This is a genomic window from Streptomyces sp. NPDC088817, from assembly GCF_044750345.1.
Lineage (GTDB): Bacteria > Actinomycetota > Actinomycetes > Streptomycetales > Streptomycetaceae > Streptomyces.
In genome coordinates, this window is the sequence record NZ_JBIVJN010000005.1 from 1 (window position 1) to 55,826 (window position 55,826).

General features: G+C 72.5%; 50 protein-coding genes and 1 pseudogene (1 of these 51 running past the window's edge). 20 read left to right on the forward strand and 31 right to left on the reverse strand.

Annotated elements, in window-relative coordinates:
- Positions 1–602: 602 nt before the first annotated feature.
- A complete protein-coding gene (trpS, locus tag ACIP4X_RS10615; RefSeq protein WP_358733310.1) occupies positions 603–1,604 on the forward strand; it encodes a tryptophan--tRNA ligase in 1,002 nt (333 codons plus the stop codon).
- A gap of 51 nt (positions 1,605–1,655) precedes the next feature.
- Here the strand turns inward: trpS and proC are convergent, their stop codons facing one another.
- From proC to ACIP4X_RS10645, 6 genes are all read right to left on the reverse strand, one after another.
- The gene (proC, locus tag ACIP4X_RS10620) at positions 1,656–2,465 is read right to left on the reverse strand and encodes a pyrroline-5-carboxylate reductase (RefSeq protein WP_358733312.1); all 810 of its coding nucleotides are present in this window, start codon (positions 2,463–2,465) and stop codon (positions 1,656–1,658) included.
- A gap of 77 nt (positions 2,466–2,542) precedes the next feature.
- Positions 2,543–3,313, reverse strand: coding sequence for an ABC transporter permease (locus ACIP4X_RS10625; protein ID WP_358733313.1), 771 nt, complete (start codon positions 3,311–3,313; stop codon positions 2,543–2,545).
- On the reverse strand, positions 3,310–4,110 hold the full coding sequence (locus ACIP4X_RS10630) for an ABC transporter ATP-binding protein (RefSeq protein ID WP_358733315.1): 801 nt from the start codon (positions 4,108–4,110) through the stop codon (positions 3,310–3,312). The genes ACIP4X_RS10625 and ACIP4X_RS10630 overlap by 4 nt, the downstream gene beginning before the upstream one ends.
- Positions 4,111–4,169: 59 nt before the next feature.
- Positions 4,170–4,946 carry a class I SAM-dependent methyltransferase gene (locus tag ACIP4X_RS10635; protein WP_358733317.1) on the reverse strand — a complete coding sequence of 259 codons (777 nt, stop codon included), beginning with the start codon at positions 4,944–4,946 and terminating at the stop codon, positions 4,170–4,172.
- A gap of 86 nt (positions 4,947–5,032) precedes the next feature.
- Entirely contained in the window at positions 5,033–5,536 is a 504-nt protein-coding gene (locus tag ACIP4X_RS10640) for an EamA/RhaT family transporter (RefSeq protein WP_358733319.1), read from the reverse strand.
- Between the two features lie 43 nt (positions 5,537–5,579).
- A complete protein-coding gene (locus ACIP4X_RS10645; protein WP_358733321.1) occupies positions 5,580–5,942 on the reverse strand; it encodes an SH3 domain-containing protein in 363 nt (120 codons plus the stop codon).
- 183 nt (positions 5,943–6,125) lie between these two features.
- On the opposite strand from ACIP4X_RS10645, the gene ACIP4X_RS10650 reads away from it, so the two are divergent.
- On the forward strand, positions 6,126–8,363 hold the full coding sequence (locus ACIP4X_RS10650; protein WP_391458846.1) for a protein kinase domain-containing protein: 2,238 nt from the start codon (positions 6,126–6,128) through the stop codon (positions 8,361–8,363).
- A gap of 58 nt (positions 8,364–8,421) precedes the next feature.
- Here ACIP4X_RS10650 and ilvD read toward each other — a convergent pair whose 3' ends face one another.
- The 4 genes from ilvD to ACIP4X_RS10670 all read right to left on the reverse strand — a co-directional run bounded on the left by ilvD (position 8,422) and on the right by ACIP4X_RS10670 (position 12,899).
- The gene (ilvD, locus tag ACIP4X_RS10655; RefSeq protein WP_358733325.1) at positions 8,422–10,275 is read right to left on the reverse strand and encodes a dihydroxy-acid dehydratase; all 1,854 of its coding nucleotides are present in this window, start codon (positions 10,273–10,275) and stop codon (positions 8,422–8,424) included.
- A gap of 186 nt (positions 10,276–10,461) precedes the next feature.
- Positions 10,462–11,067, reverse strand: coding sequence for a TetR family transcriptional regulator (locus tag ACIP4X_RS10660; RefSeq protein WP_358733327.1), 606 nt, complete (start codon positions 11,065–11,067; stop codon positions 10,462–10,464).
- A complete protein-coding gene (locus ACIP4X_RS10665) occupies positions 11,064–11,891 on the reverse strand; it encodes a sugar phosphate isomerase/epimerase (RefSeq protein ID WP_358733328.1) in 828 nt (275 codons plus the stop codon). Before ACIP4X_RS10665 ends, ACIP4X_RS10660 begins: the two co-directional genes overlap by 4 nt.
- Positions 11,892–11,972: 81 nt before the next feature.
- Positions 11,973–12,899 (reverse strand): Ppx/GppA family phosphatase, encoded by a 927-nt coding sequence (locus ACIP4X_RS10670; protein ID WP_401347783.1) that lies wholly within the window; start codon positions 12,897–12,899, stop codon positions 11,973–11,975.
- Positions 12,900–13,008: 109 nt separating this feature from the next.
- On the opposite strand from ACIP4X_RS10670, the gene ACIP4X_RS10675 reads away from it, so the two are divergent.
- Entirely contained in the window at positions 13,009–13,848 is an 840-nt protein-coding gene (locus ACIP4X_RS10675; RefSeq protein WP_401347786.1) for a hypothetical protein, read from the forward strand.
- Positions 13,849–14,049: 201 nt separating this feature from the next.
- Here ACIP4X_RS10675 and ACIP4X_RS10680 read toward each other — a convergent pair whose 3' ends face one another.
- Positions 14,050–15,876, reverse strand: coding sequence for a hypothetical protein (locus ACIP4X_RS10680; protein ID WP_401347788.1), 1,827 nt, complete (start codon positions 15,874–15,876; stop codon positions 14,050–14,052).
- Positions 15,877–16,038: 162 nt separating this feature from the next.
- On the opposite strand from ACIP4X_RS10680, the gene radA reads away from it, so the two are divergent.
- Positions 16,039–17,448, forward strand: coding sequence for a DNA repair protein RadA (gene radA / locus ACIP4X_RS10685; protein WP_391458840.1), 1,410 nt, complete (start codon positions 16,039–16,041; stop codon positions 17,446–17,448).
- Between the two features lie 82 nt (positions 17,449–17,530).
- Positions 17,531–18,655, forward strand: a complete 1,125-nt coding sequence (disA, locus tag ACIP4X_RS10690) for a DNA integrity scanning diadenylate cyclase DisA (RefSeq protein WP_358733335.1) — start codon at positions 17,531–17,533, stop codon at positions 18,653–18,655.
- A gap of 78 nt (positions 18,656–18,733) precedes the next feature.
- Here the strand turns inward: disA and ACIP4X_RS10695 are convergent, their stop codons facing one another.
- Positions 18,734–19,594: a hypothetical protein gene (locus ACIP4X_RS10695; protein ID WP_391458838.1), complete on the reverse strand. Its 861-nt coding sequence runs from the start codon at positions 19,592–19,594 to the stop codon at positions 18,734–18,736.
- Positions 19,595–19,797: 203 nt separating this feature from the next.
- Between ACIP4X_RS10695 and ACIP4X_RS10700 the strand changes: the two genes are divergently transcribed.
- The 5 genes from ACIP4X_RS10700 to cseC all read left to right on the forward strand — a co-directional run bounded on the left by ACIP4X_RS10700 (position 19,798) and on the right by cseC (position 24,717).
- Entirely contained in the window at positions 19,798–20,784 is a 987-nt protein-coding gene (locus tag ACIP4X_RS10700; RefSeq protein WP_358733339.1) for an A/G-specific adenine glycosylase, read from the forward strand.
- 464 nt (positions 20,785–21,248) lie between these two features.
- Positions 21,249–21,788 carry a SigE family RNA polymerase sigma factor gene (locus ACIP4X_RS10705; RefSeq protein ID WP_358733340.1) on the forward strand — a complete coding sequence of 180 codons (540 nt, stop codon included), beginning with the start codon at positions 21,249–21,251 and terminating at the stop codon, positions 21,786–21,788.
- Positions 21,776–22,441, forward strand: a complete 666-nt coding sequence (locus tag ACIP4X_RS10710; RefSeq protein ID WP_358733342.1) for a hypothetical protein — start codon at positions 21,776–21,778, stop codon at positions 22,439–22,441. Before ACIP4X_RS10705 ends, ACIP4X_RS10710 begins: the two co-directional genes overlap by 13 nt.
- 213 nt (positions 22,442–22,654) lie before the next feature.
- Positions 22,655–23,356, forward strand: a complete 702-nt coding sequence (gene cseB, locus ACIP4X_RS10715) for a two-component system response regulator CseB (protein ID WP_358733344.1) — start codon at positions 22,655–22,657, stop codon at positions 23,354–23,356.
- Between the two features lie 11 nt (positions 23,357–23,367).
- Entirely contained in the window at positions 23,368–24,717 is a 1,350-nt protein-coding gene (cseC, locus tag ACIP4X_RS10720) for a two-component system sensor histidine kinase CseC (protein WP_358733346.1), read from the forward strand.
- Between the two features lie 110 nt (positions 24,718–24,827).
- Here the strand turns inward: cseC and ACIP4X_RS10725 are convergent, their stop codons facing one another.
- On the reverse strand, positions 24,828–26,420 hold the full coding sequence (locus ACIP4X_RS10725) for a DHA2 family efflux MFS transporter permease subunit (RefSeq protein ID WP_391458833.1): 1,593 nt from the start codon (positions 26,418–26,420) through the stop codon (positions 24,828–24,830).
- Between the two features lie 153 nt (positions 26,421–26,573).
- Between ACIP4X_RS10725 and ACIP4X_RS10730 the strand changes: the two genes are divergently transcribed.
- Positions 26,574–27,173 carry a TetR family transcriptional regulator gene (locus tag ACIP4X_RS10730; protein ID WP_391458831.1) on the forward strand — a complete coding sequence of 200 codons (600 nt, stop codon included), beginning with the start codon at positions 26,574–26,576 and terminating at the stop codon, positions 27,171–27,173.
- A gap of 67 nt (positions 27,174–27,240) precedes the next feature.
- On the opposite strand, the gene ACIP4X_RS10735 is transcribed toward ACIP4X_RS10730, so the two are convergent.
- Both ACIP4X_RS10735 and ACIP4X_RS10740 read right to left on the reverse strand, forming a co-directional pair.
- Positions 27,241–27,813, reverse strand: coding sequence for a M23 family metallopeptidase (locus ACIP4X_RS10735; RefSeq protein WP_358733352.1), 573 nt, complete (start codon positions 27,811–27,813; stop codon positions 27,241–27,243).
- Between the two features lie 425 nt (positions 27,814–28,238).
- Positions 28,239–30,764, reverse strand: coding sequence for an ATP-dependent Clp protease ATP-binding subunit (locus tag ACIP4X_RS10740; RefSeq protein WP_358733354.1), 2,526 nt, complete (start codon positions 30,762–30,764; stop codon positions 28,239–28,241).
- A 451-nt stretch (positions 30,765–31,215) separates the two neighbouring features.
- Between ACIP4X_RS10740 and ACIP4X_RS10745 the strand changes: the two genes are divergently transcribed.
- Complete coding sequence (locus ACIP4X_RS10745) at positions 31,216–31,902, forward strand: SCO3374 family protein (RefSeq protein WP_401347798.1); 687 nt, start codon at positions 31,216–31,218, stop codon at positions 31,900–31,902.
- On the opposite strand, the gene ACIP4X_RS10750 is transcribed toward ACIP4X_RS10745, so the two are convergent.
- The 10 genes from ACIP4X_RS10750 to ACIP4X_RS10795 form a co-directional block, all read right to left on the reverse strand.
- Positions 31,881–32,216 carry an Lsr2 family protein gene (locus ACIP4X_RS10750; RefSeq protein ID WP_358733358.1) on the reverse strand — a complete coding sequence of 112 codons (336 nt, stop codon included), beginning with the start codon at positions 32,214–32,216 and terminating at the stop codon, positions 31,881–31,883. The genes ACIP4X_RS10745 and ACIP4X_RS10750 overlap by 22 nt on opposite strands.
- Before the next feature lie 217 nt (positions 32,217–32,433).
- Positions 32,434–32,967: an amino-acid N-acetyltransferase gene (locus ACIP4X_RS10755; RefSeq protein WP_358733360.1), complete on the reverse strand. Its 534-nt coding sequence runs from the start codon at positions 32,965–32,967 to the stop codon at positions 32,434–32,436.
- A gap of 9 nt (positions 32,968–32,976) precedes the next feature.
- Positions 32,977–33,423, reverse strand: a complete 447-nt coding sequence (locus ACIP4X_RS10760) for a BlaI/MecI/CopY family transcriptional regulator (RefSeq protein WP_391458827.1) — start codon at positions 33,421–33,423, stop codon at positions 32,977–32,979.
- Positions 33,424–33,583: 160 nt separating this feature from the next.
- Entirely contained in the window at positions 33,584–33,772 is a 189-nt protein-coding gene (locus ACIP4X_RS10765; protein ID WP_358733364.1) for a hypothetical protein, read from the reverse strand.
- 55 nt (positions 33,773–33,827) lie between these two features.
- On the reverse strand, positions 33,828–34,556 hold the full coding sequence (locus tag ACIP4X_RS10770) for a hypothetical protein (protein ID WP_401347802.1): 729 nt from the start codon (positions 34,554–34,556) through the stop codon (positions 33,828–33,830).
- A gap of 87 nt (positions 34,557–34,643) precedes the next feature.
- A complete protein-coding gene (locus ACIP4X_RS10775) occupies positions 34,644–35,441 on the reverse strand; it encodes a type III pantothenate kinase (RefSeq protein ID WP_358733367.1) in 798 nt (265 codons plus the stop codon).
- Between the two features lie 5 nt (positions 35,442–35,446).
- On the reverse strand, positions 35,447–36,424 hold the full coding sequence (gene nadC, locus ACIP4X_RS10780; RefSeq protein WP_401347805.1) for a carboxylating nicotinate-nucleotide diphosphorylase: 978 nt from the start codon (positions 36,422–36,424) through the stop codon (positions 35,447–35,449).
- A 5-nt stretch (positions 36,425–36,429) separates the two neighbouring features.
- Complete coding sequence (locus ACIP4X_RS10785; protein ID WP_358733371.1) at positions 36,430–38,214, reverse strand: L-aspartate oxidase; 1,785 nt, start codon at positions 38,212–38,214, stop codon at positions 36,430–36,432.
- The gene (gene panC / locus ACIP4X_RS10790; RefSeq protein WP_358733570.1) at positions 38,211–39,221 is read right to left on the reverse strand and encodes a pantoate--beta-alanine ligase; all 1,011 of its coding nucleotides are present in this window, start codon (positions 39,219–39,221) and stop codon (positions 38,211–38,213) included. The genes ACIP4X_RS10785 and panC overlap by 4 nt, the downstream gene beginning before the upstream one ends.
- Before the next feature lie 8 nt (positions 39,222–39,229).
- A complete protein-coding gene (locus tag ACIP4X_RS10795) occupies positions 39,230–40,162 on the reverse strand; it encodes a Rossmann-like and DUF2520 domain-containing protein (protein WP_401347808.1) in 933 nt (310 codons plus the stop codon).
- A gap of 161 nt (positions 40,163–40,323) precedes the next feature.
- Here ACIP4X_RS10795 and ACIP4X_RS10800 point away from each other — a divergent pair, with 161 nt between their 5' ends.
- Complete coding sequence (locus ACIP4X_RS10800; protein ID WP_401347811.1) at positions 40,324–41,547, forward strand: threonine aldolase family protein; 1,224 nt, start codon at positions 40,324–40,326, stop codon at positions 41,545–41,547.
- Between the two features lie 67 nt (positions 41,548–41,614).
- Positions 41,615–42,721 carry a DUF5937 family protein gene (locus tag ACIP4X_RS10805; RefSeq protein ID WP_358733376.1) on the forward strand — a complete coding sequence of 369 codons (1,107 nt, stop codon included), beginning with the start codon at positions 41,615–41,617 and terminating at the stop codon, positions 42,719–42,721.
- Between the two features lie 65 nt (positions 42,722–42,786).
- On the opposite strand, the pseudogene ACIP4X_RS10810 reads toward ACIP4X_RS10805, so the two are convergent.
- The 3 genes and pseudogenes from ACIP4X_RS10810 to ACIP4X_RS10820 form a co-directional block, all read right to left on the reverse strand.
- Positions 42,787–43,413 (reverse strand): annotated as a pseudogene (locus tag ACIP4X_RS10810) (AAA family ATPase); the annotation flags it as partial.
- A gap of 32 nt (positions 43,414–43,445) precedes the next feature.
- Complete coding sequence (locus ACIP4X_RS10815) at positions 43,446–44,117, reverse strand: response regulator transcription factor (protein ID WP_358733378.1); 672 nt, start codon at positions 44,115–44,117, stop codon at positions 43,446–43,448.
- 104 nt (positions 44,118–44,221) lie between these two features.
- On the reverse strand, positions 44,222–45,427 hold the full coding sequence (locus ACIP4X_RS10820) for a sensor histidine kinase (protein WP_358733379.1): 1,206 nt from the start codon (positions 45,425–45,427) through the stop codon (positions 44,222–44,224).
- A 254-nt stretch (positions 45,428–45,681) separates the two neighbouring features.
- Here ACIP4X_RS10820 and ACIP4X_RS10825 point away from each other — a divergent pair, with 254 nt between their 5' ends.
- A complete protein-coding gene (locus ACIP4X_RS10825) occupies positions 45,682–46,662 on the forward strand; it encodes an SAM-dependent methyltransferase (protein ID WP_401348109.1) in 981 nt (326 codons plus the stop codon).
- Here the strand turns inward: ACIP4X_RS10825 and ACIP4X_RS10830 are convergent.
- Positions 46,627–47,778 (reverse strand): NADH-quinone oxidoreductase subunit D, encoded by a 1,152-nt coding sequence (locus tag ACIP4X_RS10830; RefSeq protein ID WP_401347814.1) that lies wholly within the window; start codon positions 47,776–47,778, stop codon positions 46,627–46,629. The genes ACIP4X_RS10825 and ACIP4X_RS10830 overlap by 36 nt on opposite strands.
- Positions 47,779–47,809: 31 nt before the next feature.
- Between ACIP4X_RS10830 and ACIP4X_RS10835 the strand changes: the two genes are divergently transcribed.
- Entirely contained in the window at positions 47,810–48,316 is a 507-nt protein-coding gene (locus ACIP4X_RS10835; RefSeq protein ID WP_391458818.1) for a PH domain-containing protein, read from the forward strand.
- Positions 48,313–49,677 carry a PH domain-containing protein gene (locus tag ACIP4X_RS10840; protein WP_391458816.1) on the forward strand — a complete coding sequence of 455 codons (1,365 nt, stop codon included), beginning with the start codon at positions 48,313–48,315 and terminating at the stop codon, positions 49,675–49,677. The genes ACIP4X_RS10835 and ACIP4X_RS10840 overlap by 4 nt, the downstream gene beginning before the upstream one ends.
- Positions 49,678–49,744: 67 nt before the next feature.
- Here the strand turns inward: ACIP4X_RS10840 and ACIP4X_RS10845 are convergent, their stop codons facing one another.
- Both ACIP4X_RS10845 and ACIP4X_RS10850 read right to left on the reverse strand, forming a co-directional pair.
- Entirely contained in the window at positions 49,745–51,307 is a 1,563-nt protein-coding gene (locus ACIP4X_RS10845; RefSeq protein ID WP_401347818.1) for a hypothetical protein, read from the reverse strand.
- A gap of 124 nt (positions 51,308–51,431) precedes the next feature.
- The gene (locus tag ACIP4X_RS10850) at positions 51,432–52,559 is read right to left on the reverse strand and encodes an alpha/beta hydrolase-fold protein (RefSeq protein WP_358733387.1); all 1,128 of its coding nucleotides are present in this window, start codon (positions 52,557–52,559) and stop codon (positions 51,432–51,434) included.
- A 260-nt stretch (positions 52,560–52,819) separates the two neighbouring features.
- Between ACIP4X_RS10850 and ACIP4X_RS10855 the strand changes: the two genes are divergently transcribed.
- The 3 genes from ACIP4X_RS10855 to ACIP4X_RS10865 all read left to right on the forward strand — a co-directional run.
- A complete protein-coding gene (locus ACIP4X_RS10855) occupies positions 52,820–54,598 on the forward strand; it encodes a phosphatidylglycerol lysyltransferase domain-containing protein (RefSeq protein WP_391458812.1) in 1,779 nt (592 codons plus the stop codon).
- 101 nt (positions 54,599–54,699) lie between these two features.
- A complete protein-coding gene (gene folP / locus ACIP4X_RS10860) occupies positions 54,700–55,611 on the forward strand; it encodes a dihydropteroate synthase (protein ID WP_358733391.1) in 912 nt (303 codons plus the stop codon).
- Positions 55,608–55,826, forward strand: partial view of a nuclear transport factor 2 family protein gene (locus tag ACIP4X_RS10865; RefSeq protein ID WP_358733393.1) — the 5' end (the start) only. 285 nt of this gene lie beyond the right edge of the window; the window shows 219 of its 504 coding nt (coding positions 1–219); its start codon is at positions 55,608–55,610; its stop codon lies off the right edge, out of view. Before folP ends, ACIP4X_RS10865 begins: the two co-directional genes overlap by 4 nt.

The window sequence follows — 55,826 nt, forward strand, 5'->3', positions numbered from 1 at the left end:
GGTGTTTCCGACTCTATCAGATCTTTTTCCGATCCGATTTCCTCGGTGCTTTCCAGGTTTCCGCTCTCGCGTTTCCCTTTCCGGCGGTTCCGACTCTATCAGATCCTTTTCTCGGCCTGACCCCCAGTCAGCGGGGTTTGCCTTCCCGGCTGTTGGGCCGTTCCGACGAGTGAGACTTTAGCGGATTCCCTGCTCCCGTGCGAATCGGGGGCCGCGTCCTTTCGGGCGCGGAATCCTCATTCCATGAATACGCGCACCGATGACACGACAACAGACAGACAGCACGACTGTCGTCGGTCAAGGAGTGGTACTCGGGAAAGGCTGTCCGGGGACCGACCGGAGTCGGCTCTCACGTCGGACAACTCGGAGAACACTACGTAGCCCGGCGAGGTGTGTCAACTCACGGACGGACGGCACCCCGGAGTCGTATCCTGGGGCCATGACTACGCGTACGTGCACCCATCTGTGGTGGGCCGCCTGACAGGCGGCCGTACTCACGTATGCATCCAACGGCCGCCGCCTCGGCGGCCGTTCTCGTATCTCCCTCCAGGACTCCGGGGGCCGGCCGACCGGGGACGGCGGTCTCGACCAGGAGGTGGAGTGTGGAGAGGACTCGGGTCTTCAGCGGGATCAAGCCGACGGGACACCTGACGCTGGGGAACTACCTGGGCGCCATGCGGCGCTGGGCCGAGGTGGACCAGCACCGGTCGGCGGCGCTGTTCTGCGTCGTCGACCTGCACGCGCTGACCGTGGACCACGACCCGGCGCGGGTGCGCAGACTCAGCAGGCAGGCGGCGACGCTGCTGCTGGCGGCGGGCCTCGATCCGGAGCTGTGCACCCTGTTCGTACAGAGCCATGTGGACGAGCACGCCCGGCTGTCGTACCTGCTGGAGTGCGTGGCCACGGACGGCGAGATGCGGCGGATGATCCAGTACAAGGAGAAGGCCGCACGCGAGCAGCAGCGGGGCGGGAGCGTGCGGCTGTCGCTGCTGACGTATCCGGTGCTGATGGCGGCGGACATCCTGGCGTACGGAACGCACGAGGTGCCGGTCGGTGACGACCAGACGCAGCACGTGGAGCTGACCCGTGATCTGGCGGTGCGGTTCAACCAGCGGTACGGGCACACGTTCGTGGTGCCGAGGGCGACGCCTCCGAAGGTGGCGGCGAGGGTGATGAACCTGCAGGACCCGTCGTCGAAGATGGGCAAGTCGGACGACTCCGGGCCCGGCATCGTCTATCTGCTCGACGAGCCGGAGGTCGTGAAGAAGAAAGTGATGCGGGCGGTGACCGACAGCGGGCAGGACGTCGTCTACGACCCGCAGGAACGTCCCGGCATCGCGAACCTGCTGGAGATCCTGGCCGCTTGCCAGGGCGGGAACCCGGAGGCCCTGGGCGGCGCGTACGAGTCGTACGGCGCCCTGAAGAAGGACACCGCGGAGGCCGTGGTCGAGCTCCTCAGGCCGGTCCGGGCGAGGCACAGGGAGCTGTGCGCGGATCCCGCCTACGTGGAAGGGGTGTTGCGGACGGGCGCGGAGAAGGCCCGGGAGATGGCGCGGCCGACGGTGGACGCGGCGTACCGGGCGATCGGGTTGCTGCCCGCCTGAGTGAGGGGCGGCGGGACGGGCGGCCTGTGTCACGGCCGCCCGTTGCCGCGGTCAGTTGTTGCCGGAGGCCAGCTCGCGGCTGCGGTCGCGGGCGGCTTCCAGCGCGGCGATCAGCGCGGCGCGCACACCGTGGTTCTCCAGTTCGCGGATGGCGTTGATCGTCGTGCCGGCCGGCGAGGTGACGTTCTCACGGAGCTTGACGGGGGGCTCCCCGCTGTCGCGGAGCATCACCGCGGCGCCGATCGCCGACTGGACGATCAGCTCGTGGGCCTTGTCCCGGGGAAGGCCGAGGAGGATGCCGGCGTCGGTCATGGCCTCGACCAGGTAGAAGAAGTAGGCCGGGCCCGAGCCGGAGAGGGCGGTGCACGCGTCCTGCTGGGACTCGGGGACGCGGAGCGTCTTGCCCACGGCACCGAAGATCTCCTCGGCGTGGGCGAGGTGTTCGGCCGAGGCGTGTGTGCCGCCGGAGATGACGGACATGGCCTCGTCGACGAGGGCGGGGGTGTTCGTCATGACCCGGACGACCGGGGTGCCGGAGGCCAGGCGCTCCTCGAAGAACGCGGTCGGGATGCCCGCGGCGCCGCTGATGACCAGGCGGTCGGCGGGGACGTGCGGGGCGAGCTCGTCGAGGAGGGTGCCCATGTCCTGGGGCTTGACGGTGAGGATCAGGGTGTCGGCGCTCTTCGCCGCTTCCGCGTTGGTGACCGGGGTGACTCCGTGGCGGGCGCGGAGTTCTGCGGCCCGTTCCGGGCGGCGCGCGGTGACCAGCAGGTCGGCGGGTGTCCAGCCGCCCCGGATCATTCCGCTGAGCAGGGCTTCGCCGATCTTTCCGGTGCCGAGAACTGCGACTTTCTGGCTCATGGGGTTCATCCTCGCACCGGCGGTCCGGGGCGGGGGCGGACTGTCCGGTGGGCGGGACACCCTCGGGTCCCGCGGGGCTATGCGGTGCGCCGCCTGAGGGTGGCCGCTCCCAGGCCGAGGACGAGCAGGGCGCAGCCTGCGACGATCAGCGCGTCGCGTACGAAGGCCGTCGTCACGTCGGTGTGGCGCAGGACCTCGTTCATGGCGTCGACCGCGTAGGACATCGGGAGGATGTCGGAGACGGCCTCCAGGGCGGGGTGCATGTCGGACCGGGGCGTGAACAGGCCGCAGAGGAGGAGCTGGGGGAAGATCACCGCCGGCATGAACTGGACCGCCTGGAACTCGGAGGCGGCGAAGGCGGAGACGAAGAGGCCGAGGGCGGTGCCGAGCAGGGCGTCGAGGAGGGCGACCAGCAGGAGCAGCCAGGGTGAGCCGGTGACGTCCAGGCCGAGGAGCCAGACAGCCAGTCCCGTGGCCAGCGCGGACTGGATGATCGCGAGGGCGCCGAAGGCGAGCGCGTAACCGGCGATCAGGTCGCCCTTGCCGAGCGGCATGGCGAGGAGGCGTTCGAGGGTGCCGGAGGTGCGTTCGCGCAGGGTGGCGATCGAGGTCACCAGGAACATGGTGATCAGCGGGAAGATGCCGAGGAGCGAGGCGCCGATGTTGTCGAAGGTGCGCGGGCTGCCGTCGAAGACGTAGCGCAGCAGGAGCAGCATCACGCAGGGGACCAGCAGCATCAGTGCGATGGTGCGCGGGTCGTGGCGGAGCTGGCGCAGGACCCGGGCCGCGGTGGCGGTGGTGCGGGCGGGGCTCAGGGCGCGGGGGCGGGGTGCGGTGGTCGTGCTCATCGTGCTGTCTCCTTGGCGCGGCCGGCCGCGGCCGCCTCGTCGACCAGGTGCAGGAAGGCCGCCTCGACGGTCTCGGTGCCGGTGCGGGTCCGGAGTGCTTCGGGGGTGTCGTCGGCGAGGATGCGGCCCTCGCGCATGAGGAGGAGGTGGTGGCAGCGCTCGGCCTCGTCCATGACGTGGGAGGAGACGAGGAGGGTGGCGCCCCGGGTGGCGGCGATGTCGTGGAAGAGGTTCCACAGGTCGCGGCGCAGCACGGGGTCGAGGCCGACGGTCGGTTCGTCGAGGACCAGCAGTTCGGGGGTGCCGAGGAGGGCGACCGCGAGGGAGACGCGGCTGCGCTGGCCGCCGGAGAGGTTGCCGGCGAGGGCGTCGGCGTGGCTGGTGAGGTCGACGTCGGCGATGGCCCGGCCGACGTCGTCCCGGCGGCGTTCGGCTGCCGCGCGGCCGGGGTCGAGGATCGCGGCGAAGTAGTCGAGGTTCTGGCGGACGGTCAGGTCGTCGTAGACGGAGGGGGCTTGGGTGACGTAGCCGATGCGGTTGCGCAGGGTGGCGTGGCCGGCCGGGAGGCCGAGTATCTCCAGGGTGCCGTCGACCTTGGCCTGGGTGCCGGCGATGGCGCGCATGAGGGTGGACTTGCCGCAGCCGGAGGGGCCGAGGAGGCCGGTGATGCGGCCGCGCGGGACGGTGAAGCCGAGGCCCCGCAGGACGGTGCGGGGGCCTCGGACGACGGTGAGGGCCTCGGCTCGGACGGCATCCGTTCCGGGGCCGGGTGGTGGTCCCGAAGAAATATTCATCATGCGATGATTAATGCGCGCCGGAAGGGACGCCGTCAAGTGGGGTGAGGGGATGAGCCGCGTCAGGGTGTGGTGGCGACGAGGAGGAACACGTCGTAGGTCTCCTCCACGATGCCGTCCGGGAAGGTCCGCAGCAGGTGGTCACGCGCCTCGGCGAAGAAGGCGGTCCTGCGTTCCTCGGGGCAGACCAGGAAGATCGAGTGGCTGCCGAGGTTGGCGAGGTGGGTGTCGACCGGGACCCGGCGGCTCCAGCGGACGTCGCGGCGGGTGAAGCGGAGGCGTCCGCTCGGGTCCGCCTTCAGGCGGTCGGCGGCCGCCGACTTCTCGGCCCGGGCGTCGACGCCGAAGAAGCGGCGGACGCGTTCGGCCTCCTCCGCGATCCACTCGACGTCGTCGGGCTCCGTGTTCCACCACAGCGCAAGGGCTCCGCCGGGGCGCAGGACACGCAGGGCCTCGGGGACCGACCGGGCCGGGTCGGTCCAGTGCCAGGCCTGTGCGTAGGTGAGGAAGTCGGCGCAGGAGTCGGCGAGGGGAAGGGCGTTGCCGCTGCCCCGCACGACGGGGATGCCCGGGAGGCCGCGCCGGAATTGGGCCGCCATGCCCTCGCCCGGCTCCACCGCCAGCACGTCGGCGCCGCGCTCGTGCAGCCGGGCGGTCGAGATGCCGGTACCGGCTCCGACGTCCGCGACACGGGCGCCGGCGAGGGGACGGCCGGCGAGTTCCTCCAGCGCGTCGAAGAGGGCGGGCGGGTACGAGGGGCGGTTCGCCGCGTACTGGGCGGCGGCGGCGTTGAAGGAATGGGCACGGGCCGCGTGGACGGGCAGCTGGGATGCGGTCATACGGCCATCCTGGGACCGCACGGCCGCTCCGCGACAGGGGGATTCGGCGGCGCGGGCCGCCTCCGCGGACCGTGCACCCCCCGCGGTCAGGAGCGGCGGCGCTTCCTGGAGGGATTGCCCGAGCGGCGGGTGACCCGGCGTTCGTACTGCTCGCGGGCCTCCTCGTACTCCTGGCGGTGCAGCTTCTCGCCGGGGGCCTCGACGAGCGAGCGGAAGAAGTAGGCGAGGAGGGAGCCGATGAAGCCGATGGCGAGCAGGCCGCGCAGGGAGGCCTGGCGGTCGGGGTCGGGCCGCTTGCGGAAGCCGTCCCAGGTGTGGCGGAAGGCGAGCGCGCTGCACACCGCGAACATCACCACGACCAGGAGTTCCACGAAGGCGCCCGAGCCGGCGATCTGGAGCCCCTGGTAGGCGAAGCGGAGCACGAAGCAGGAGACGGCGGCCGCCACGAGGGAGCCGGTGGCGACACCGGCACGGCGGGCGGCGTAGCCGTTGTCGTGGTCCACCCAGGTGGTGCCGAAGAAGCGCAGGGTCTCGGGGCGGGGCCCCGCGGAGCCCGCGGCCGTGCCCGGGGTGCCGTTGTCGTCGCTCACGCGTCGATTATGGCTCCGGGGCGTCCGCGGGCTCCGCCGGGGATCAGCCGCAGCGGCCGGTCACGTAGCCGTCGCTGCCCGTCTTCACATAGGTGTCCGAGACGTACTGACCGGTTCCTATGTTGTTCCAGATGTTCGAGGTGCCGTAGTAGCCGGACACCGTCGTGCCCGGGGTCTGGCAGTAGATCGGCACGGAGGCGCCCACGGGCAGCGTGCGGACGATGCCGTAGCCGGTGCCGGGGCCGCTGCGGACGTTGAGCTCGACGCCCGGCGCGACCGGGTAGTAGTTCAGTGACGCCGCGGCCGCGACGAGCTTCGCCGCGTCGCCGCCGGACTGCCCGGCCGGGTTCCCGGACCTCTCCCCGACGCTCTCCCCGACACGTTCCTGGGCACGGTCGATAGACATGCGAAACCTCCCCCGTTGCACCCCATGACCGCCATGGGCCCCGTTTGATTCCCCGTTGACGCGTTGCGAAACACATGTACGTGAATCGCACGGGGAGACCCGCAAGCCGCCTCGGTCCGGTTCGGGTCATCGACTAGGCTCCGTGCGTCGCACGCGCGAACGAAACAGCACGGGGGGTGGTCCATGACGCCACAGCACCACACCGGCCCGGGCGCGGAAGCGGAACTTCCGGAGTACGCCGGTCACTACCGCCTCGAGTCGTGCCTGGGCTCCGGCGGCATGGGCGTCGTGCATCTGGCCCGCAGCACCTCCGGGCTGAGACTCGCGGTGAAGGTCGTCCACGCCCAGTACGCCTGGGACCCCGAGTTCAGAGGGCGGTTCCGGCAGGAGGTCGCGGCGGCCCGAAGAGTCAGCGGCGCCTTCACCGCGCCCGTCGTCGACGCCGACCCGGAGGCCGAACGGCCCTGGATGGCCACCCTGTTCATTCCCGGACCGACGCTCTCGGACGAGGTGAAGGAGAACGGGCCCCTGCCCGCCGCCCAGTTGCGGCGGCTGATGGCGGGGCTCGCCGAGGCACTGCGCGACATCCACCGGGTGGGTGTCGTCCACCGCGATCTCAAGCCGAGCAACGTGCTGCTCGCCGAGGACGGCCCGAAGGTCATCGACTTCGGCATCTCCCGTCCCAAGGACAGTGAACTGCGCACCGAGACCGGCAAGTTGATCGGCACTCCGCCGTTCATGGCGCCCGAGCAGTTCCGCCGGCCGCGGGAGGTCGGGCCGGCGGCGGACATCTTCGCGCTCGGCTCGGTGCTGGTGCACGCCTCGACCGGGCGGGGGCCGTTCGACTCCGACAGCCCGTACATCGTCGCCTACCAGGTCGTGCACGACGAGCCCGATCTGAGCGGCGTGCCGGAGGATCTGGCGCCGCTCGTGCTGCGCTGTCTGGCCAAGGAGCCCGAGGACCGGCCCACCCCGGACGAGCTGATGCGGGAACTGCGCTCGGAGGCCGCTTCGTACGACACACAGGCGTTCATACCGGAGCGGCGGACGCCTCGGACCGGTACGTCCTCCGGAACCGGCGGGAGCGGGACGGACCCGGGGACCGGTGGGGCGGACGCGGCCGGTGACCGTGGCGGGGACGCCTCCCTGGACGAGTCGCGTCCCCGGGGAGCCGGGGAGGAGCCGGGGGACCGTACGGGACGGGGATCCGGACGGCTGACGGGGATCCTGGCCGGGCGGCGCCCGCGCTCGCGGCGGCTCGCCGTGGCCGCCGGGGCACTCGGGCTGGTCGTCGGCGGCGGACTCGCCACGGCCCAGCTCCTCGACACCGGCATGGTGCCGCACAGCGCGGCTCCGGAGAGCACGCTGCCCGGAGCCGCCTCGGCCGCGTTCTCCGAGTGGGTGGCCAAGCCCGTGGCCGGCGAGGGCACCCCCCAGTGCTCGTACGGGGCCGGAAAGCTGCTCTGCGCGCGGCCCGGAGTGGTCTACGCCCTCGATCCGGCGGACGGAAGCCTGCTGTGGCGGCATTCGGTGCCCAAGATGCTCACCGGCGTGCCGCCGGTGCTCGCTGGGGGCCTGGTGCAGCCGATGGCGGACCACGGCCGGCACCTGGAGGCGCTGGACCCCGACTCGGGCAGGCCGCGCTGGCAGTCGGACGTTCCGGCGTACAGCGGAGTGCGGTGCGCCGGCGGCATGGTGCTGCTCACCGGCACCGACGGGCAGGTGCGGGCGGTCGACGCCGCGTCGGGCGAGACGGCGTGGAGCCGGCCGGTGCCCGGTGTTCCCCTGCCGCACTTCTTCGCGTTCGCCGGGGATCCGCTGGCGTACACGGTGAGCACCTCGGCCGACGGGGCGACCACCAGGGTCGTCGCCGTGGACCCGGTGACGGGCGATGTGCGCTGGGAGGCCCGGCTGCCCGGAACGCTGACGCCCGTCGGCAGCCGCGACGGCTCCCTCGTCCTGCTCTCCTCCGACCCGGCCTTCGGGCGAACCGACGCCGTGGTCCGCTACACACCGCGGACCAGGACGTCGTCCCGGGTCGCGCTGTCCGTTCCCCGCGACTCCGCGCAGGCGGGCGTGCACGGCGGCATGGTGTACCTGCTGGGCGGCGGTGGCGCGCTGGACGCGGTCGACCTGACGACGGGGAAGGTGCGGTGGCGGCTGGAGACGGCCGTGAGCCAGGGTTCGGCGCCGATCGCCGACGCCGGTCACGTGTACTTCCTCGCCGGGGACGGGCGGCTGCTGGCGGTCGGGGCCAACACCGGGCGGATCGTCGGCCAGACCCGGCCCCGACTCGGCACGCGCTCGGACCGGGTCGCGGCGGACCTGCCGACGCCCGTGATCGTCGAGGGCCGCGTCTACGTCGGCGCCCCCGACGGCACCGTCTTCGCCGTGGACGGCCACGACCCGTCGTCCTGGTGACCTGAGGAAGGGGCCGCCTCGAAGGAGGCGGCCCCTCGGGTCCTCGTGGCCGGTGGCGTCAGCCCAGTTTCGAGACGTCCCGCACGGCGCCCTTGTCGGCGCTGGTCGCCATCGCGGCGTAGGCCCGCAGCGCCGCCGACACCTTCCGGTCGCGGTCCTTCGGGGCGTACGCGCCGTTCAGCGCCTGCTCACGGCGGGACAGCTCCGCGTCGTCGACGAGCAGTTCGATGGAGCGGCCGGGGATGTCGATACGGATGCGGTCGCCGTCCTCGACGAGCGCGATCGTGCCGCCGGAGGCCGCCTCGGGCGAGGCGTGGCCGATGGACAGGCCCGAGGTGCCGCCGGAGAAGCGGCCGTCCGTGATCAGCGCGCAGCTCTTGCCCAGGCCGCGGCCCTTCAGGTACGAGGTCGGGTAGAGCATCTCCTGCATGCCGGGGCCGCCCTTGGGGCCCTCGTAGCGGATGACGACGACGTCGCCCTCCTTGATCTGCTGGGTGAGGATCTTCTGGACGGCCTCCTCCTGCGACTCGCAGACGACCGCCGGACCCTCGAAGGTCCAGATCGACTCGTCGACGCCCGCGGTCTTCACCACGCAGCCGTCCACGGCCAGGTTGCCCCTCAGCACCGCGAGGCCGCCGTCCTTGGAGTACGCGTGCTCGGCGGAGCGGATGCAGCCCTCGGCGGCGTCGGTGTCCAGGGCCTCCCAGCGCTCGGACTGGGAGAAGGCCTCCGCCGAGCGCACGCAGCCGGGGGCCGCGTGCCACATCTCGACCGCCTCGGGCGACGGGGAGCCGCCGCGCACGTCCCAGGTCTTGAGCCAGTCGTCCAGGGAGGGGCTGTGCACCGCGTGCACGTCCTCGTTCAGCAGGCCCGCGCGGTGCAGTTCGCCGAGCAGCGCGGGGATGCCACCGGCGCGGTGCACGTCCTCCATGTAGTACGTCCGGTCCTTGGCGACGTTCGGCGCCACCTTGGCCAGGCACGGCACCCGGCGGGAGACGGCGTCGATCTGCTCCAGACCGAAGTCGACGCCGGCCTCCTGGGCCGCCGCCAGCAGGTGCAGGATCGTGTTGGTGGAGCCGCCCATCGCGATGTCCAGGGCCATCGCGTTCTCGAAGGCCGCGAAGGTGGCGACGTTGCGGGGCAGGACCGTCTCGTCGTCCTGGTCGTAGTGGCGACGGGTGATGTCCATGACCGTGCGGGCCGCGTTCTCGTACAGGGCGCGGCGGGCGGTGTGGGTGGCGAGGACCGAGCCGTTGCCCGGCAGGGACAGGCCGATCGCCTCGGTCAGGCAGTTCATCGAGTTGGCGGTGAACATGCCGGAACAGGAACCGCAGGTCGGACAGGCGTTCTCCTCGATGCGGAGGATGTCCTCGTCGGAGACCTTGTCGTTGGCGGCGTCCGCGATCGCGTCGATCAGGTCGAGCGTGCGGACGGTGCCGTCCACCAGCGTGGCGCGGCCGGCCTCCATGGGGCCGCCGGAGACGAAGACCGTGGGGATGTTCAGGCGCAGGGCCGCCATCAGCATGCCCGGGGTGATCTTGTCGCAGTTGGAGATGCAGATCAGGGCGTCGGCGCAGTGGGCCTCGACCATGTACTCGACGCTGTCCGCGATCAGGTCGCGCGAGGGCAGCGAGTACAGCATGCCGCCGTGGCCCATCGCGATGCCGTCGTCGACGGCGATGGTGTTGAACTCGCGCGGGATGCCGCCCGCCTCCCGGACCGCGTCGCTGACGATCCGGCCGACCGGCTGGAGGTGGGTGTGACCGGGCACGAACTCCGTGAAGCTGTTGGCGATCGCGATGATCGGCTTCCGGCCGATGTCCGCACCGGGTACACCGGAGGCGCGCATAAGGGCGCGGGCGCCCGCCATGTTGCGGCCGTGGGTGACTGTGCGGGACCTCAGCTCGGGCATCGTCGCTCGCTCCTTCGGGAAGTTCCGCCGGCGGCGGGAAGTCGCCGGCGGAGTTTCTGGCTCAGTCGAGCCTACGCCGGTCATCCAGGGGTCGGGACGAGCTGTCCGGAATGCGGGACGTGTGTCTCGGGGGCGGCGGGGCGGTGTCCCGGGGGCGGGCGCGGGCGCCGGGCGGGCGGCCGGGTCTCACTCCCCCGTGAGATGCCCCTGCACCACCGGTGCGACTCGCGCGATGATCTGCTCCACGTCCGCCGACGCCAGCGGCTCCGCCCTGATCACGTAGCGCAGGATCGCGCACCCCACGAGCTGCGCGGCCGCGAGCTCGGCGCGCAGTTCCGCGTCGGGCACGTCGAACCGGCCGGCGATGTGCCGCAGGAGCTGCGAGACGATCAGACGGCGGAAGACGGCGGCCGCGGCGTCGTTGCTCAGCGCGGAGCGGACGATCGCCAGCAGCGGCGTGCGGGTGGCCGGTCTCTCCCAGATGCCGAAGAAGAACCGGGCGAACCGCTCCCCGACACCGTCGAGCGGGCCGTCCACCAGCGCCTCCGGCGCGCTCAGCGCGGGCGCGAAGACGACCTCGATCGCCGCTTCGAACACCTGCTCCTTGGTGCCGAAGTAGTGGTGGACCAGGGCGGAGTCGACTCCGGCGGCCTTGGCGATGCCGCGCACGGAGGTCTTCTCGTAGCCGCGCTCGGAGAACTCCTCGCGGGCCGCGGTCAGGATGCGGTCGCGGGTGTCGGCGGCCTCCTCGCGGCGGGGGCGGCCGCGGCGGCGGGCGGTGGCGCCGGTCATCGCCGCGGCACCTTCACCGCGGAGGCCAGGTGCAGCCGGGTGAAGGCCAGGGCCTCGGCGAGGTCGGCCTCGCGCTCGGCGCTGGACATGGCCCGGCGGGTGTTGACCTCGATCACGACATGGCCGTCGAAACCGCCGAAGGCGAGACGCTCCAGCAGTTCGGCACAGGGCTGGGAGCCACGGCCCGGCACCAGGTGCTCGTCCTTCGCCGAGCCCCTGCCGTCGGCGAGGTGCACGTGGCCGAGCCGGTCGCCCATGCGGTCGACCATCTGGAGCGCGTCGGTACGGGCCGTCGCCGCGTGGCTGAGGTCGATCGTGAAGTGACGGTAGTCGTCCTTGGTGACGTCCCAGCCGGGGGCGTAGGCGAGCATCTCGCGGTCCCGGTAGCGCCACGGGTACATGTTCTCCACCGCGAAGCGCACATCCGTCTCGCTCGCCATCCGCCAGACCCCGGCGACGAAGTCACGGGCGTACTGACGCTGCCAGCGGAAGGGCGGGTGGACCACGACCGTGCTCGCGCCGAGCTTCTCCGCGGCCGCTCTGGCGCGCTGGAGCTTGGTCCAGGGGTCGGTGGACCACACCCGCTGGGTGATCAGCAGACACGGGGCGTGCACGGCGAGGATCGGTATCCGGTGGTAGTCGCTGAGTCTGCGCAGCGCCTCTATGTCCTGGCTCACCGGGTCGGTCCACACCATGACCTCGACACCGTCGTATCCGAGGCGTGCGGCGATCTCGAAGGCCGTCGCCGTCGACTCCGGGTAGACGGAGGCCGTCGAAAGAGCGACCTTCGCATCCGGGATGCGCACGGGTTCGGGTTCCACCACGAGGGACAGGTTACGGGGTGCGACGGGTGCGGGCGGGGCCCGCGGGCGCCGTTGTGGCCTTCGTCATCCGTCGTGACTTCGTCATCCCATGTGGTCGAGACGCCGGAGTATCACGCCCTCCCTGAGGGCCCACGGGCATATCTCCAGGCGTTCCACGCCGAACAGGTCCATGGCGCCCTCGGCGACCAGGGCGCCCGCCAGAAGCTGTCCGGCACGGCCGTCGGAGACACCGGGGAGTTCGCAGCGCTCGCCGGCCGTCATGCCGGACAGCCGCGGCACCCACGCCTCCAGGGACTCCCGCTTCAGCTCGCGCTGCACGTAGAGGCCCTCCGCGGAGCGGGGGGCACCGGCCAGCCGGGCGAGCTGCTTGAAGGTCTTCGAGGTGGCGACGACGTGGTCGGGGGCGCCGAAGCGGCTGAACTCGCCGACCGTCCGCGCGATCTCGGCGCGCACATGGCGGCGCAGCGCTCTGACGTCGTCCGTGGTGGGCGGGTCGCCGGGCAGCCAGCCGGCGGTGAGCCGGCCCGCGCCGAGCGGCAGCGACACGGCCGCGTCGGGCTCCTCGTCGATGCCGTACGCGATCTCCAGTGAGCCGCCGCCGATGTCCAGGACCAGCAGTTTCCCGGCCGACCAGCCGAACCAGCGGCGGGCGGCGAGGAAGGTGAGACGGGCCTCCTCGGCGCCGCTGAGCACCTGGAGCCTGACCCCGGTCTCCTCCTGCACACGGGCGAGGACGTCGTCGGCGTTGCCCGCGTCGCGCACGGCGGATGTGGCGAACGGCAGCAGGTCCTCGACGCCCTTGTCCTCGGCGGCCTGAAGCGCTTCGCGGACCACGGCGACGAGGCTGTCGACGCCGGCGGAGCCGATCGCGCCGCTCGTGTCGAGGAGCTGGGCGAGGCGCAGTTCGGCCTTGTGCGAGTGCGCGGGCAGCGGGCGCGCGCCGGGGTGGGCGTCGACCACCAGCAGATGCACCGTGTTCGAGCCCACATCGAGGACACCGAGTCTCATGTACGGAAACGCTACTGCCATCTGGGATGCCATCCGGCCGCCGGTGTCCTGTGCGAGGCACCGCTCGGGACGGTCCCGGGCCGGAGGCGCGGCGACTTACCCTGGACGGGTGCCAAAGACGAAAAAGGCGAAGACCGATAAATCGGCGAACCCGGCGAACCCGGCGAAAGCAGTGAAGCCGAAGAAGCGGGGCGCGGAATCCGACGAGAAGGGGCTCGACTTCGCGCGCGCGTGGGTGGAGTTCCCTGATCCGGCGGACGACGAGCAGGTCTTCCGCTGCGATCTGACCTGGCTGACCTCTCGTTGGACCTGCGTCTTCGGAAGCGGCTGCCAGGGCATCCAGGCGGGCCGCGCGGACGACGGGTGCTGCAGCCTGGGCGCCCACTTCTCCGACGAGGACGACGAGAAGCGGGTCGCCGAGCACGTGGCGAGGCTCACACCGGACATCTGGCAGAACCATGCCGAGGGCAGCGAGAACGGCTGGGTGTCCGAGGACGAGGAGGGTTCCCGGCAGACGCGTCCCTTCCAGGGCTCGTGCATCTTCCAGAACCGGCCCGGCTTCCCGGGCGGCATGGGCTGCTCGCTGCACATCCTGGCCCTGAGGGAGGGCCGCGAGCCGCTGGAGACGAAGCCGGACGTGTGCTGGCAGCTGCCGATCCGGCGGACCTTCGAGTGGATCGACCGGCCCGACGACACCCGCGTGCTGCAGGTGTCGATCGGGGAGTACGACCGCAGGGGCTGGGGTCCGGGCGGCCACGACCTGCACTGGTGGTGCACCTCGGCGACGTCGGCGCACGGCGCGGGCGAGCCGGTCTACGTCTCCTACCGGGCCGAGCTGACCGAGCTGATGGGCGAGGCCGGCTACGCCCGCCTGGCCGAACTGTGCGAGGAACGCCTGTCCTCCGCCCTACCGCTCCTGGCCCCTCACCCGGCGGACCCGGCCGTCTGAGGCCGCGCGCGAGGACCCGCCGGAGGACCGACACCTGAGAGCCCGCCCAAGGGCCGGCTCCTCAGCGCCCGCCCGAGGGCCGGTGCGTGGAGGCCCGTCCAAGGGGACCGCACCTGGCTGCCTGACCAAGAGCTGCCGCCTGGGGGCCCGCCCAAGGCGGCACCTGAGAGCCCCCGGCCAAGGGGCCGTGCTTGCGTGCCCTTACCGGCGGGCGCCGGTCGTGGAGGGCGGGGGTGGGCAGGTGTGTTCGCGTTTGGCGTGGCGGCCTGTGCCGTGGCATGCCGTGCCCTCGCGGCGGCCGCTTCCCCGGCGGCTCTCGGACGGCGTGGGTGTGTCGTCCCCCGCGGAGGGCGGGGGTGGGCTGTCCGGGTCCGTCGGCGACGACTCGCTGGGCGTGGGAGTGGGCGTGGGATCGGTCGGCTCCGGCGGGTCGGTCGGGGTGGGTGGGGGCTCGGAGGGCGCCGAAGGAGTCGGAGTGGGGCGCGGACCGGACGTGGGCGGGCCGGCCGGATGCCCGGCCCCGCGTCCGGAGGGGCCGGGCGCGGTGCCGTAGCCGTCGATGGAGACGACGGCACCGGCGGGCGCGATCGCCACGCGTGCGCTCCAGCGCCCGGAGGGCTCGCGCAGGTGGTCGACGTACACCTTGATCGTCAGCGACTCGCCTGGCTGGAGGGTCCCCGAGGAGCGGCTCAGGTAGAGCCAGGACGCCCCGGTGGACGCGGACCAGTCGACCGGGTCGGGCCCCGCGGCGGTGAGAGTGATCAGGGTGGTGTCACCGGCGTTGTCCGCGCTCACCGTCAGGCGGCCGTCCCTGTGCCCGGTGCCCGTGACGCTGATGACCTCCACGGAGACGTCGGGCCGGCCACTGATGTGGAAGCGGGTGTCGGGCCCGGGCCCCGCGTTGCCGGCGTTCTCGTAGCCTTTTCCGCCCTCCTCGCCGCCCAGGACACCGGGGCCGCGCCCGTCGTGCGCGCCCGCGGCGGAGCCTCCGTGGCCCTGGTCGGCCGGGCCGCCCCGGTAGGCGGCCCACAGGGCCAGCACCGGCGCGGCGACCACCGTCGCCACCACCGTGGTCGTGACGGCACGCGCGCGGAGACGGTCCCTGCGGGCGGCGCGGTCCTTGGGGTCCATCGGGAATCCGCGCCGGTCGAAGCGGGGAGCGGTGCTCCGCGCGCGCGGGTGGTGGGCCAGCGCCGTGACCAGGGCCGCGCGCGGTGCGGGCAGCACGGGCAGCTCGGCGGGGGTGACCGTGGCGCCGGGCCACTGACCGGACACGGCGCGCTCGGCGGTGCGGCGGCAGCGCGGGCAGTCGTCGACGTGCCGCACGAGCTCGCGCCGCAGTGCCGCGCCGAGCACCAGCCGGCTGTCCCCGGTGAGCCGGGACACGCTCGGGCAGGTGCCGGTCTCCACGACGGCGAGCGCCGCGCGGGTGCGCTCCACCTCGCAGGCGGCCGCGGCGAGCAGTTCCCGCGTGGTGACGAGGCCCATGCCGAGGACGGCGGCGACCTCGTGGGCGGCGAGGTGGTGGCGTACGGCGAGTTCGAGCGCCTCGCGCTGCTCCGGGCTGGTGCCGGCGGCCTCCGGCCAGGCGAGCTGGGCGAGTTCGCGGCGCCGCTCCCGCTGGACCTCGTCGGGTACCGGCGGCGGCACGGTCCGCGCGGCCGTGTCCCGGTCGCCGCCGGTGCGGCCCGCGGCGTGCGTGCCCGGACGTTTCTGCTTGGCCTCGGCCAGCTTGCGCAGGCACGCCCAGCGGGCCAGCGCGTACAGCCAGGCCCGGCGCTCGCCCGCGGTCCCGGGCCCGCGCTGCCCACGCCGCTCGGCGAACGCCAGCGCGTCCCCGAGGGCGGCGGTCGCCGCCTCGTGGTCGCACAGCACGGACAGGCAGTAGGTGAACAGGCCGTCGAGGTAGGGCTCGTAGCGCGTGGACGGTCGCTGCGCCACGGCGTGCGCGGCAGCGCGATCACGCGCCTCGCGGTGCGCCCGGTGCGCACCGGTCGTGCGGGTCGAGGTGTCCGGGCTGCTGCTCATCACCTGTGCGACCGTAAGCCCCGCCGGATCGTCCCTCTGTGCACCTTGAGCACTTTTAATCCGTACGGGTGAAACGATCCCTCATAGGGGGAAGGCGCCGCAGGGCTCCATGACCGGACCGGGCGCGCCGGGCTGTCAGTGGTGGCGGCTACGGTTTCCTCCATGGCTGCCCGTACCAAGACCACCAAGGACCGACCGTCCTACCGCTGCACGGAGTGCGGCTGGCAGACGGCCAAGTGGCTGGGCCGCTGCCCCGAGTGCCAGGCCTGGGGGACGGTCGAGGAGTACGGCACGCCCGCGGTCCGTACGACGACGCCGGGCCGGGTCACCACCTCCGCCGTGCCCATCGGCCAGGTCGACGGCAGCCAGGCCACCGCCCGCTCCACCGGCGTGCCCGAACTCGACCGGGTCCTGGGCGGCGGTCTGGTCCCCGGTGCCGTCGTCCTCCTCGCCGGTGAACCCGGTGTCGGCAAGTCCACGCTGCTCCTCGACGTGGCGGCCAAGTCCGCCAGCGACGAGCACCGCACGCTGTACGTCACGGGCGAGGAGTCCGCGAGCCAGGTCCGCCTGCGGGCCGACCGCATCGGCGCCATCGACGACCACCTGTATCTGGCCGCCGAGACCGATCTGGCCGCCGTCCTCGGGCACTTGGACGCGGTCAAGCCCTCCCTGCTCATCCTCGACTCGGTGCAGACGGTCGCCTCGCCCGAGATCGACGGCGCCCCCGGCGGCATGGCGCAGGTGCGCGAGGTCGCGGGCGCCCTGATCCGCGCCTCCAAGGAACGCGGCATGTCCACGCTCCTGGTGGGCCACGTCACCAAGGACGGCGCCATCGCGGGCCCGCGCCTGCTGGAGCACCTGGTGGACGTGGTGCTGCACTTCGAGGGCGACCGGCACGCGCGCCTGCGCCTGGTCCGCGGCGTCAAGAACCGCTACGGCGCGACGGACGAGGTCGGCTGCTTCGAACTGCACGACGAGGGCATCACGGGCCTGGCCGACCCCAGCGGCCTGTTCCTGACCCGCCGCGCGGAGCCCGTCCCCGGCACCTGCCTGACGGTCACCCTGGAGGGCCGCCGCCCCCTGGTCGCGGAGGTGCAGGCGCTCACCGTCGACTCCCAGATCCCCTCCCCGCGCCGTACGACGTCCGGCCTGGAGACCTCCCGGGTCTCGATGATGCTGGCCGTGCTGGAGCAGCGGGGCCGGATCAGCGCGCTCGGCAAGCGGGACATCTACTCGGCGACGGTGGGCGGGGTGAAGCTCTCCGAGCCGGCCGCCGACCTCGCGGTCGCCCTCGCGCTGGCGTCGGCGGCGAGCGACACCCCGCTGCCGAAGAACCTCGTCGCGATCGGCGAGGTGGGCCTGGCGGGCGAGGTCAGACGCGTCACCGGCGTGCAGCGCCGGCTCGCCGAGGCCCACCGCCTGGGCTTCACGCACGCCCTCGTACCGGGCGACCCGGGCAAGGTCCCGTCGGGAATGAAGGTCCTGGAAGTGGCCGACATAGGGGACGCGCTGCGGGTCCTGCCGCGCTCGCGTCGCCGGGAGGCCCCACGGGAGCAGGAGGACCGCCGGTAGACTTTGCCCTGGTCTCGCCCGTCCGTACGAACCGAGTGTGCGAAACGGCAGCGCCTGAAGAACCTGCGACCGGAGGAGTGCAGTGGCAGCCAACGACCGGGCAGCAGCTCCCGGAAAGTCCGGCGGGAGTTCCGGCACCGATGGCCTGATGCGCGCCTCCCTGAGCGCCGTGGCACCCGGTACGGCCCTGCGGGACGGTCTCGAACGGGTGCTCCGCGGCAACACCGGCGGACTCATCGTGCTCGGCTCCGACAAGATCGTGGAGTCGATGTGCACGGGCGGTTTCGTGCTGGATGTCGAGTTCACGGCGACCCGGCTGCGGGAGCTGTGCAAGCTGGACGGCGGCATCGTGATCTCGTCCGACCTGTCGAAGATCCTGCGGGCGGGCGTGCAGCTGGTCCCGGACCCGACGATCCCGACCGAGGAGACCGGCACCCGGCACCGTACGGCGGACCGGGTGAGCAAGCAGGTCGACTTCCCCGTGGTCTCGGTCTCGCAGTCCATGCGGCTGATCGCCCTCTACGTCGACGGCCAGCGCCGCGTCCTGGAGGACTCCGCGGCGATCCTCTCCCGCGCCAACCAGGCCCTGGCGACCCTGGAGCGCTACAAGCTCCGCCTGGACGAGGTGGCGGGCACGCTGTCGGCGCTGGAGATCGAGGACCTGGTGACGGTCCGGGACGTCTCCGCGGTCGCGCAGCGCCTGGAGATGGTGCGCCGTATCGCCACCGAGATCGCCGAGTACGTGGTGGAGCTGGGCACCGACGGCCGTCTCCTGGCCCTTCAGCTCGACGAGTTGATCGCGGGCGTGGAGCCGGAGCGCGAGCTGGTGGTGCGGGACTACGTTCCGGAGCCCACCGCCAAGCGCTCCCGCACGGTGGAGGAGGCGCTGGGCGAACTGGACAAGCTCCACCAGGCCGAGCTGCTCGAGCTCCCCGCCGTCGCCCGCGCCCTGGGCTACACCGGCTCCCCGGAGACCCTCGACTCGGCGGTCTCCCCGCGCGGCTTCCGTCTGCTGGCCAAGGTGCCCCGGCTGCCCGGCGCCATCATCGACCGCCTGGTCGAGCACTTCGGCGGCCTGCAGAAGCTGCTCGCCGCGAGCGTCGACGACCTCCAGACGGTGGACGGCGTGGGCGAGGCGCGGGCGCGGAGCGTCCGCGAGGGCCTGTCGCGGCTGGCGGAGTCGTCGATCCTGGAGCGCTACGTCTGACCGGCGCCGGCCACGGCCGGCCGCCTCGGGCCTCTTCGGCCACGGCCGGCACGGTCCGCGCCGGCCGTCCGGGCCCGCTCAGTCCTCCGACAGCACGAACGACGTCCGCAGCTTCGCGTACCCGGGCACCTTGGCCTCGACCAGGTAGGTGCCGGCCCGGGCCGACCCGGCCGGGGGCGTCGCGCACTGCGGGGCGCTCGGCTTGCGGTCCCACCGGACGGTGTAGGTGAAGCCGCTGCCCACCGGCACCCGGTACAGCCGGCTCCCGGCCTCCTTGGGGCAGTCGGCGGACGACCAGTAGGCGGAGCTGCTCTCGGCCTGGCTGATCGTCACCACCGCTGACTTCGGCCCGAGATCGACCTTGCAGTCGCCGCCGGAGGAGTTCGCGGCGGTCAGCTCGAACTCCGGCGTCTGGCCGGGCCCGTAGGAGTTGCGCACACTGCGCAGCGTCAACTTGACGGCGTTCGTGGTGCAGTTGGGCAGCGCACTGCCGGCCGGCAGCACAGCGCCCGGACCGCCGCCGCCGTTGGCACCGTCGCCCCCGCCGCCGCCCGACCCGCCGGAACCGGCGCCGCCTCCGTTCCCGCTGCCACCGGCGCCGCCGGAACCGCCGGTGTCACCGTTGCCACCCGTCCCCGGTTCCGAGCTCGGTCCCGAGCCCGATCCGTCGGAGTCACCGCCGCCGGACTCGTCCCGGCCGCCGGGGTGTTGGCTGATCGCGGGACCGGAGTCGGAGGGTCCCGGCGTGATGGTGGAGGTGGAGGGGCCCGGATGCTTGTCGTTCGGCCCGCCGCCGTCGGTCTTGCGGCCCCCGCCTCCCCAGGGGGCGATCCAGACAATCAGCAGCGCCACCAGGGCGACCACGGACAGCATGACGAGCCGCCGTCGCCAGTAGATGGAGGCGGGAAGCGGACCGACCGGATTGCGCAGAGATCCCACGGCCCAAACTGTACGAGAGATCGTCGGCTTCCCCGGCCCCACCCGCCGGGCCGACGACAACTTTTCCGGATCATCATCACGACAACACCCCTACACACGGCCCCCTTTGGCCTCGCCGTGACCCCCCGGGCACGGTCCGTGACGACACCGGCCCGCGCAGGGTCACACGGCCGCCCATCCCCACGTGGCAGGATCGGAAGGCCATGACTGCGCCCACACTGCCCCCGCACAGCGGCCCCGACTCCCCGGCCCACGCCGCCGGCGCCCGTCCGGGCACCGGCACGCCCACCGGCGCCGAGGCCTCCGGCACCGCCCTCGGCCCGACTCTGCACACCCAGGTCATCACCTGGTTCGACGACCACGCCCGCGACCTGCCCTGGCGACGCCCCGACGCCGGTGCCTGGGGCGTGATGGTCAGCGAGTTCATGCTCCAGCAGACGCCGGTGAGCCGTGTGCTACCGGTCTACGAGCAGTGGCTCGACCGCTGGCCCCGGCCCGCCGACCTCGCCAAGGAGGCACCGGGCGAGGCCGTCCGCGCCTGGGGCCGGCTCGGTTACCCGCGCCGCGCCCTGCGCCTGCACGGCGCCGCGGTCGCCATAACGGAACGGCACGGCGGCGACGTACCGACCGAGCACGCGCAACTGCTCGCCCTGCCGGGCATCGGCGAGTACACGGCCGCGGCGGTCGCGTCCTTCGCCTACGGCCAGCGCCACGCCGTCCTGGACACCAACGTCCGCCGGGTGCTGGCCCGCGCGGTCACCGGCGTGCAGTACCCGCCGAACGCCACCACCGCCGCCGAACGTCGCCTGGCGCGCGCCCTGCTGCCCGAGGACGAGGGGACGGCGGCCCGTTGGGCGGCCGCCTCCATGGAACTCGGCGCGCTGGTGTGCACGGCGAAGAACGAGTCGTGCCCGCGCTGCCCGATCGCCGGGCACTGCGCGTGGCGGCTCGCGGGCAAGCCCGCGCACGACGGACCGCCGCGCCGCGGACAGACGTACGCGGGCACGGACCGGCAGGTCCGCGGCAAGCTGCTCGCTGTGCTGCGCGAGGCCCACGCGCCCGTCCCACAGCCGGTGCTCGACCGGGTCTGGCACGAGCCGGTCCAGCGGGCCCGCGCCCTGGACGGGCTCGTCGCGGACGGCCTGGTGGAGCCACTGCCGGGCGGACTGTACCGACTGCCGCTGACCTGACCACCCGCCACCCGCCACCCCTCACCCGTCAGCCGCCACCCGCCACCCCTCACCCGTCACCCGTCACCCGTCACCCGTCACCTGACACTCCCGCACCTGACACCCGGCACCTGACACCCGGCACCTGACCGTCAGTCACCCCTCAAGCCCGCCCCGGCTTCGGTGTGCGACGCGGGCGTCTGTGTCACACAACTGCCCACGCCTGCCCCTCACTCGACCCCTCAAATCACCTTCAAAAGGGACAAATCAAGGCACGCTCTTAGTCCCGCCCTACTTCCGTTACACAACCGACGCACAGCCGAGGGCTGCCCGAAGGCTGCTTCGGACAGCGCCGTGACAACGCCTCCGTACCTTCAGTTGCGTGCCGGACAGGCACCGGACGGCTGCCGACCACAGCCCGTCCGCTCAGGGTTCGGAGACCGGCGGCAGGCGGGTCGGGAAACGGGGATCGGAGGCGGTCGTAGATGGCGCAGGGTGAGGTGCTCGAGTTCGAGGAGTACGTGCGTACCCGGCAGGACGCGCTGCTGCGCAGTGCGCGCCGGCTGGTCCCGGACCCGGTCGAAGCCCAGGACCTGCTCCAGACGGCACTCGCACGGACCTACGGCCGCTGGGAGGGCATCGCCGACAAGCGGCTCGCGGACGCCTATCTGCGCCGCGTGATGATCAACACGCGTACCGAGTGGTGGCGGGCCCGGAAGCTGGAGGAGGTCCCCACCGAGCAGCTCCCGGACGCCCGCGTCGAGGACTCCACCGAGCAGCACGCCGACCGCGCGCTCCTCATGGACATCCTGAAGGTGCTCGCTCCCAAACAGCGCAGTGTCGTGGTGCTGCGACACTGGGAGCAGATGTCCACGGAGGAGACGGCCGCCGCCCTCGGCATGTCGGCGGGTACGGTCAAGAGCACGCTGCACCGGGCGCTCGCCCGGCTCCGCGAGGAGCTGGAGGCCCGCGATCTGGACGCACGCGCGCTGGAGCGTGAGGAGCGGGAGAGTTGCGCGGCCTGACCGGCAGGGATGCGGGCCCCGGGCCTTCGCGGGCCCGGGACACCGTCAAGGCGGCGATCACGGCGACGGCCGTGTTCGCCGCCCTCGCCCTTTCGGCGTCCGCCTGCGGCACCGGCGGGACCGGCGCGCGCGACGAGGGCCCGGCCCACTCCGGCTCGGTCGCGGGCGCCGTCCCGTCCCCCTCCCCCGACCCCACAGGGCGCGCCCAGCGGATGGACCCCGTCCGGCTGATCAAGGACGACCCGCAGGTCTCGGCCGCGGTCAAGCGCGGCCTCAAGCCGTGCGTGGCCGACGAGTACCCCGTCGACGTGTCGTACGGCGACCTGACCGCGGGCTCGGCCGAAGACATCGTCATCAACGTGCTGACCTGCGGAGACGCGGTGGGCGTCGGCGCCTATGTGTACCGCGAGCAGGGGGGCGGGTACGAGAACGTCTTCAAGGCCGAGGAGCCCCCGGTCTACGCCGAGATCGACCGCGGCGACCTCGTGGTGACCAAGCAGGTGTACGCGCGGGGGGACCCGGTGTCGAGTCCGTCCGGCGAGGACGTGATCACGTACCGCTGGTCGGCGGGCCGGTTCGCCAAGGAGTTCAGCACGCGCAACGAGTACGGCAAGACCGTCGGGGGCGGCGCGACGGTGGCCCCCGGCCACTGACGCCGACGGTGGTGCGGGGGCCGGACGGGCGGGCATGCGGACGCGGGACGGCGGGCGCGCGACAATGGCGAGGGCGCGCGTGCCGGGGCCGCCGCTCCGGTGGCTCCGGCCCCATGGAGCACACGCCGTCTCCGGGACGCACACCGTCCCCCGAAGCGCATGACGTCTCCCGGAACGCACGACGAGAAGCAGACGAGGACTGAGAGCACCCGAATGGCAGAACAGACCCACGTCCTGTTCGTCGAGGACGACGACGTGATCCGCGAGGCCACACAGCTCGCCCTGGAGCGGGTCGGCTTCGCGGTCACGGCGATGCCCGACGGGCTGTCGGGCCTGGAGGCGTTCCGGGCCAGGCGGCCGGACATCGCGCTGCTGGACGTCATGGTCCCCGGCCTCGACGGGGTCAGCCTGTGCCGCCGCATCCGCGACGAGTCGACCGTTCCGGTGATCATGCTGTCCGCGCGGGCGGACTCCATCGACGTGGTGCTCGGCCTGGAGGCGGGCGCCGACGACTACGTGACCAAGCCGTTCGACGGCGCCGTCCTGGTCGCCCGCATCCGCGCGGTGCTGCGCCGCTTCGGGCACGCCGGTGGCGTTCGGGCGGAAGCGGACGCCGCCCCGGTGGACGGCGGGGTGCTGAGCTTCGGCGACCTGGAGGTCGACACCGAGGGGATGGAGGTGCGCCGGGCCGGGCAGCCGGTGGCGCTCACGCCCACGGAGATGCGGCTGCTGCTGGAGTTCTCCTCGGCGCCGGGCACGGTGCTCTCCCGGGACAAGCTCCTGGAACGGGTGTGGGACTACGGCTGGGGCGGCGACACCCGGGTGGTCGACGTCCATGTGCAGCGGCTGCGTACGAAGATCGGCCAGGACCGGATCGAGACGGTCCGCGGTTTCGGCTACAAGCTCAAGGCCTGAGCGGGGCGGTCATGCCGGGGATCTCACGGCGCCTGCTCCCTGAGCGCCTGGAGCGGGCGGACATCCGTACCGGGCTGCGGTGGAAGCTCAGCGCGGCCATCGCGCTGGTCGGCGCGCTGGTGGCGGTCGCGCTCAGCCTGGTCGTGCACAACGCGGCCCGGGTGTCGATGCTGGACAGTGCGCGCGACCTGGCGGACGAGCGGGTCCAGATCGCCCAGCGCAACTTCGAGCTGTCGGGGCGGCCGAACTTCCCGGGCATCAGGATCGACGACCCCGAGCTGCCCTTCGAGCTGCGGGAGAAGGTCGAGCAGGGGCGGCGGGCGACGTACGTCGCCGACCACACCGGCAAGCTGCCCGACATCTGGGCGGCCGTACCGGTCAAGGACGGCCATGTGCTGTCCCTGCACACGCACTTCACCGACCGCAGCACGAACATCCTCAACGACCTCGACCAGGCCCTGGTCATCGGCTCCATCACGGTCGTCCTCGGCGGCAGCGCGCTGGGCGTGCTCATAGGGGGCCAGCTCTCCCGCCGGCTGCGCAAGGCGGCGACCGCGGCCAACCAGGTCGCCAAGGGCGAGACGGACGTACGGGTGCGGGACGCCATCGGGGGTGTCGTACGCGACGAGACCGACGACCTGGCGCGGGCGGTGGACGCCATGGCGGACGCGCTCCAGCAGCGGCTGGAGGCGGAGCGCAGGGTCACGGCGGACATCGCGCACGAGCTGCGCACTCCGGTGACCGGGCTGCTGACCGCGGCCGAGCTGCTGCCGCCCGGGCGGCCGACGGAACTGGTCCTGGACCGGGCCAAAGCCATGCGCACGCTGGTGGAGGACGTGCTGGAGGTCGCCCGGCTCGACGGCGCCTCGGAGCGGGCCGAACTCCAGGACATCGTGCTGGGCGAGTTCGTCACCCGGCGGGTGGCGGCCAAGGACCCGGACATCGAGGTGCGGGTGGTGCACGAGTCGGAGGTCACCACCGATCCGCGGCGGCTGGAGCGGGTGCTGTTCAACCTGCTCGCCAACGCCGCCCGGCACGGCAGGCCCCCGATCGAGGTGACCGTCGAGGGCCGGGTCATCCGGGTGCGCGACCACGGCCCCGGCTTCCCCGAGGACCTGCTCGCCGAGGGGCCGAGCAGGTTCCGCACCGGCAGCAGGGACCGCGCCGGGCACGGCCACGGCCTCGGTCTGACCATCGCCGCGGGTCAGGCCCGCGTCCTCGGCGCCCGACTGACCTTCCGCAACGTCCGCCCCGTGGGCGCCCCGGAACACATCCCGGCCGAGGGCGCCGTCGCCGTCCTCTGGCTCCCCGAACACGCCCCGACCAACACGGGCAGCCACCCCCTGCTCCCGGGCCGGTAGCCCGGTCGCGGCGGGACGGCCGCGGGTGCCCGGCGGTAATGCCGAGGGGCCCGTGGAGGACCGCTTTCGCGGACTTCCACGGGCCCCTCGCCGACGTTCGGCACAGCCGGTCAGACGGCCTCCGCCACGTCCTGGCGTGCCTGCGGCCCGCCCGCCTCGCCCTGGTCCTTCGCCGCCGGTCCCGCTCCCCGCAGGGGGACCTCCTTGACGAACACCGCCGCCAGGAGCGCGACGACCGCCACCACGGAGCCCAGCAGGAACGCCGAGTGCGTGCCGGCGGACACGGCGTGCTGGTAGGCCTCGCGGGCCTGGGCCGGCAGCTTGGCGAGGCTCGCGGCGTCGAGCTGCGCGGACTTCTCGGTGATCCCGCGGCCCAGCGCGCCGGCCCGCTCGGCCATCTCGTGCTGGACGCGGTTGTTGAACAGCGCGCCCATGATCGCGACACCGAAGGAGGAGCCGAGCGTACGGAAGAGGGTGGTGGACGAGGAGGCCACGCCCATGTCCCTCAGCTCCACGCTGTTCTGCGCGACCAGCATGGTGATCTGCATCAGGCAGCCCATTCCCGCGCCCAGGACGGCCATGTAGAGGCCGGAGGTGAGACGGGTGGTGCCGGTGTCCATGAGGGACAGCAGGTACAGCCCGGCGATCATCAGGACGCTGCCGACGACCGGGAAGACCTTGTAGCGGCCGCTGCTGGTGGTGACCCGGCCCGCGATCAGCGACACGACCATCATCGCGGCCAGCATCGGCAGGAGCAGCAGCCCGGAGTTGGTCGCGGAGGCGCCCTGCACCGACTGCTGGTACAGCGGCAGGAACAGCACCGCGCCGAACATCACGAAGCCGGTGATGAAGCCGATCATCGACATCAGGGTGAAGTTGCGGCTGCGGAAGATGTGCAGCGGCAGGATCGGTTCGGCGGCCTTGGTCTGCCAGAGCACGAACCCGACGAGCGCGACGACGCCGATCGCGGTGAGCTCCATGATCCGCGCGGAGGTCCAGGCGTACTCCGAGCCGCCCCAGGTGGTGACGAGCACGATGGAGCTGATGCCGACGGTCAGCAGCACGGCGCCCAGGTAGTCGATCCGCGCCTCGGAGCGCTTCTTCGGCAGGTGCAGTACGGCGCTGATCGCGACGAGCGCCACCGCGCCGAGGGGGAGGTTGATGTAGAAGGACCAGCGCCAGCCCCAGTTGTCGGTGATCGTGCCGCCGACCAGGGGGCCGCCGATCATCGCGAGCGCCATGACACCGGCGATCATGCCCTGGTACTTGCCGCGCTCCCGCGGCGGTATCAGGTCGCCGATGATGGCCATCACACCGACCATCAGACCGCCCGCGCCGAGACCCTGGACGGCACGGAAGCCGATCAGCTCGCCCATGTTCTGGGCCATGCCGCTCAGCGCGGAGCCGACGAGGAAGATGACGATCGAGGTCATGAAGGCGCCCTTGCGCCCGTACATGTCGCCGAGCTTGCCCCACAGCGGGGTGGCGGCGGCGGTCGCCAGGGTGTAGGCGGTGACCACCCAGGACAGGTGCTGAAGGCCGCCGAGTTCACCGACGATCGTCGGCATCGCGGTGCCCACGATCATGTTGTCGAGCATCGCGAGCATCATCGCGATCATCAGGGCGAGCAGGACGACCCGCACGCTCCTGGGTTGCTTGCCGGCCTGACCCGCCTCCGGCCCGTCCTTCGCGTTGTCAGCCATCCGTCCTACTCCCCCAGCCGATTGGTACTTACTTGCCGCCCGGCAAGTTGACTACACTCTGGAAAGTAGACCCTTAACTAGCCGGTCGTCAAGTAAGTTTTGCCGACCAGCCGGCAGGCAAGGTGTCCAGGGAGCACGTGGAGGAGTACGAGGATGGACGTCACGATGGACGGCACCAGACAGCAGCAGCGCCGCGGGAACACCCGCCAGCGCATCCAGGACGTGGCACTCGAACTCTTCGCCGAGCAGGGCTACGAGAAGACCTCCTTGCGCGAGATCGCCGAACGCCTCGACGTCACCAAGGCCGCTCTCTACTACCACTTCAAGACGAAGGAAGAGATCCTCGTCAGCCTCTTCGAAAGCCTCACCCGGCCGATGGAGGACCTGATCGAGTGGGGCCGGCAGCAGCCGCACACGCTGGAGACCAAGCAGGAGATCGTCCGCCGCTACGACCGGGCGCTCGCCGACGCGGCACCGCTGTTCCGCTTCATGCAGGAGAACCAGGCGACCGTGCGGGAGCTGCGCATCGGCGACACCTTCAAGGACCGGATGCGCGGCCTGCGGGACATCATCATCGACCCGGGCGCGAGCGTGGCCGACCAGGTCCGCTGCATCAGCGCCATCTTCACGCTGCACGCCGGGATGTTCGTCATGCAGGACATCGAGGGCGACCCCGAGGAGCGGCGCAAGGCCGTCCTCGAGGTCGCCATCGACCTGGTGACCCAGGCGCACCGGGGCACACAGGGAGCCTGACGCGACCGCCGCCCCGCTGATGGTCGGCGGGGCGGCGGTGTGTGGTGCGGGTGCGGTGTCCGTCCGGTCAGACCCCCACGCCGTGCGAGCGCAGGTAGGCGAGCGGGTTCAGCGCGGAGCCGTAGTTCGGCGTGGTGCGGATCTCGAAGTGCAGGTGCGGGCCGGTTGAGTTGCCGGTGTTGCCGGACAGGGCTATGTGCTGCCCGGTGGCCACGACCTGGCCGATCCTGACGTCGACGCGGGAGAGGTGGGCGTACTGGGAGTACGTGCCGTTGGCGTGCTTGATGACGACGGCGTTGCCGTAGGCGGGGCCGTCACCGGCGCCGTTGGGACCGGCCTTGACGACGGTGCCGCCGTGCGCGGCGACGACCTTGGTGCCGGTCGGCACGGCGAAGTCCTGGCCGCTGTGCTTGTGCGCCCAGTGACCGCCGGCCTGGTTGAAGCCGGCGCTGAGCGCGAACTGCTTCACCGGCGCGGTCCAGGCGACGGCCGACTGCACGGCGGCGGGCGCCGTGTTCTCGGCGGCGGACGCTACTCCCGCACCCAGGGCGACGGAGACCCCCAGACCGGCGGCCAGAACGGCGGCGCGGGTACGGAGCTTGTTCGTACGGGCGGAGCGGGACGTGGCGCGCTGGAACATCGATACCTCTGGAGATCGGGGACATGGGGACCACCCGGACGCATGTGCCTTCGCCGGGCGGGCCATCCCTTGGTAACCCCGCCGGTCATCGAGGTTCAAATACCACCACTACGATGGAAAGTAGTATGAGAGGGCAGTGTCGCACGTCTCTTGACGTGTCCCGCATTCAGGACAAATGCCGCACGCGACGGCCCATGCCTGGCATTCCGCCGCCCTGAATATCCGCTTTTCGCCCCCCGTTCCCACTAAGTGTCGTAGTACGGGCCGGAGGGCCTGTGTGCCTTGTCACCGGGAAGCGGGGGTGGGCGCCCTTCCCCTGTGACGGAGGCCATGTGGCCCGCGTCTCAGGGGGATACCCGGCCACACGGGCACGCGAGAGGGGCCGGTGCCCGAAGGCGCCGGCCCCTCTCGGTTGCCGCTGAGGCTTACGCCTCCTTGCTCAGGTTCGGTCCGTGGCCACCGGCCGCCTGCTCGATCGGCGGGACGTCCGGCAGCGCGGACTTCTCCTCACCGCGGAAGGTGAAGGTCTGGGACTCGCCCTCGCCCTCGGTGTCCACGACCACGATGTGACCGGGGCGCAGCTCGCCGAAGAGGATCTTCTCCGAGAGCGTGTCCTCGACCTCGCGCTGGATGGTCCGGCGCAGCGGCCGGGCGCCCAGAACGGGGTCGTAGCCCTTCCTGGACAGCAGCTCCTTGGCCGACTGGGAGAGCTCGATGCCCATGTCCCGGTCCTTCAGGCGCTCGTCCACCTTGCCGATCATCAGGTCGACGATCCGCAGGATGTCGTCCGGCGTCAGCTGCGGGAAGACCACCACGTCGTCGACGCGGTTGAGGAACTCGGGCCGGAAGTGCTGCTTGAGCTCGTCCGACACCTTGTTCTTCATGCGCTCGTAGTTGGTCTTCGTGTCGCCCGAGGCGGCGAAGCCCAGGTTGAAGCCCTTGGAGATGTCCCGGGTGCCGAGGTTGGTCGTCATGATGATGACCGTGTTCTTGAAGTCCACGACCCGGCCCTGGGAGTCGGTCAGGCGACCGTCCTCCAGGATCTGCAGCAGCGAGTTGAAGATGTCCGGGTGGGCCTTCTCGACCTCGTCGAACAGGACGACCGAGAACGGCTTGCGGCGCACCTTCTCGGTGAGCTGGCCGCCCTCCTCGTAGCCCACGTAGCCGGGGGGCGAACCGAAGAGGCGGGAGACCGTGTGCTTCTCGCTGAACTCCGACATGTCGAGGGAGATCAGCGCGTCCTCGTCGCCGAAGAGGAACTCGGCGAGCGCCTTGGACAGCTCGGTCTTACCGACACCGGACGGGCCGGCGAAGATGAACGAGCCACCCGGACGCTTCGGGTCCTTCAGACCGGCGCGCGTACGGCGGATCGCCTTGGAGAGCGCCTTGACGGCGTCCACCTGGCCGATGACGCGCTTGTGGAGCTCGTCCTCCATGCGGAGCAGGCGGCTGGACTCCTCCTCGGTCAGCTTGAAGACCGGGATGCCGGTGGCCGTGGCGAGGACCTCGGCGATCAGCTCGCCGTCGACCTCGGCGACGACGTCCATGTCGCCGGCCTTCCACTCCTTCTCGCGCTTGGCCTTGGCGGCCAGGAGCTGCTTCTCCTTGTCGCGCAGGGAGGCGGCCTTCTCGAAGTCCTGCGAGTCGATCGCGGACTCCTTGTCCCGGCGGACGGCGGCGATCTTCTCGTCGAACTCGCGCAGGTCCGGCGGCGCGGTCATCCGGCGGATGCGCATCCGGGAGCCGGCCTCGTCGATCAGGTCGATCGCCTTGTCCGGCAGGAAGCGGTCCGAGATGTACCGGTCGGCCAGGGTGGCGGCCTGGACCAGCGCCTCGTCGGTGATGGAGACGCGGTGGTGCGCCTCGTACCGGTCGCGCAGGCCCTTGAGGATCTCGATCGTGTGCGGCAGGGACGGCTCGGCGACCTGGATGGGCTGGAAGCGGCGCTCCAGGGCCGCGTCCTTCTCCAGGTGCTTGCGGTACTCGTCCAGGGTGGTGGCACCGATGGTCTGCAGCTCACCGCGGGCCAGCATCGGCTTGAGGATGCTCGCCGCGTCGATGGCGCCCTCGGCGGCACCCGCGCCGACCAGCGTGTGCAGCTCGTCGATGAACAGGATGATGTCGCCGCGGGTGCGGATCTCCTTGAGCACCTTCTTCAGGCGCTCCTCGAAGTCACCGCGGTAGCGGGAGCCGGCGACCAGGGCACCGAGGTCCAGGGTGTAGAGGTGCTTGTCCTTGAGGGTCTCGGGCACCTCGCCCTTGACGATGGCCTGGGCGAGGCCCTCGACGACGGCGGTCTTGCCGACGCCGGGCTCACCGATCAGCACCGGGTTGTTCTTGGTGCGGCGGGACAGCACCTGCATGACCCGCTCGATCTCCTTCTCGCGCCCGATGACCGGGTCGAGCTTGGACTCGCGAGCGGCCTGCGTGAGGTTCCGGCCGAACTGGTCGAGGACCAGGGACGTCGAGGGGGTGCCCTCGGCAGGGCCGCCGGCGGTGGCGGTCTCCTTGCCCTGGTAACCGGAGAGCAGCTGGATGACCTGCTGCCGCACCCGGTTGAGGTCTGCGCCCAGCTTGACCAGGACCTGGGCGGCGACGCCCTCGCCCTCACGGATCAGGCCGAGCAGGATGTGCTCCGTGCCGATGTAGTTGTGGCCCAGCTGGAGAGCCTCCCGGAGCGACAGCTCCAGGACCTTCTTGGCACGGGGAGTGAAGGGGATGTGGCCGGAGGGGGCCTGCTGGCCCTGGCCGATGATCTCCTCCACCTGCTGGCGGACCGCCTCGAGCGAAATCCCGAGGCTCTCAAGGGCCTTGGCGGCGACACCCTCACCCTCGTGGATCAGGCCCAGGAGGATGTGCTCAGTGCCGATGTAGTTGTGGTTGAGCATCCGGGCTTCTTCCTGAGCCAGGACGACAACCCGCCGCGCGCGGTCGGTGAACCTCTCGAACATCGTTAATCGCTCCTCAGAGCGGTCAGGCAGTGGGGGGAACTTCCCCTCCCTGTCCTTCCGCAGCTTAGTCCCGCAAGCGGGGACCGCTCATTCCAACTGCCGACACCGGACCGAGAACCAACACTGCCTCCTGACCCCGAACGCCGACATCTGCTCCAACCCGATGGTGCGAGACGATGTTCCCGCAGGCCAGGCAGTTACCCCAGTCGCCAGTACGCCGATGGCGAACGTGAGACTCCGCTGCCCGGGTGCCGCCTGCGTGTCGCCCCCTCCCACTAGGCATGTCTTACCCGCACCGACTGACAATGCATGCCGCGTGCCCGGGTTCCCTCAGCTATGGGCGAACAACCTCGCGCCCATTCCCGCCCCGCGGGCCCCTGTTCTTCGGCGCACTTCGCACACACGCCGGTACCGAGCGTAACTCCGACGCGTTTCGGGTGGTTTCTCAGACATGGTCGGCAGCCCTTCCACGGTCCCCGTTCCGGTCCCCTCTCCCCGCCGGCCGCCGGTCCCCGGGGAGGGGGAGTGCGACTGGGGACATCGGCGGCACTGGTACGAGAACGAACTGGGCTGGGCCACGGTGCCCGGAGCACCGGTACGACTTGTCGTGGGCCGCCGTTTCGACGTCCTGGACGTCCCCGACGAGGCCGGACGTGCCGCGCTGCGCCATCTGGGGCCCGCGTCTCCGGTGGCCGTGCGGGGGGACCGCATGCGGCTGCTGGTGGCCGCGGGGAGCGCGGAGGAGCTGCCGGGGCTGCTGGAGTGGCTGGAGTGGAGCCCGTCGGCGCTCGGCCTGGACGTGGTGGCGCTCGGCGCGGGCGCGTCGATGGAGGCGCCGCCGCCTCCGGGCGCCGGTCCGCTGGGGCCGCGGCCGCTCAGCCCCCGCTCCGGTTCGCGCCCGGATTCACAGGGGGCCGCCGTGTGGCTGCGGCCCCCCGGGCCTGGGTGCGAGGTCGAGGCCTCGCTGCCGACGCTGTCGGCCGTGGGGGGCCGTGGAGGCACCCCCGATCTCGTACGCCTGGTGGACACGGTGGCGACACACGTCCACCGGATCCGGCTGCGACGCGCGTGCGCCCAGCCGTTCCCGTTCCACGAGGGGTCCGCATCGGCCCCTGGTCAGCCGTTGGCCTTCTCGTAGGCCTCGCGGATGGACGCGGGGACCCGGCCGCGGTCGTTGACCTCGTAGCCGTTCTCCTTCGCCCAGGCTCGGATCTGCGCGGTGTCCTGGCTGCCGCCGGCAGCGGCACGCGCCTTTCCGCGACCACCCGAAGCACGGCCCCCGGTGCGCCGGCCGCTCTTGAGGTACGGGTCGAGAAGACCACGGAGCTTGTCCGCATTGGCGGTGGTGAGATCGATCTCGTAGGTCTTGCCGTCCAACGCGAACGTCACGGTCTCGTCCGCCTCGCCGCCGTCGAGGTCGTCGACAAGAAGGACCTGAACCTTCTGTGCCACCGGATTTCCTTTCATCGATAACGTGAGGACCGGGGATGGTTCGGTGTCCGCCGATTCGCCGTCCCCTGTTATATGCAGTACAGCAGTACGTCGGAAAGCAAACCGCTTTTGCGGGAAAAACACAAACCCCTGGGAGAGACCGGGCACTCACCCCGTCCGGAAACATGCGCGTTTCGGACATAGGGAACAGGGGCATGCCGGGCCGCGGGAATGTCGATCACAGATGCAGAAGCATCCGGCTGTTGCCCAGGGTGTTCGGTTTCACCCGTTCGAGACCCAGGAACTCCGCGACGCCCTCGTCATAGGAACGCAGCAGCTCCGCGTAGACATCGGCGTCGACAGGCGTCTCGCCGATCTCCACGAAGCCGTGCTTGGTGAAGAAGTCCACTTCGAAGGTGAGGCAGAATACGCGGCGAACGCCGAGCAGACGTGCCGTCTCCAGCAACTTCCCCAGCAGCCGGTGCCCCACGCCGGCGCCCTTCAGACCCGGCTTCACCGCGAGAGTGCGCACTTCCGCCAGGTCTTCCCACATCACGTGCAGTGCGCCGCAGCCGACGACCTCGGCGTTGTCGTCCCGTTCGGCGACCCAGAACTCCTGGATGTCCTCGTAAAGCGTGACCGTCGCTTTGTCGAGCAGGATGCGCCCGCGAACGTAGGCGTCCAGCAGTCGGCGCACTGCGGGGACATCGCCGGTCCGGGCCCGTCGGACGGTGATGGATTTTGGGGTCTCTTCAGGGCGTTCTACGGACATGAGCGGACGCTATCGCCCGTGGTCGTCCCGCGCCGAGCCGGGGTTCGCGTCACGGGTATCCGGACCCCGGGTGGTATCCGGGACTTCACCGGTGACTTCGGATGCACCGGTTCCCCCGATGGCGCCTTCGGTGGTGCCTTCGACGATGCGTACGGCATCCCGCAGGGCCTGCCGCTGTTCGTCGCTCATCATCCCGAAGAAGGCGACGAGAGCGGCGGCGGCGTTGTCGCTCTGGGACCAGGCGTCGTTCATCAGTGCGGCGGCGTAGGCGGCACGGGTGGAGACGGCCTCATATCGATAGGCCCGGCCCTCGGCTTCGCGGCGCACCCAGCCCTTGTGATGGAGATTGTCCAAAACGGTCATCACCGTGGTGTAGGCGATCGACCTCTCCCGCTGAAGGTCTTCCAGGACTTCTCGAACGGTCACCGGGCGGTTCCACTTCCACACCCGCGTCATGACCGCGTCTTCGAGTTCTCCCAGAGGTCGAGGCACAACTCAGCACCCTAGTGGGAGATCCCGGCAATGGCGTGCTGAACTGCACCACCAGTGTCAAATGTGAACAAAAAGGGCGTACGACCCCGTGGTGAAGTTCCCTCACGCGGGGTCGTACGTCGTTTCAGGCGTCGGTGGGCGCACCGGCCGCGGAGGGCTGGGAGCCGCTCTGGGCGCGCGCGAGGGCGGCGTCCACGGCCGCGTCCTCCTTGGCCTTGGCGGCCCCGCCCTGGGTCTTCACGATCACCCTGACCAGAGCGATGAAGAACGCGGCCATGACGACCGGGGGAACGAGTGCGGAGACGTAGTCCATGGGTCCAGAGTAGCCACGGCGACGGGACAAACAGGGGCGGGGTGGGCCCGGAGCGTCACACCGCCGCGAGCCGCTGCTGCGGCTTCCGCCGCGGGAAGACCTCGCCCGGCGTGGGCACGGGCCGCCGCACCGGCTTCGGCGCGGGCGCGGTCCCGGGCTGCGCCGGCGCGGGCCGCTCCCCCGGTTTCGCGGCGGGCTTCTGGGCGGGTTTCTCGTCCCCGCCGTCCTCCCGCTGCGCCTCCTGTCCGCCCGCGACGGCCCGGAACGCGCCGCGGGAGGCCGGAACCACCGCCGGAACGCTCCCCGGACGGAGGGGGCCGGTCGGGTGACCTGGACCGGCCGGGGCGGGCGCCTCGGCGGGGGCCGGGCGGGCGGCCGGTACGGGGCGGGCGGTGCGAGGGGGCTCCGCGGGGGCCGCGAGCGTCCCGCAGTGGCGCAGGAGGGCCGCCGCGGCCGGGTTGCCGCTCAGGGCGGCCAGCGCGGACAGGTCGTCGGGGGTGGGGCGGTGGCCCGCGCCCAGGCACTCGGCGAGGAGCGCCAGGTAGCCGGTGACCGTGCCGGGGAGGGCGGCGCGGTAGCGGGCGAGGTCGGCCACCAGGAACGCGCGCAGCCGGGCACCCTCGTGCATGGCCTCGTCGAGTGACTCGGCGAGCCGGCGACAGTCCTGCACGTCTTCTGCGCTGGCGGGACGGGGCTGAAGGGCGAGGGCGAGGGCGCGGCGGAGCACGAGCAGCTCCTCCGCGCCGAACGCCATGCCGCCGCGGGTTCCGTATGGCGTAGGCATAGGCCGACGATACGCGCTAATCAGACAAATTCGACATAAGGCGCGAGTGTGGCGTGTGGTGTCGCCGCCCCGCTCAGCGGCGCGGGCTCACAGGCGCGAGACGTTGCGCTCGTAGACCAGCCGCAGTCCGATGAGGGTCAGCCACGGCTCGTGCTCGTCGATCACGGAGGACTCGCCGAGCACCATCGGCGCCAGCCCGCCCGTCGCGATCACCGTCACGTCGTCCGGGTCGTCGGCCAGTTCCCGGGCCATCCGGCCGACCACGCCGTCGACCTGTCCGGCGAACCCGTAGATGATGCCCGCCTGCATCGCCTCGACCGTGTTCTTGCCGATCACGCTGCGCGGCCGGGCCACCTCGATCTTCCGCAGCTGCGCCGCCCTGACGCCCAGCGCCTCCACGGAGATCTCGATACCGGGCGCGATGACCCCGCCGACGTACTCCCCGCGCGCGCTGATCGCGTCGAACGTCGTCGCCGTACCGAAGTCGACGACGATCGCCGGGCCCCCGTACAGCTCGTTCGCCGCCACCGCGTTGATGATGCGGTCGGCGCCGACCTCCTTGGGGTTGTCGAAGAGGATCGGCACGCCCGTCTTGACGCCGGGCTCGACGAGCACGGCGGGCACGTCGCCGTAGTGGCGGCGCGTCACCTCGCGCAGCTCCTGGAGCACCGACGGCACGGTCGCGCAGATCGCGATGCCGTCGATGCCCTCGCCCAGTTCGTCGCCGAGCAGCGGGTGCATGCCCATCAGGCCCTGGAGCAGCACCGCCAGCTCGTCGGCCGTGCGGCGCGCGTCGGTGGAGATGCGCCAGTGCTCGACGATGTCCTCCCCGTCGAACAGGCCCAGCACGGTGTGCGTGTTGCCGACGTCGATCGTCAGGAGCATGGCCGTCACTCCGCCTCGCGCAGGTCCAGGCCGATGTCCAGGATCGGCGAGGAGTGGGTCAGGGCCCCGACGGCCAGGAATTCGACGCCCGTGGCGGCGTACGCCCCGGCGTTGTCCAGGGTCAGCCGGCCCGAGGCCTCCAGCAGGGCACGGCCGGCGACGATGGCCACGGCCTCCTCGCACTCGCCGGGCGTGAAGTTGTCCAGCAGGATCAGATCGGCGCCCGCGTCCACGACCTCGCGCAGCTGGTGCAGGGTGTCGACCTCGACCTCGACCGGCACGTCCGGGAAGGCCTCACGTACGGCCTTGAAGGCCTGCCCCACGCCGCCAGCCGCGACCACGTGGTTGTCCTTGACGAGGGCCGCGTCCGACAGCGACATGCGGTGGTTGACGCCGCCGCCGCACCGGACGGCGAACTTCTCCAGCGACCTGAGGCCCGGCGTGGTCTTGCGGGTGTCGCGCACACGCGCCCCGGTGCCCTCCAGGGCGTCCGCCCAGGCGCGCGTGGCGGTCGCGATGCCGGACAGCCGGCACAGCAGGTTGAGCGCGCTGCGCTCGCCGGTCAGCAGGTCACGCGTGCGCGTGGTGACCGACAGCAGCTTCTGCCCGGCCTCGACGCGGTCGCCGTCCTCGACGTGCCGCTCGACCTCGAACTCGTCCGTGCAGACCACCGAGAGCACCGCCTCGGCGACCCTGAGGCCGGCCACCACGCCCGCCTCGCGCGCGGTGAAGTCGCCGGTGGCCGCGGCGTCCTCGGGGATGGTCGCGACCGTCGTCACGTCCACACCGCCGTCCAGGTCCTCCTGGATGGCGACGTTGACGACGTCCTCGACCTCGACCGGGTCGAGTCCGGCGTCCGCCAGGAGCTGGGCGAGCGCGGGGTCGAGCCCGCACTCCAGGTACTCCTCGTCGGTGTCCGCGCCGCAGGCACAGCCGTCGCCGCAGCCGCCTTGCGAGGCGAGGGGAAGGTCTTCGCTGCTCACTTGTGTCACTGCTCCAGGGAACGCGGGGCCGGGGCCCCGGGGCGGGTCGGGGGGAACTCTGCGGTGTCCGTGGTGTGCACGGCGGGGGTGCCGTCGGGATTCAGCCGTACGACGATGTGGCGGCGCCAGTGGGTGTCGTCCCGCTCGGCGTGGTCCTCGCGCCAGTGGCAGCCGCGGGTCTCCTCGCGCAGCCGGGCGGCGGCGACCAGGACGCCGGCCACGCACAGGAGGTTCGTGGCCTCCCAGGTGTCGACGCCCGGTTCCGCGGTCTTGCCGTTCTCGTCCAGGTCCGCGCGGGCCTCGGTGTGCAGCCGCTCCAGCCGGTCGGCGGCCCGGGCCAGCGACGCGGCGGACCGCAGCACGCCCGCTCCCTCGGTCATGATCCGCTGGATCGCGAACCGGGTCTCGGGGGCGAGCAGGGGCCGGGCGGGCGTCTCCGGGTACGGGACGGGTTCCGGCACGCGCGCGCGCAGGCCGCCGGCCTCGTGCTCCCGGGCGATGTCGGCGGCGATGCGCTCGGCGTAGACCAGGCCCTCCAGGAGGGAGTTGGACGCGAGGCGGTTGGCGCCGTGCACGCCGGTGCAGGCCACCTCTCCGCACGCGTACAGGCCCGGCACGGTCGTCCGACCGTGGGAGTCGGTGCGCACGCCTCCGGAGGCGTAGTGGGCGGCCGGCGCGACCGGGACGGGCTCGGTGACCGGATCGATGCCGTGGGCCCGGCAGGCGGCCAGGATCGTCGGGAAGCGGCGCTCCCACATGTCGGCGCCGAAGTGCCGGGCGTCGAGGAACATGTGCTCGGTGCCCTGTTCGAGCATCCGCCGTGTGATGCCCTTGGCGACGATGTCCCGGGGCGCGAGTTCGGCCAGTTCGTGCTGTCCGGTCATGAAGCGCACGCCGTCGCCGTCGACCAGGTGGGCGCCCTCGCCGCGCACCGCCTCGGAGACCAGGGGCTGCTGGCCCTCCGCGTCCGCGCCGAGGAAGAGCACCGTCGGGTGGAACTGCACGAACTCCAGGTCGGAGACCTCGGCGCCCGCGCGCAGGGCGAGCGCGACGCCGTCGCCCGTGGAGACGGACGGGTTGGTGGTCGCGGAGAAGACCTGGCCCATGCCGCCGGTCGCGAGGACCACCGCGGGCGCGTGCACGGCGCCCACGCCGTCGTGCTGGCCCTCGCCCATGACGTGCAGGCTCACGCCCGCGGTGCGGCCCTCGGCGTCGGTGAGCAGGTCCAGGACGAGCGCGTTCTCGATGGTGCGCAGGCCCGCCCGTCGCCCGTCACCGCCCTTGCCCGGGGGCGCTTCGCGCTCGTCCTCCCCGACCGCGTGTACCGCCTCGACGAGGGCTCGGGAGATCTCCGCGCCGGTCGCGTCGCCGCCCGCGTGCGCGATCCGGCGGCGGTGGTGGCCGCCCTCGCGGGTGAGCTCGATGCCGCCCTCGTCGTCGGTGTCGAAGTGCGCGCCCGTGGTGATCAGCCGCCGAACGGCGTCGGGGCCCTCGGTGACGAGGATCCGTACGGCCTCCTCGTCGCACAGGGCGGCGCCGGCCACCAGGGTGTCCTCCAGGTGCTGGCCGGGGGTGTCGCCCTCGCCGAGGGCCGCGGCGATGCCGCCCTGGGCCCAGCGGGTGGAGCCGTCGTCGAGGCGGGCCTTGGTGACGACGACGGTCGTCAGTCCGGCCGCCTCGCAGCGCAGGGCGGTGGTGAGTCCGGCGACGCCGGAGCCGATGACCACGACGTCCGCCGCGATGGACCATCCGGGCGCGGGCGCGTGCAGTCGTATGCCGGTGCTGGTCATGAGGCGGCTCCCCGGGTTCCGAAGGTGAGCGGGAGGTTGTCGATCAGCCGGGTCGCCCCGACCCGGGCGGCGACGGCGAGGACGGCCTCGCCGGTGAAGTCGTCCCCGATCTCGGTGAAGTCGGCCGGGTCCACCAGGGCCAGGTAGTCGAGTTCCAGCGGCGGGTCGAAGCGCGCGGCCTCGTCCAGGACCAGCTGGGCGGCCGCGCGGACGGCCGCGGCGGCGCCCGGAGCGGCCTTGGCGACGGCCGCCGCGTCGGCCGCCGCGCGGGACTCCCCGAGGGCGCTCAGGGCCTCGGCACGCGCACGCGTGGAGGGCACCTCACGGGCCCGGGCGCACAGCGCCTCCTGGGCGGCGTGCCGGTCGCGGCCCGCGAACAGGGCCTGGGAGAGGGCCAGCGCGGTGTGGCGCTCCTGCGGGGAGAGGTAGCGGTTGCGGCTGGACAGGGCCAGTCCGTCGTCCTCGCGCACGGTCGGCACGGCGACGATCTCCGCACCTATGTTGAGATCGCGCACCATGCGGCGGATCAGGGCGAGCTGCTGGGCGTCCTTCTGCCCGTACAGCGCCATGTCGGGACGGGTGAGGTGCAGCAGCTTGGCGACGACGGTGAGCATGCCGTCGAAGTGCCCGGGCCGGAAGGCACCCTCCAGGCGCTCGCCCATGGGGCCCGCGGTGACCCTGACCTGCGGTTCGCCGTCGGGGTACACCTCCTCGGCGGACGGCGCGAACACGGCGTCGGCGCCCGCCTGCTCGGCGACCTTGAGGTCGGCCTCCAGGGTGCGCGGGTAGCGGTCGAGGTCCTCGCCCGCGCCGAACTGGAGCGGGTTGACGAAGACGGTGACGATCACGAAGCCCTCGTGGCCGACGTGCTCGCGGGCCGCGCGGATCAGGGTGGCGTGGCCCTCGTGCAGGGCGCCCATGGTCATCACGACGGCGGTGCGGCCCCGGCCCGCGCGCCGGTCGCGCACGTGCGTCAGATCGCTCACCGTGGGGGCGAGTTCGAGCATGCGACGGCTCATCGGTCTTCCCCGTTCTCGGGCAGGTTCGGGCCGCCGGCGAGTACCTCCAGCAGGTCCTCGGCCAGTTCGGGCTTGAGCAGGCCGTGGGCGAGCGCGCGGTCGGCGGTGGCGCGGGCCATCGCCAGGTAGCCGGCGACGGTCTGCGGGGCGTGCCGGCGCAGTTCGGCGACGTGGGCCGCGACCGTGCCGGCGTCGCCGCGCGCGACCGGGCCGGTCAGGGCCGCGTCACCGGAGCGCAGGGCGTTGTCCAGGGCGGCGCCGAGCAGCGGGCCGAGCATCCGGTCGGGGGCCTCGACGCCCGTCGCGCGCAGCAGTTCCATGGACTGGGCGACCAGCGTGACCAGGTGGTTGGCGCCGAGGGCGAGGGCAGCGTGGTACAGCGGGCGCGTCTCCTCGGCGATCCACTCCGGCTCGCCGCCCATCTCGATGACCAGGGCCTCGGCGGCCAGCCGCAGCTCCTCGGGGGCGGTGACGCCGAAGGAGCAGCCGGCCAGCCGCTGCACGTCCACGGGGGTGCCGGTGAAGGTCATCGCCGGGTGCAGGGCCAGGGGCAGGGCGCCGGCGCGCAGGGCGGGGTCCAGCACCTTCGCGCCGTACCGCCCGGAGGTGTGCACGAGCAGCTGCCCGGGCCGTACGGCGCCGGTCTCGGCGAGGCCCGCGACCAGTCCGGGCAGGGTGTCGTCGGGGACGGTCAGCAGCACCAGGTCGGACCGTTCGAGCACCTCGGCCGGCGGCAGCACGGGCACGTCGGGGAGCATCAGCCCGGCCCGCCGCCTTGAGGTGTCGGAGACCGCGGAGACGGCCACCGGGCGGTGCCCGGCGAGCTGGAGGGACGCGGCGAGCGCGGGACCCACCCGGCCGGCGCCGACGACGCCGACGGTGAGCCGCGCGGGGCGGTCCCTGGGGTCTGGTTGCTGGCTACTACTCACGCGATGGTGACCTTCCCGTTCCAGTCCGCTCGGGGTACCGGACGATTTCTCGTCATGTTAACGCGATCGGTTCCGGGGGCGGTCCGGTCATCCACAGGCTGTGGGCCGGGGCCGGAAAATGCGGGTGTTCGCCGGGCCCCGGACGCGCGATGATCCAGGACATGAGTGATACGGCGGAGCAGGACGCACGGGACGCACGGCTCGACGAACGGGCGGCGGACGGGGAGCAGGTCTCGAAGGGGGAGCGGCTCAAGCGGCTCCGCAAGCGGCGCGTGACCGCGTGCCGCGGCGCGGAGCGCGTGCTGGCGCGCCCGGCGCACCTGGGAACGCTTCGGGAGCGGCTGGCGCTGCTGGACGGGGCGGGTGAGGTGTACGGCCTCGACGAGGCGTCGGACATGTACGGCAACGGGGTCGTGGAGGCCCTGGAGGAGAAGGTCGCCGGTCTGCTCGGCAAGGAGGCCGCCGCCTTCTTCCCGACCGGCACGATGGCCCAGCAGGTGGCCCTGCGCTGCTGGGCGGGCCGCACCGGCGACCCCACGGTCGCGCTGCACGGGATGGCTCATCCCGAGGTGCACGAGCGGCACGCCTTCAGCCAGGTCTCCGGGCTGCGTCCGGTGCGGGTGACGAGCGAGCCGCGCCAGCCGACCGCCGAGGAGGTGCGCGACCTCGACGAGCCCTTCGGCACGCTGATGCTCGAACTGCCCCTCAGGGAAGCCGGTTTCCTGCTGCCCACGTGGGAGGAGCTCCTCGAACTCGTGGACGCGGCACGCGCGCGGGACGCGGTGGTGCACTTCGACGGCGCGCGCCTGTGGGAGACCACCGAGCACTTCGGCCGGCCGCTGGAGGAGATCGCGGACCTGGCCGACAGCGTGTACGTGTCGTTCTACAAGTCCCTCGCCGGTTACGGCGGCGCCGCGCTCGCCGGGCCGAAGGAACTGGTGGAGGAGGCCAGGACCTGGCGGCACCGGTACGGCGGCAACGTCTTCCAGCAGTTCCCGACGGCACTGTCGGCGCTGGCGGGGCTGGAGCGGGAGCTGCCCCGGCTGCCGGAGTACGTGCGGCACGCGCGCGTGGTGGCCGCCGCGCTGCGCGAGGGGTTCGCCGCGGCCGGGATGCCCTGGAGCCAGGTCCACCCGGCCGAGCCGCACACCCACGAGTTCCAGGTCTGGCTGCCGTACGACGCCGAGACGGTCGCCGGGGCCGCGATCCGGACCGCCGAGGAGACGGGCACGATGCTCTTCACCGGCGGCTGGGAGGCCCCGGTCCCGAGCCTGGCCCGCACCGAGGTCTCCGTCCGGGCCGAGGGCCTGACCTGGACCGCGGACGACGTACGGACGGCGGTGGCGGACTTCGCCGCCCGCCTCCCCAAGGAGTCCGCCGGGTAGCCCACCGTGTGCGGCGGTCGCGGGCGGTCGGCGATCCGTTGTCAGTGGGGGCGGGCACCATGGGGGCATGAGTGTGCGGATCGACATCGCCGGGCTGCGGCCGGAGAGGGTGGCCGTCGTGGCCGCGCCGCTGGCCGAGCTCGGCATGGCGCTGCACGCGCTGTCCGAGCCGGGACACCACCCCGGTCTTCAGGGCTGGGTGACCGGTGTCACCGCCCGGCTCGACTCGCATCTGGCCGACCGGATGTGCGAGGCGGACTTCCTGTGGCGGACGACGTTCTCCGACCTCTTCCTGCCGTGCGCGGGCGTGCCCGGCGGCTCCACGCTCCCGGGCGCGACCCTCGCCGACGACCTGGACGTCCTGGACAAGCTGTCCGACGAGCAGTTCGTGGACGCCGCCCTGGAGTTCACCTGCGCCCTGCCGTACAGCCTGCCGGGCCCCGGAGCGCTCGCCGACGCCGGGCTGCGCCGCCGTGCCGTGGAGCTGGCCGCCGCGCGCGGGCCGCAGCAGGTGCGTTTCACCGAGCGGCTGCTGGCCGACCCGCCCCGCATCAGGGCCTGGCTGCGGCAGTTCCTGGAGGACTGCGACGAGGCGTTCTTCGCGCGGACGTGGTCCCGGCTGCACCACCAGCTCGCGGCCGACACCCGGCACAAGACCGAGCTGCTGCGCCGCAAGGGTCTGGCCGAGGCCCTGTCGGCGGCGTCCCCGGCGGTGGCGCTCGACGAGGCGGCCGCGCGGATCACCGTCGACAAGCTGGGCGAGGGCCGCACGGCCACGGCGGAGGGCGGCCTGCTGCTCGTACCGACGAGCCTCGGCTGGCCCCATCTGATGGTGCTGCACCGGTACGGCTGGCAGCCGGTGCTGCACTATCCGGTCGGCTCCCCGGAGCTCGCCGCCCCGCCCTCGGTGGAGCAGCTGACCCTGCGGATGACCGCCCTGTCCCACCCGGTGCGGATGCGGCTGTGCCGCAGCCTGGCCCGCAGCGCGTGCACGACCAGCGAGCTGGCCCAGGTGCACGGCATGACCGCGCCGGAGATATCCCGGCACCTGGGCGTGCTGAAGAAGGCGGGCCTGGTCACCACCCGGCGCCGCGGGCGGTACGTGCTGCACCAGCTGGACGTCACCACGGTCGCCCGCCTGGGCAGCGACTTCCTCGAAGGGATTCTCCGCTAGTCGCCCGAGCCCGAGCCGGAGCCGGAGCCGGGGCCGGAGTCGGTGTCCGGCGCGCGGCCCGGCCCGTCGAACCGGATGTGCCGGACGCCGACCTTCGCCTGCCGCAGCCGTGTCCGCAGCGGGCCCTCGGTGTTGGGCCGCAGCGTCAGGCCGGCCAGGACGGCGATCCGGTCCGCGGTCTTCGGCACGGTCGAGTGGTCGGTCCACAGATGCTCGGCGAACTCCGGTTCGCGCAGCCGCCCGAGGCAGTCGTCGAGCTGCCGCACGGCCCAGGTCTCCCTGCCGACGGCGGTCTTTCCGGCGACGTATCCGACGAGGTGCCCGAACCCGCGCTCCCGCAGCCGCCTCAGAACGGTCTCGCGTTCCGCCAGGAGCGCGAAGTGCCGTACGTCGTGGCCCAGTTCGCGCAGCCGCCCGACGGTCTCGGCGAACTGGCCCGCGTCGGTGACGGTCATGGGGGCGATCACGACGCCCTCGTGCCGGGTGAGCGCCAGGTCGAGGACCTCCACCACCCCCTGCCGCCAGGACGCCAAGTCCCTGAAGTCGCCCCGTAGTTCGGGCGGCAGCATGCGGCGCAGGCCGAATCCGGCATGCTCGGGGTCGCAGACGACGCTGCCGGGCAGACGGCGCTGTATCTCGTGTGCGGTCTGTGTTTTTCCGCCCCCGAAGGGGCCGTTGATCCACAGGAGCATGCGCAGACCCTACCGAGGACCGCCCACGGTGGTCAGCCGTGTCCGCCGGCCCGGACGAGCCCGGTCTCGTAGGCCAGGACCACCACCTGCACCCGGTCCCTCAGCCCCAGCTTGGTCAGGATGCGGCCCACATGGGTCTTCACCGTCGCCTCGGACAGCACCAGCCGGGCGGCGATCTCGCCGTTCGACAGGCCCTGCGCGACCAGGATCATGACCTCGCGCTCGCGCTCGGTGAGCCGCTGGAGCTCCTTGTGCTGGGGCTTCTTGCCGGCCGTGGGCAGCATCGGCGCGAACCGGTCGAGCAGCCGCCGGGTGGTGGAGGGCGCGACGACGGCGTCGCCGCTGTGCACGGAGCGGATCGCGGCGAGCAGATCGCCGGGCGGCACGTCCTTGAGCATGAACCCGGAGGCGCCCGCCTTCAGCCCGGAGAAGGCGTACTCGTCGAGGTCGAAGGTGGTCAGGATGAGCACCTTCGGCGGGTCGGGCTCGGAGCAGATGCGCCGGGTGGTCTCCACACCGTCCAGCTTCGGCATGCGCACGTCCATCAGGACCACGTCGACGGCGGTGGCGCGCAGCACCTGGAGGGCCTCGACACCGTCGCCCGCCTCCGCGACGACCTCCATGTCCGGCTGGGCGGCGAGCACCATCCGGAATCCGGTGCGCAGCAGCACCTGGTCGTCGACGAGCATCACGCGGATCGTCATCGGGTGGGTCCTCTTCCGTTGGTCATCGGCGGGTCGGGTCCGTTCGTCCTCGGTGGTTCGCGTCGTCCTCGGTGGTTCGCGGGGGCGCGGGGCGTGCGCCGGTGTCAGTGCACCGGTTTGAGCGGCAGCAGGGCGCTGATGCGGAAGCCGCCGCCGGGGCGCGGACCCGCGTCCAGGGTGCCGCCCACCATGCCGATGCGTTCGCGCATGCCGATCAGGCCGTGTCCGCGCCCGTCGGCGCCGCCCTCCTCGTACAGCTCGTGCGGAGCGCCCTTGCCGTCGTCCTCGACGAGCAGTCCGAGCCCGTCGTCGAAGTAGACCAGGCGCACGCTCGCGCCCGCGTTCGGCCCGCCGTGCTTGCGGGTGTTGGTGAGGGCCTCCTGCACGATGCGGTACGCGGTGAGCTCCACCCCGCTGGGCAGCGGGCGCGGGGTGCCCTCGATCCTGAAGTCGACGGGCAGCCCGGAACCCCGGCACTGCTCGACGAGGTCCTCGATCTGGCCGACGTCGGGCTGCGGCACGTACTCGCCGCCCTCCTGGTGCTCGCCGGTGCGCAGCACGCCCAGCAGGCGGCGCATCTCGGCGAGGGCCTGGCGGCCGGTGGAGGAGATCGTCTCCAGGGCCTTCCTGGCCTGGTCGGGCGTGGCGTCCAGGACGTAGGCGGCGCCGTCGGCCTGCACCACCATCACCGACACGTTGTGCGCGACCACGTCGTGCAGCTCGCGCGCTATCCGGGCGCGTTCCGCGGCGACCGCGACCTTGGCCTGCGCCTCGCGCTCCTTCTCCAGACGGGCGGCGCGCTCCTCCAGTTGCGCGAAGTAGGCGCGGCGGGTGCGCATCGAGTCGCCGAGCACCCAGGCGAGGGCGAACGGCACCGTCTGGAAGACGGCTATCGCGACGTTGCCCAGGGCGCTCGCGTCGTGCTGCGGCCACCGGATCTGCGCGAGGGTCGCCGCGCACAGCCCGCCGGCCAGGGCGAACCGGCTGGCCCAGCGGGCGCCGATCGCGGCGACCGTGTAGACGATCACCAGCATGGCGAAGTCGGCGGCCATCGCCTCGACGTCCAGGACCAGCTGCGCCGCACCCGCCGCGCCCGCCAGCAGAAGCATCTTCTCCGGCATCCGGCGACGCAGTGCGACGACCACACACAGCACGAAGGACAGGGCGAGGCCCGCGTGGACCGAACCGTGGTGGCCGGGCACCCCGTTGAGCTTCGACACGCTCACGCCGGAAAGCCCGAGGAGGATGAGGGCCCAGGAGCCGTCCACCCACATCGGGTGCCTGCGGATGAAGTCATAGAGGCGCTGCACGTAACCCAGAGTAGGGAAGCGGCACAGGTGCCGGGGTCAACCGGAGGGCCGATCCGCAAGGGGCCCTCGTACTCCCCAAGGTGGAGGCAGTGATCATTTGTGCGCCTCGCTCCACCGGGCGGACCTAACCTGTCGGGGTGACGGACGACCCGGAGGACAGCACCGAGCGCACTCCCGCGCGCACCACGGCGCGGAGCGCGGCGGACGGCCGGGCCGAGGAGTGGCGCGGCTGGCGGGCGGCGGCCGAGGAGGCCCTGTACGGGCCGGACGGCTTCTACCTGCGGCCCGAGGGTCCGGCCGGTCACTTCCGTACGTCCGTGCACGCCTCACCGCTGTTCGCGGCGGCCGTGGCGCGGCTGCTGTGCCGGGTCGACCGGGTGCTGGGCCGGCCGGCGGCGCTCGACTTCGTCGACATGGCGGCCGGGCGGGGCGAGCTGGCGGCGGGCGTGCTCGCCGCGCTGCCCGCGAGCGTGGCGGCACGCACGCGCGTGCACGCGGTCGAGATCGCCGCCCGGCCGGAGGGCCTGGACGACCGGATCGCCTGGTCGGAGCAGCCACCGCGGGAGATCACCGGGCTGCTGTTCGCCAACGAGTGGCTGGACAACGTGCCGGTGGAGGTCGTGGAGGTGGACTCCGCCGGCGTTCCCCGGCGGGTTCTCGTACGGCGGGACGGCACCGAACGGCTCGGGGAGCCGGTGTCCGGGGCGTGGGCGCGGTGGCTGGACCGGTGGTGGCCGCTGCCCGCCGAGCAGGGCCTGCGCGCGGAGGTCGGGCTGCCCCGCGACGCCGCCTGGGCCGCCGCGGTCTCGCGGGTCGAACGGGGCCTCGCGGTCGCCGTCGACTACGCGCACACGGCCGGGGCGCGACCGCCCTTCGGGACGCTCACGGGCTTCCGGGAGGGCCGGGAGACGGCGCCGGTGCCGGACGGATCCTGCGACATCACGGCGCACGTGGCCCTGGACGCGTGCGCCGCGTGCGCGCCTGAGGGCGCCCGGCTGCTGACACAGCGCGAGGCCCTGCGCGCCCTGGGAGTCACCGGCGCACGCCCCCCGCTCAGCCTCGCCTCCACGCGCCCCTCGGAGTACGTACGCGCCCTCGCGCGCGCCGGGGAGGCCGCCGAACTGACCGCGCCGGGCGGCCTCGGCGACTTCGGCTGGCTGGCGCACCCGTCCGGTCTCACGGAGGCGGACGCGGCGGCCCTATTTGTCGATGTCCCCGACCACGAAGAACATTGACCCCAGGATGGCCACCATGTCCGCCACCAGCGTGCCCGGCAGCAGCTCGGTGAGCGCCTGGATGTTGTTGTACGACGCCGAGCGCAGCTTCAGCCGGTACGGCGTCTTCTCACCCTTGCTGACCAGGTAGTAGCCGTTGATGCCGAGCGGGTTCTCGGTCCACGCGTACGTGTGCCCCTCGGGCGCCTTGAGGACCTTGGGCAGCCGCTGGTTGATCGGGCCGGGCGGCAGCTCGGCCATCCGGTCCAGGCAGGCGTCGGCGAGGTCCAGCGCGTTGTGGGTCTGCTCCAGCAGGCACTCGAAGCGGGCCAGGCAGTCGCCCTCCTGCCGGGTGACGACCTTCAGGGTGTCCCGCAGCTCCCCGTACGCCAGGTACGGCTCGTCGCGGCGCAGGTCGAAGTCGACGCCCGAGCCGCGCGCGATGGGACCGCTCACGCCGTAGGCGTGCACGGCCCGCGGCGTCAGGACGCCCACGCCCCGGGTGCGTCCCCGGAAGATCTCGTTGCCGAGCACCAGGTCGTCGAAGACGTCCATGCGCGAGCGCACGGCGGCCACCGCGGAACGCGCGCGCGTGGCCCAGCCGGCCGGCAGGTCCTCCTTGAGGCCGCCGACCCGGTTGAACATGTAGTGCATCCGGCCGCCGGAGACCTCCTCCATGACGTTCTGGAGGACCTCGCGCTCCCGGAACGCGTAGAAGACCGGGGTGATGCCGCCCAGCTCCAGCGGGTAGGAGCCGAGGAACATCAGGTGGTTGAGCACCCGGTTCAGCTCGGCGAGCAGGGTGCGCGTCCACACCGCGCGTGCGGGCACCTCCATGCCGAGCATCCGCTCCACGGCGAGGACCACGCCCAGCTCGTTCGAGAAGGCCGACAGCCAGTCGTGGCGGTTGGCCAGCATGATGATCTGGCGGTAGTCGCGTGCCTCGAACAGCTTCTCCGCGCCGCGGTGCATATAGCCGATCACCGGCTCCGCGCGCATGATGCGTTCGCCGTCCAGCACCAGCTTCAGCCGCAGCACACCGTGCGTGGACGGGTGCTGGGGCCCGATGTTCAGCACCATGTCGGTGCTCTCCGCGGCGCCGCCGATCCCGACCGTGGTCTCCGTCGTAGGAGTCATGGACACAGTCTCTCGTACGTACGCTTGCCCCATGGAAACGGGGAGCCGGGAGGACGAGCGGGCGGCGGCCGGGGACGAGCCGGCGTGGCGGGCGCTGCCGCGCGGCCTGCTGCGGATGCGCCGGCTGCTGCTGGTGGTGTGGCTGGGCCTGTTCGCCCTGGCCGCGGGGCTGCTGCCGGGCCTGCTGGCCGGTCCCGCCTGGTCGGCGTCCGCCCTGCTGCCGCTGGCGCTGATGGCGTGGGGCTGGGTGCTGCTCGGCCGCAACTGGCGCTCGTGGCGGTACGCCGAGCGCGCCGACGACCTGCTGATCAGCCGGGGCGTGCTGTGGCGCGAGGAGACCGTGGTGCCCTACGGGCGGATGCAGCTGGTCGAGGTCACCTCCGGGCCGGTGGAGCGGCACTTCGGGCTGGCCACCGTGCAACTGCACACGGCCGCCGCCGCGACCGACGCGACCATCCCCGGCCTCGACCCGGCCGAGGCGGAACGGCTGCGCGACCGGCTCACCGAACTCGGCGAGGCACGATCGGCGGGGCTGTGACGGCGGCGGGGGCCGACGAGGGCATATCCGAACAGGCCGTGAGCGACGCGGCCGTACCCGCCGGGCCACCCGTGACCGAGCGGCGGCTGCATCCCGTCACGCCCCTGCGACGGGCGTGGGCGCCGGTCGCCGTGCTCGCGGGCTGGGCCGTGCACGACCCCGACCAGGCGCAGCGGCACCTGACGCGGCTGACGACGACCGCGCTGGTGACCGGACTCGCGGTCGTCATACCCCTGGCCGCCCTCTACGGCTTCCTGTCCTGGTGGTTCACGCGCTTCGCGGTGACCGGCACCGAACTGCGCATCCGCACCGGGCTGTTCTTCCGCCGCACCGCGCACATCCGGCTCGAGCGGATCCAGGCCGTCGACGTCACCCGGCCGCTGCTGGGGCGGGTCGCGGGCGTGGCCAAGCTGAAACTCGATGTCGTCGGGACGGACAAGAAGGACGAACTCGCCTTCCTCGGTGAGGAGGAGGCCCGGGCGCTGCGCGCCGAACTGCTCGCGCGCGCGGCCGGGTTCGCGCCGGAGACGGCGCGCGAGGTCGGTGAGGCGCCCGCGCGGGAGCTGGTCCGCGTACCCGGGCGTCTGATCGCCGTCTCGCTGCTGCTGACCGGCGCGACCTGGGGGTCACTGGTCGCCGCTGCCGTCGTACCGCCGCTGCTGTGGCTGGCCACCCACAGCCTGTGGACGGTGCTCGCCACCGTCCTGCCGCTGCTCGGCAGCGCCGTGGCGAACAGCGCGGGGCGCTTCGCCGCCGAGTACGGCTGGGTGGTGGGCGAATCGCCCGACGGACTGCGGATCGACCGGGGCCTGCTGGACCGCACGCACGAGACGGTGCCGCCGGGGCGGGTGCAGACCGTGCGGATCGTGGAGCCGCTGCTGTGGCGGTGGCGCGGCTGGGTGCGGGTCGAGCTGGACGTCGCCGGGTCGTCGAACTCCGTGCTGCTGCCGGTCGCTCCGCGCAAGGTCGCCGAGTCGGTGATCGCCCGGGTCCTGCCGGGGGTGACGGTGCCTCAGGCCGCCGGCCTGCTCCGGCCGCCACGGCGCGCCCGGTGGTGCGTGCCGGTGTGGTGGCGCGGGCACGGGATCGCCGTCACCGACGCGGTGTTCGCCGCGCGGCACGGGCTGCTGCGGCGTCGGCTCGCGCTGGTGCCGCACGCGAAGGTGCAGAGCGTACGGCTGCGGCAGGGGCCCTGGCAGCGTGTGTGGGGCCTGGCCGGCGTGCACGTGGACAACGGGGCCGGCCGGACCGTGACGGCCCGGCTGCGGGACGAGCGGGAGGCGGACCGGCTGCTGCGGGCCCAGGCGGAGAGGTCGCGCACGGGCCGCCGGAGCGCGCGGCCGGACCGGTGGATGACCTGACCCGACCGGTGGGCGACCCGGGTGCGACGCCGGACAGGTACTGCCCGGCGTCGCGGGGGGACGGGCGTCAGGAGGCCGCGGTGCGCAGCCCCGGCAGGTTGATCTGTTCCGTCTCGTCGTGGGCCGTCAGGTCGATGACCTGATGCCCGGCGGCCGGCGCGTCGGCGTCGGCCGGCTTGTACTGGGACTCGGCCTCCCCCTTGTGCGGGGCGAGCGACTCCTGGCCCACCGCGTCGCCGAGGCCGTCGTTCCGTACGGTGTCCGACTCGGTGGCCGACGCGTCCGCCTTCGTGCCGAAGAAGTCGAAGCCGCCCTCGACCAGCGGGCGCCGCGCGGGCGCGGCCGGTACGACGGCCACCGCGGTCGGCACGGTGAAGTGCCCGGTCGGCAGCCGAGGCGCGGGCTTGGCCGGCTCGACCGCCTTGGTGGAGGGAGCCGGCACGGAGGGGGCGGGCCCAGCGGGGGCCGGTACGGAGGGTGCGGGTGCGGAGGGTGCGGAAGAGGTAGGTGCGGCCTGCTCGCCCGCGTCGGCCGTGGCCGTGGCTGCGACGGGCCGGTCGACCGGCTCGGCGGCCTCTGCCGCCCCGGTCGCCCCGGTCGCCCCGGTCGCCCCGGTGGAGTGACTCCGGTCGGCCGGCTCGGCCTGCTCGGCGGGCTCGACCACCTCGGTCGCCCCGGTCGCCTCCGCGGCATCCTCCCGGTCGGCGGGCCCGGTCTCCGTCCCCGCCTCGTCCGTGGCCGTCGCACGCTCGTGCGTCTCGTCTGCCTCGTCCGCCGCGGACTCGGGGGCGGCGTCGCCCTCCGCCGGTACGGACGCTTCCCGCACCGGGTCGGTCTCCGACGCCGTGTCGGCTTCCTCCGAGGTGCCCGTCCCGGCCGCCTCGTCCGTCCTCGCCGCCCGGGCGGCGTCCTTACCCAACCGCGACAGGGCGGCCTCGGCGCGCAGGTACAGCTCGGACCCCTCCGGGGAGAACGCGCCGGGCTCCGTGGCCCCCGGGCTCTTCTCGGCGGGCCCGGTCGCGGGAGCCGCGGACTCGTGCGTCTCCGCGCCCTCGACGTCCGCGGTCTCCACGGTGTCCACAACGTCCGCGGCTTCCGCGGCTTCCGCGGCTTCCACGGCGTCTGCGGCGTCCCCGGCGTCCGTCGGCGCGGCGGACAGCGCGGGCACCTCCGGGCCGGTCTCGATCTCCAGCAGGCGGCGGCCCTCCAGCGCGCTCGCGCGCCCGGTCTCCGCCGTGGCGTACCGCCGCAGCAGTGCCGCGTGCTCGTTGCGCAGCCCCGCGAGTTCCGTGCGCCGGGCGCGCAGCTTCTGCTCCAGGCGGCCGCGCAGTTCGCGCGACTCCTCGAGGTCGGTCTCGAGTTCGGCGATCCGTTCCTCGAATCGCCACTCGTCGCTCACACGCGCGCGCGTGAGGTCGGCTACCCGCCGTCCGGCCTGCGCGTCCCAGCGGCGCATGACGACCGCGCCGAGGACGGCGGTCACCGCGGCGGTCCCGGCGAGCAACCGCAGCACCGCCGCGTCCGTGAACGCCCAGGGGCCCAGGGCGCAGACGACGGAGACGCCGGCGATCGCCGAAGACGGCAACAGCCTGTGCAGGGGTGGGGAATGGCGGTGACGTCCACGTGACATGGCCAGAAACTTACCGCGCGTACCCGAATCATGTCGGGCCGCCCCGCAAAAAGACAGCCATAACGAAACCTTCATGTGTCGAAGGGAGTTCCGGCCGCGTTTTCCTTCACTTCGAAGATCATTTTCAGCGGTCGCCCAGCAGGCCGCTCATCCACTGCAACGTCGCCGGGATCTCGCGCCGCCAGGTGTTGAAGTTGTGGCCGCCGCTGTCGAGGATGATGGACGAGATCCGCGTCCTGTTCGTCGCCTTCACCGCGTTGATGAACCTGAGCGTCGACCTGTAGTTGCTCTCGCCGAGCCTGCTGCTGGTGACGAGCAGCGAAGTGTCGGGCGCCGGCAGGTGCTTGACACTCCACAGCAGATCGGCGCGGTTCCGCAGATTCCCGTCACCCTGGAAAAGATCGCCCGTGGTCGGATCGATGGGCGCCCTGTAGTACGGGGACAGACCCGCACCCGCGGCATACACCTCGGGATGGTGCAGGGCGAGTTTCAGCGCGCAGTAACCGCCCGTGGAATCGCCGACAATGCCCCAGCTGCCCGGCTTCCTTCCGACCCGGTAGTGCGCGAGAAGCGCGTCCGGCAGGTCCTTGGCGAAGAACGTCTCGGTCTGCGGGCCGCCCGGGACGTCCACGCACTCCGTGTCCCGCGGCGGCGCCACCGTGGGCCGCAGCATCACCAGGATCATCGGCTGCGCCCGGCCGGTCCTGGCCAGTTCCTGCGCGGTGTGCGGGTAGCGCAGCTTGCTGATCAGCGCCTGCGCGGTGCCCGGGTAGCCGGTGAGGACGACGGCCGCAGGGAAGGTACGGGTCCGGTACTGCGGCTGGAAGTACTCCGGCGGCAGATAGACGAAGGCGGGCGAGGCGATGTGCGTCGTACGGCCCACGATGCCGACCTGCTGGATCTGGCCGGAGACAGGGGGCCGGTCGCCGTCGCCCAGCCGCACCTGCTGGGTGCCGATCACCTGGAGGGGGCCTCCGGTGCGGCCGTGCGCGGAGTCGTCGACGACGACCCCCGGCGCGTTCTCCCGCCCGAACAGGTCCGCCCAGCTGGCGTAGAAGCCGAAGGCCTGGTTGGCGGCGAGTCCGACGCAGGCGAAGATCGCCACCTGGGTCGCCAGCAGCATGCCGACGCGTCCGGTCACCGCGCGCCAGGTACGGCGGGCCAGACGCGGCCAGAGCCACACCGTGCCAGCGAACAGCAGCACGGCGAGGAGAACCGCCAGTACCAGCACCTTGTTGCTCGTGAGACCCATGGGCTTCCTTGCCTGCGCTTCCCGCCCCCGGGCCCGCCGACGCTTCCTTGCGAGGGCTTGCCCCGGGCTTTCCCTGCCCTTTGACCCGACTTTCCGGCGGGGAGTGAACCTCTCTCCCCGAGACACCGTCCTAGAGGGCGCAATGTCGCCGGATGCCCGGATCGGCACCGGATTCAAGGTCTCTCGCAGAACTACGGGATGCGATGTCTGTCAGGATAGATGGGGAATTGTCGGACGGGGTTCCGGACCGATCCAGCAGGATGCGACGCATACTGCGCGGCCCGCGCCCCGAGGCCGTCCCCGCGCTGGTCGCCAGGGCCTGCGCGGTCGTCGGCCTCCTGGACATCGCCGCGGGTGTCTTCCCGCGCTTCCGGCACAGCCGTATGCACGCCATGGCCGAGGTGCTGCCGGGCTCGTTCGGGCCGTTCGCCGCGGCGCTCTCGCTCAGCGTGGGCGTGCTGCTGCTGTTGCTCGCGCACGGCCTGAGGCGGCGCAAGCGCCGGGCCTGGCGAGCGGCCGTGCTCCTGCTCCCGGCCGGCGCGGCCGCCGAGTTCGTCTACCGGCACTCCGTGGTCGGGGTGGTCATCTCGCTGGCGCTGCTCGCGCCGCTGCTGCTCCACCGCGGCGAGTTCGCCGCGCTGCCGGACCCGCGCAGCCGCTGGCGGGCGCTGGCCAACTTCGTCCTCATGAGCGCCGGCTCACTGGCCCTGGGCATGATCATCGTCAGCGTGCACACGCACCGCATGGTCGGCGACCCCAGCGTGGCGGACCGGCTGACCCATGTCGTCTACGGCCTCATCGGCTTCGAGGGCCCGGTGGACTACCAGGGCAACACCTCCTGGACCGTCGCCTTCTCCCTCGGCGCCCTCGGCTGGCTCACCGCCGTCACCACCGTCTACCTGGCCTTCCGTCCCGAGCACCCGGCGGCACGGCTGACCGAGGAGGACGAGAGCAGACTGCGCGAGCTGCTGGTCCGGCACGGCGGCCGCGACTCCCTCGGCCACTTCGCGCTGCGCCGCGACAAGGCCGTCGTGTTCTCCCCCAGCGGCAAGGCGGCGGTGACGTACCGCGTCGTCTCCGGCGTGATGCTCGCCAGCGGCGACCCGATCGGCGACGTCGAGGCCTGGCCGGGCGCCATCGAGCGCTTCATGGACGAGGCCAAGGCCCACTCCTGGACGCCCGCGGTGATGGGCTGCTCCGAGACCGGCGGCGAGGTGTGGACCCGGGAGACCGGCCTGGACGCCCTGGAACTGGGCGACGAGGCGGTGGTCGACGTCGCGGATTTCTCGCTCGCCGGACGCGCGATGCGCAACGTCCGCCAGATGGTCAAGCGCATCGAGCGAGCCGGCTACGAAACCCGGGTGCGGCGCATCCGTGACCTCGGCGGCACCGAGCTGGAGCGCGTCCGGCGGGCCGCCGAGGACTGGCGCGGCACCGACACCGAACGCGGCTTCTCCATGGCCCTCGGCCGGATCGGCGACCCTGCCGACGGCGACTGCCTCATCGCCACCGCCCACAAGCAGGACGCGGAACCGGGCGAGTACGGCGATCTGAAGGCGATCCTGCACTTCGTGCCCTGGGGCGAGGACGGCGTGTCCCTGGACCTGATGCGGCGCGACCGCTCGGCCGACCCCGGCATGAACGAACTGCTGATCGTGGCGGCGCTCCAGGCCGCCCCGAAGTTCGGCATCACCCGCATATCGCTGAACTTCGCGATGTTCCGCTCGGCGCTCGCGCGGGGCGAGAAGATCGGCGCCGGCCCGGTGCTGCGCGCCTGGCGCGGGCTGCTGGTCTTCCTCTCCCGCTGGTTCCAGATCGAGTCGCTGTACAAGTTCAACGCCAAGTTCCAGCCCCGCTGGGAGCCGCGGTTCGTCGTCTACCGCGCCTCATCCGACCTGCCCCGCATCGGCTTCGCCGCCATGCAGGCCGAGGGCTTCGTCGACCTCGCCCTGCCGCTGCCGCGCTTCCTGCGCCGCCGTTCCGCCGCCCAGAGCCCCTGCGCTCACTCGGTGGCGGAACCGGACGTCCGCGCGGCATGACCCCGGACCGGTCCGGGCGGAACCCCCGTCCCCTCCAGCACAAGGGGGTTCCGCCCGGGCCACGGCACGAAGGCCCAGGGGGCGGGGCCTACGCTGAACATATGAGCAACTTCAGCGGGCGCGGCCGCGTGGCGGGCCTTCCGGCGTGGGGCCGGTGCGCGGTCATGGGGGTCGTGAACGTGACCCCCGACTCCTTCTCCGACGGAGGCCGCTGGTTCGACACGACCACTGCCGTCAAGCACGGGCTGGACCTCGTCGCCCAGGGCGCCGACCTGGTCGACGTCGGCGGCGAGTCCACCCGGCCCGGCGCCAGCCGCGTCGACGAGGCCGAGGAACTGCGGCGTGTCATCCCCGTGGTGCGCGGCCTCGCCGCCGAGGGCGTCACGATCTCCGTCGACACCATGCGCGCCCGCGTCGCCGAGCAGGCGCTCGCGGCGGGCGCCGCCCTCGTCAACGACGTCAGCGGGGGCCTCGCGGATCCCGCGATGATCCCTGTCGTCGCGGACGCGGGCGCGCCCTTCGTCGTGATGCACTGGCGCGGTTTCCTGGAGGGCGGCAACGTCCGCGGCGTGTACGAGGACGTCGTCACCGAGGTCGTCGACGAGCTCCACGCGCGCGTGGAGGCCGTCCTGGAGGGCGGGATCGCCGCCGACCGCGTCATCGTCGACCCCGGCCTCGGCTTCTCCAAGGACACCGGGCACGACCTCGCGCTCCTGGCCCGCCTCGACCGCCTGCGCGGACTCGGCCACCCCGTGCTGGTCGCCGCCTCGCGCAAGCGCTTCCTCGGACAGGTGCTCGCCGGTCCTGAGGGCGCGCCCCCGCCCGCGCGCGAGCGCGACGCCGCCACCGCCGCCGTCTCCGCCCTCGCCGCGCACGCCGGCGCCTGGGCCGTACGCGTCCACGAGGTCCGCGCCACGGCGGACGCGGTATGCGTCGCCCGCGCCGTGGAGGAGGCACGCACCCCCGCGGACGCGCCGGAGGACGGAGCGCACACCGCCGAAGGAGACCGGTGAGCGCGCCCCACACCGATGTCGAACAGGTGGAGGCCGCCAACACCGCCTACTACGAGGCCCTGGAGCGGGGTGATTTCGAGGAGTTGTCCGCGCTCTGGCTCACCCCCTCCGACCTGGGCGTCGACGAGGAGTACCACGACCCGGCCGACACCGGGGTGGTCTCCTGCGTGCACCCGGGCTGGCCGGTGCTCACCGGACGCGGCGAGGTGCTGCGC

Excerpts from the sequence above, each read along its gene's own strand:
- ACIP4X_RS10845 (WP_401347818.1), bottom strand. The coding sequence starts at position 51,307 with ATGTCACGTGGACGTCACCGCCATTCCCCACCCCTGCACAGGCTGTTG.
- ACIP4X_RS10660 (WP_358733327.1), bottom strand. The coding sequence starts at position 11,067 with ATGACCGGCGCCACCGCCCGCCGCCGCGGCCGCCCCCGCCGCGAGGAG.
- cseB (WP_358733344.1), top strand. The coding sequence starts at position 22,655 with ATGGCAGAACAGACCCACGTCCTGTTCGTCGAGGACGACGACGTGATC.
- ACIP4X_RS10835 (WP_391458818.1), top strand. The coding sequence starts at position 47,810 with ATGGAAACGGGGAGCCGGGAGGACGAGCGGGCGGCGGCCGGGGACGAG.
- ACIP4X_RS10735 (WP_358733352.1), bottom strand. The coding sequence starts at position 27,813 with ATGTTCCAGCGCGCCACGTCCCGCTCCGCCCGTACGAACAAGCTCCGT.
- ACIP4X_RS10725 (WP_391458833.1), bottom strand. The coding sequence starts at position 26,420 with ATGGCTGACAACGCGAAGGACGGGCCGGAGGCGGGTCAGGCCGGCAAG.
- ACIP4X_RS10670 (WP_401347783.1), bottom strand. The coding sequence starts at position 12,899 with ATGAGACTCGGTGTCCTCGATGTGGGCTCGAACACGGTGCATCTGCTG.
- ACIP4X_RS10705 (WP_358733340.1), top strand. The coding sequence starts at position 21,249 with ATGGCGCAGGGTGAGGTGCTCGAGTTCGAGGAGTACGTGCGTACCCGG.
- proC (WP_358733312.1), bottom strand. The coding sequence starts at position 2,465 with ATGAGCCAGAAAGTCGCAGTTCTCGGCACCGGAAAGATCGGCGAAGCC.
- ACIP4X_RS10855 (WP_391458812.1), top strand. The coding sequence starts at position 52,820 with ATGCGACGCATACTGCGCGGCCCGCGCCCCGAGGCCGTCCCCGCGCTG.
- ACIP4X_RS10625 (WP_358733313.1), bottom strand. The coding sequence starts at position 3,313 with ATGAGCACGACCACCGCACCCCGCCCCCGCGCCCTGAGCCCCGCCCGC.
- ACIP4X_RS10815 (WP_358733378.1), bottom strand. The coding sequence starts at position 44,117 with ATGACGATCCGCGTGATGCTCGTCGACGACCAGGTGCTGCTGCGCACC.
- ACIP4X_RS10730 (WP_391458831.1), top strand. The coding sequence starts at position 26,574 with ATGGACGTCACGATGGACGGCACCAGACAGCAGCAGCGCCGCGGGAAC.
- ACIP4X_RS10755 (WP_358733360.1), bottom strand. The coding sequence starts at position 32,967 with ATGTCCGTAGAACGCCCTGAAGAGACCCCAAAATCCATCACCGTCCGA.
- ACIP4X_RS10770 (WP_401347802.1), bottom strand. The coding sequence starts at position 34,556 with ATGCCTACGCCATACGGAACCCGCGGCGGCATGGCGTTCGGCGCGGAG.
- ACIP4X_RS10650 (WP_391458846.1), top strand. The coding sequence starts at position 6,126 with ATGACGCCACAGCACCACACCGGCCCGGGCGCGGAAGCGGAACTTCCG.
- ACIP4X_RS10800 (WP_401347811.1), top strand. The coding sequence starts at position 40,324 with ATGAGTGATACGGCGGAGCAGGACGCACGGGACGCACGGCTCGACGAA.
- ilvD (WP_358733325.1), bottom strand. The coding sequence starts at position 10,275 with ATGCCCGAGCTGAGGTCCCGCACAGTCACCCACGGCCGCAACATGGCG.
- ACIP4X_RS10760 (WP_391458827.1), bottom strand. The coding sequence starts at position 33,423 with ATGACGCGGGTGTGGAAGTGGAACCGCCCGGTGACCGTTCGAGAAGTC.
- ACIP4X_RS10645 (WP_358733321.1), bottom strand. The coding sequence starts at position 5,942 with ATGTCTATCGACCGTGCCCAGGAACGTGTCGGGGAGAGCGTCGGGGAG.
- ACIP4X_RS10775 (WP_358733367.1), bottom strand. The coding sequence starts at position 35,441 with ATGCTCCTGACGATCGACGTCGGCAACACGCACACCGTGCTGGGCCTG.
- cseC (WP_358733346.1), top strand. The coding sequence starts at position 23,368 with ATGCCGGGGATCTCACGGCGCCTGCTCCCTGAGCGCCTGGAGCGGGCG.
- ACIP4X_RS10700 (WP_358733339.1), top strand. The coding sequence starts at position 19,798 with ATGACTGCGCCCACACTGCCCCCGCACAGCGGCCCCGACTCCCCGGCC.
- ACIP4X_RS10830 (WP_401347814.1), bottom strand. The coding sequence starts at position 47,778 with ATGACTCCTACGACGGAGACCACGGTCGGGATCGGCGGCGCCGCGGAG.
- ACIP4X_RS10740 (WP_358733354.1), bottom strand. The coding sequence starts at position 30,764 with ATGTTCGAGAGGTTCACCGACCGCGCGCGGCGGGTTGTCGTCCTGGCT.
- ACIP4X_RS10765 (WP_358733364.1), bottom strand. The coding sequence starts at position 33,772 with ATGGACTACGTCTCCGCACTCGTTCCCCCGGTCGTCATGGCCGCGTTC.
- ACIP4X_RS10785 (WP_358733371.1), bottom strand. The coding sequence starts at position 38,214 with ATGACCAGCACCGGCATACGACTGCACGCGCCCGCGCCCGGATGGTCC.
- ACIP4X_RS10635 (WP_358733317.1), bottom strand. The coding sequence starts at position 4,946 with ATGACCGCATCCCAGCTGCCCGTCCACGCGGCCCGTGCCCATTCCTTC.
- ACIP4X_RS10630 (WP_358733315.1), bottom strand. The coding sequence starts at position 4,110 with ATGATGAATATTTCTTCGGGACCACCACCCGGCCCCGGAACGGATGCC.
- panC (WP_358733570.1), bottom strand. The coding sequence starts at position 39,221 with ATGCTCGAACTCGCCCCCACGGTGAGCGATCTGACGCACGTGCGCGAC.
- ACIP4X_RS10850 (WP_358733387.1), bottom strand. The coding sequence starts at position 52,559 with ATGGGTCTCACGAGCAACAAGGTGCTGGTACTGGCGGTTCTCCTCGCC.
- radA (WP_391458840.1), top strand. The coding sequence starts at position 16,039 with ATGGCTGCCCGTACCAAGACCACCAAGGACCGACCGTCCTACCGCTGC.
- ACIP4X_RS10680 (WP_401347788.1), bottom strand. The coding sequence starts at position 15,876 with ATGAGCAGCAGCCCGGACACCTCGACCCGCACGACCGGTGCGCACCGG.
- folP (WP_358733391.1), top strand. The coding sequence starts at position 54,700 with ATGAGCAACTTCAGCGGGCGCGGCCGCGTGGCGGGCCTTCCGGCGTGG.
- ACIP4X_RS10805 (WP_358733376.1), top strand. The coding sequence starts at position 41,615 with ATGAGTGTGCGGATCGACATCGCCGGGCTGCGGCCGGAGAGGGTGGCC.
- ACIP4X_RS10745 (WP_401347798.1), top strand. The coding sequence starts at position 31,216 with ATGGTCGGCAGCCCTTCCACGGTCCCCGTTCCGGTCCCCTCTCCCCGC.